The following is a 55158-nucleotide window of genomic DNA, read 5'->3' on the forward strand; positions in this document are numbered from 1 at the left end:
CGGCCTGGTCCGCGCCCTCGGCCGGGCGCGCGTCTGAGCTCCCCGTAGGCCCCCGTACGCTGTCGGCGGAGTTCGATCGAAGGAGTACGCGTGCTTGTCCTGCTGCCGCCGTCCGAAGGCAAGGCCTCCTCCGGCCGCGGTGCCCCGCTGAAGCCGGAGTCGCTGTCGCTGCCGGGGCTGACCGCCGCCCGGGAGGCCGTTCTCACCGAGTTGGTCGAGCTGTGCGCCGGCGACGAGGACAAGGCGCGTGAGGTGCTGGGGCTGAGCGAGGGGCTGCGGGGCGAGGTCGCGAAGAACGCGGAGCTGCGGACGGCGGGGGCGCGGCCGGCCGGGGAGATCTACACCGGCGTGCTCTACGACGCCCTCGGCCTGGCCTCCCTCGACACGGCCGCCAAGCGGCGTGCGGCGCGGTCGCTGCTCGTGTTCTCCGGGTTGTGGGGTGCGGTGCGGGTGACGGACCGGATTCCGTCCTACCGGTGCTCGATGGGCGTGAAGCTGCCGGGGCTCGGGGCGCTGGGCGCGCACTGGCGGACGCCGATGGCGTCGGTGCTGCCCGAGGTGGCCGGGAGCGGGCTGGTGCTGGATCTGCGGTCCGCCGCGTACGCCGCCGCCTGGAAGCCGAAGGGCGAGGTCGCCGGGCGCACGGCGTCGGTGCGGGTGCTGCACGCGCCCACGCGGAAGGTGGTCAGCCATTTCAACAAGGCGACGAAGGGGCGGATCGTGCGCGGCCTGCTGACCTCCGGGGCCGACCCGAAGGGACCGGCCGAGCTGGTGGAGGCGCTCCGGGATCTCGGGTACGTCGTGGAGGCGCAGGCTCCGGCGAAGTCGGGGCAGGCGTGGTCGCTGGATGTGCTGGTGGACGAGGTCCACTAGCAAGCATTGCAGTGTGCGCAACGACCTTTGCGCACTGTGCTCGGGCGACGGCAGGATGACGCCATGGCCTCCTCTCCCCTGCCCGCCTCCGTGCTGGACCTCGCGCCCGTCGTCCCTGTCGTCGTCATCGAGGATGCCGGCGACGCCGTACCGCTGGCGCGGGCGCTGGTCGCGGGCGGGCTGCCCGCGATCGAGGTGACGTTGCGGACGCCCGTGGCCCTGGCGGCGATCCGGGAGATCGCCCGGGAGGTGCCCGGGGCGGTCGTCGGGGCCGGGACGGTGATCAGCCCCGAGCAGGTCACGGAGGCGGTGGCCGCGGGCTCCCGCTTCCTGGTCAGTCCCGGCTGGACGGATGTGCTGCTGGAGGCGATGCGGGCGTCCGGGGTGCCGTTCCTGCCGGGGGTGTCGACGGCGTCCGAGGTCGTGGCGCTGCTGGAGCGCGGGGTGCGGGAGATGAAGTTCTTCCCGGCGCAGGCCGCGGGCGGTACGGCGTATCTGAAGTCGCTGTCGGGGCCGCTCCCCCAGGCCCGTTTCTGCCCCACGGGCGGGATCGGCCCGGCCACCGCCGCGGACTACCTGGCCCTGCCCAACGTCGGCTGTGTGGGCGGGAGCTGGATGCTGCCGCAGGACGCCGTCGCCGCTCGCGACTGGGGCCGTGTCGAGGAGCTGGCCCGGTCGGCGGCGGGGCTCAGCGCAGGTAGGACGTGTCGTTGAGGAGGCGGACGCTGGCGTTGCCGTCCGCGTAGTACGCGACGACCGACAGGGACGCGGCCGACAGTTCCATGCGGAACAGGGACTCCGGCGGGGCGCCCAGGGCGAGCCGGACGAGCGTCTTGATCGGCGTCACGTGCGTGACGAGCAGGACCGTCCGGCCCGCGTGGGCGGCGACCAGCTTGTCGCGGGTGGCGGCGAGCCGGGTGGCCGTCGCCGCGAAGCTCTCGCCGCCGCCGGTGGGTTCGGCGTCCGGTGAGGCCAGCCAGGCGTTCAGGTCGTCGGGGTGGCGCTCACGCACCTCGGCGAAGGTGAGTCCCTCCCAGGCGCCGAAGTCCGTCTCGCGCAGGCCGTCGTCGATGCCGACGTCGAGCCCGAGCCGGGCGGCGACGATCCCGGCGGTCTCCCGCGTACGGGCGAGCGGCGACGACACGACGGCCTGGATGGTGCCCCGCCGGGCCAGCATCGCGGCGGCCCGTTCGGCCTGTTCCCGGCCGGTGTCGGAGAGGGAGGGGTCGGTTCCGCCACTCCCGGAGAACCGCTTCTGGGGCGTCAGCGGGGTCTCGCCGTGCCGCAGCAGGACGAAGGTGGCGGGGGCTCCCATGTCGGCGGGGGCCCAGCCGGGGGTGGCTACGGCTTGGGCGGCGCGGGTGTCGGCGTCGGCCTTGGCCGTGCGGGCGTCGGCCTTGGAGGCACGGGCGCCAGCAGCACCCCCCGCCTCGCCGGCCTGCGCGTCGGACTCCTCCGTCGCGGCTTCGCCCTCCGGCGGGCTCGTCGCGCCGCCGCCGGAGGCAGACGCCGCACCCGGGACGGCCCGGGAGGGTTCCGCCGAGGCCCGCGCGGCATCCGGGCCCGATCCGGCAGACGCGGCCGAGACGGCCGACGCAGCCGACGCGCGTCCCTCCGCCAGAGCTCCCCGCACCCGCGCCGCACCCGCCGCCGCGTCACCGGGCGGGCCGGAGGGCGCAACGGCCTCAGCGCGTCCAGCGCCCCCCGCTGCCGTCTCCAGCTCGGCCGTCGAAGCCGACTCCGACCACCGCTCCCCCCTGGCCCCCGCGTCCATCGCCTCGTTGGCCAGCCGGTCCGCGTGCTTGTTCCGCTCCCTCGGCATCCACTCGTACGTGACCCGCCCGGGTGGGAAGACCCGGGCCGCCTGCGCGGCCAGGGGCTTCATGTCGGGGTGCTTGATCTTCCAGCGGCCCGACATCTGCTCGATGACGAGCTTGGAGTCCATCCGGACGTGGACCGTCGCCGCCGGGTCCAGCTCGCGGGCGGCGTGCAGGCCGGCGAGGAGGCCGCGGTACTCGGCGACGTTGTTCGTGGCGACGCCGATGTACTCGGCGGTCTCCCGCAGGGTCTCCCCCGTCGCCGCGTCGCTGACCACGGCCCCGTAACCGGCGGGCCCCGGGTTGCCCCGCGACCCTCCGTCGGCCTCGACGATGAACTCCCGCACCGGAAGGGCTCCCTGAAGGCCTAGATACCGGACTCGGACGTGCGCACCAGGATGCGGCGGCAGTTCTCGCACCGGATCACCGTGTCGGGCGCCGCCTTGCGGATCTCGGCCAGCTCGGTGATGGCGAGCTCCTGCCGGCAGCCCTGGCAGCTGCGCGCGTACAGCTTCGCCGCGCCGACGCCGCCCTGCTGCCCGCGCAGCTTGTCGTAGAGCTTGAGCAGATCGGCCGGAATCGAGCCGGCGATGACCTCGCGCTCCTTGGTGACGGTCGCGACCTCGCCGTCGATCTGCTCGAAGGACGCGTCGCGGCGCGCGGTCGCGTCGTCGATCTTCGACTGGACGGAGGTGACGCGCTCGGTCAGCTCGGCGACCCGCTCCTGCGCGGACTCCCGGCGCTCCATGACCTCCAGCACCACGTCCTCCAGATCGCCCTGCCGCTTGGCGAGGGAGGCGATCTCGCGCTGGAGGTTCTCCAGGTCCTTGGGGGAGGTGACGGCGCCCGAGTCGAGGCGCTGCTGGTCGCGGGTGGCGCGCTGGCGCACCTGGTCCACGTCCTGCTCGGCCTTGGTCTGCTCGCGGGCGGTGTCGCTCTCCTCGGTCTGCGCGGCGACGAGCAGGTCGCGCAGCTGGGTGTGGTCCTTGGTCAGCGACTCGATCTCGGCGTGCTCGGGCAGCGACCTGCGCTTGTGCGCGAGCTGCTGGAGGCGGACGTCGAGGTCCTGGAGGTCGAGGAGTCGGATCTGGTCGGCGGGCGCGGCGTTCAGTTCGGGGCTCCAAGGGGGTCAGAAGTGGTTGAGGCCGCGTGCGCGGTCCAGGGGTCGGTGACCGTCTTCGAGACGTGGACGCGCAGGTCCCATCCGTGCCGGTCGGAGATCTCGTCGAGCTGGCTCGCGGCCAGCTCGCACCAGGGCCACTCGGTGGCCCAGTGCGCCGCGTCGAGCAGCGCGAGGGGGCTGTGGGCGCGATCCGCCAGGAACTCGGCCGCCGGGTGGTGGCGCAGGTCCGCGGTCAGGAAGGCATCGACGCCGGCCGCGCGGACGTGGTCGAAGAGGCTGTCGCCGGAGCCGCCGCTGACGGCGACCGTGCGCACGAGCGCCTCGGGGTCGCCGGCGACGCGGATGCCCTGCGCCGTGGCGGGCAGCCGCTCGGCGGCGCGGGCGGCGAACTCGCGGAGGGTCACCGGGTGGTCCAGCGCGCAGAGGCGGCCGAGGCCCCGGCGGCCCTCGGGGTCGGTGGGGTCGGGCACGAGCGGCCCGGTGACCCGCAGGTCCAGCGCGCCGGCGAGGGCGTCGGAGACACCCGGGTCGGCGGCGTCGGCGTTGGTGTGGGCGACGTGCAGCGCGATGTCGTTCTTGATGAGGGTGTGCACGACGCGGCCCTTGAAGTGGGTCGCCGCGACCGTCGTCGTGCCGCGCAGATAGAGCGGGTGGTGGGTGACGAGCAGGTCGGCGCCCAGTTTCACCGCCTCGTCGACGATCTCCTGGACCGGGTCGACGGCGAACAGGACCCGCGTGACCTCCTGGTCCGGGTCGCCCGCGACGGTGCCGACCGCGTCCCAGGACTCGGCCCGCTCGGCGGGCCACAGGGTCTCCAGCGCGGCGATGACTTCAGACAGACGGGGCACGGAAGCAAGGCTACCCGCCTGATCTGTGGCGTTGCACCGCCACCGCCCACTCCTGGCACCCATGACCCCGCTCAGCACAATCGCCCCCTTTTCCTCAGGCGAATCGTTCCTGGAACACCCTTATGTGTGAAGTCTGCGCCCGAGGAATTCCCCGCCCGCGCGTGCGAAATCTACGTTCGTCACTGGAGGTGACCGAACGATGACGGCCTGTGCGATCGAACCTTCGGCGGGACACGAGGACGAGGACCGGACCGCGCCGGCGGACTGCACGCTCACCGCGGACGGTGCCTACGGCGCGCGCCTGGCGTCGGCCGGCGACTCCTGGTTCCCGGAGCGCTGGACCCTGGACGGCCCCGAGCCGTACGCGGTGCCGCTGCCCCGCAACCAGCCGGAGGAGCCCGGCACCGAGGTGCAGCCGATGGGCGACGGGCGGGTCCTCATCCACCGCGTGGTGGCCGGGCGGCACGCCTTCTCGCTGCTGTACCCGACCGGGCCGGGCACCGGCGAGCTGCCCTTGGGTGCGGTCGAGTGCCCGGACGAGACCGCCCGGCTGCGGCTGCTGCCGCCCGCCCCGGGCGGCGAACGGGCCTACGCGCTCGCGGTGGGGCCGCGTACGACGTCGGTGTGGCTGGTGGCGGGCGGCGCCTTCGGGCCCGAGCGGCTGGCCGAGCTGCCCGGCCGCTGCTCGGGCGGCGTCTGGCTGGACCGTACGGGACGCCTGCTGGCGCTGGACCGGGAGTCCGGCGGTCGCGTCAAGGCCGTCGTGGTGGACCTGGAGTGCGGGGGCGAGGTGTCGCCGCTGCTGCAGATCGCGGCCGAGAGCGACGACCGGCTGCTGCTCGCCGACCACGACAGCGGGCTGCTGATCGTCCGCTCGGACGCGCCCTCGCCCGGGCAGGGCATGCTGGGCTGGGGTGTCCTGGGCAGCACGCTGCCGGTGCGCTTCCCGGAGTGCCTGCGGGTGCGGGACTGCTCCGTCACGCCGTTCGCGATCCAGCCGGGGCAGATGCTGACGCCGGAGAGCTGTGCGGTGGCGCTGCGGGTGGACGGGCCGGCGGGCAGCTGGGTCGGTGTCTGGCGGCCCGCCGAGCGGCGGGTGCATCATCTCCGGGCTCCTGAGGGGTGGTTGGCGGGCACGGGCCTGTGGACGCCGGAGGGGGTGCTGCGGCTGCCGTACGCGACGGAGGCCGTGCCGTGCGGTGTGGCGCAGGTGAACCCGCCCGGGGCCGTGCCCGCCCCGCCGGAGCCGGACCCGGCACCCCCGGTTCCGGAAGCCCCCGGGCACCCCGGACGCCCCGAGGAGCCCGAATCACCCGCCTCACCAGCGCAGTCCACCTCGCCTGCGACCCCTTCGGCGCCACGACCTGTGCCCCTTCAGGAGGCGCCGTTGGGACGCCTTGTAACGAACTAGTGCCGGTTGGCGTGGCCGCCTGGATCCGAGGTCAGGGGTGCTGGTTAAACTCACCCGGCTGTAAAAGAGATCATGTTGACGGGGTGAATTCCATCCGATGAGCGACGCCAGCACGAACCAGCCGCGTACTGCCGACGTCCAGCAGACCTCCTCCTCCGGCCACGGCCGGCACCGTGGTGAGGTCTCCACGCAGGACGGCGAGACGGCTCCGCGCGGACGCCACCGCAAGCCGGTGGCGGAGACCGAGCAAGCCGTGACTGCGGCCTGACGGCACGTCAGTCACCAGACAGCGAACGGCCCTTCCCGCCCGGCGGGGCGGGCCGTTCCGTGTCTCTCACCCGCGTCTCAGCCCCAGCACCTCTGCCGCCGCGAACGTCTCCCCCGCCGGCCGGTCCGCGTAGTACGGCCCGAGGGCGGCCTCCAGCTCGTCGTAGGTGAAGGTGTCCTGCTTGCTGTCGAACCTGGCGGCGACCCGGGGCCGTTCGACGACGGCGACCATCCCGCCGTGCACCACGAGGAGCTGCCCGTTGACATGGGCGGCGGCCGGTGAGGCCAGGTAGCCGACGAGCGGGGCGACGTGCTCGGGGGCGAGCGGGTCGAGGCCGGTGCCGGAGGGCTGCTCGATGCCCGCGAAGACGTCCTCGGTCATCCGGGTGCGGGCGCGCGGGCAGATGGCGTTGGCCGTGACGCCGTACTTGCCGAGGGCGAGGGCGGTGGAGGTGGTGAGGCCGACGATTCCGCCCTTGGCCGCCGCGTAGTTGGGCTGCCCGGCGGAACCGGCGAGGAACGCCTCCGAGGAGGTGTTCACGATCCGTCCGAACACCGGCTCCCCGGCTCGCTTGGACCGCTCCCGCCAGTGCGCGGCGGCGAACCGGGTGGTGTTGAAGTGGCCCTTGAGGTGCACGCGGAGGACGGCGTCCCACTCCTCCTCGGCCATCGAGAACACCATGCGGTCGCGCAGGATGCCCGCGTTGTTGACGAGGATGTCGAGCCTGCCGAACGCGGCGACGGCCGCCTCGACGAGCGTGCGCGCCTGCTCGAAGTCGGAGACGTCGCCGGTGTGCGCGAGCGCGGTCCCGCCCGCCGCCCGGATCTCGGCGGCGACCTCCTCGGCGGGGCCCGCGGACGCCTCGCCCGTGCCGTCGCGGCCGGACTGCCCGTAGTCGTTGACGACGACGGCGGCACCCAGCCGGGCGAGTTCCAGCGCCTCGGCCCGGCCGAGCCCGCGGCCCGCGCCGGTGACGATCGCGGACAGTCCCTGGAGCGGCAGCGGCATGGCGTGGGTCCTCACATCTCGATGCACGTACGCAGGGCGGTCCCGGTCCGCATCTGGTCCAGGGCCTCGTTGATGTCGGCGAACGGGACCCGGTGGGTGATCAGGCCCGCCAGATCGACCCGGCCCGCGCGCCACAGGGCGATGGTGCGTTCGTAGGAGCGCAGGACGTCTCCGCCGCCGTACATGGACGGCAGGATCCGCTTCTCGTCGAAGAACAGCTCGAACATGTTGAGCTGGAGGAAGTCGTCCATGGCGCCGGCGCCGACCACGACGAGGGTCCCGCCGCGCCGGGTGTTCTCGTACGCGGTGCGTGCCGTGGCCGACTTGCCGACGACCTCGAAGACGTAGTCGAAGCCCTCACCGGCGGTGATGTGCTGTTTGGCGTCGGGCAGTTCCTCGGGCGAGACGGCCCGGGTGGCCCCGAACTTCAGTGCGGACTCGCGACGCGCGGCGATCGGGTCGACGGCGACGATCTCGGCGGCGCCCTTGAGCCGGGCGCCCTGGATCACGGAGATGCCGACGCCGCCGCAGCCGATGACCGCCACCGACGAACCGGCCTCCAGGTCGGCCGTGTTGAGCGCGGCGCCGAGGCCGGTGGTCACTCCGCAGCCGATGAGGGCGGCGATGTCGAAGGGCACGTCGTCGGGTATCGGCACCGCGCAGCCGGCGTCGACGACGACCTCCTCGGTGAAGGTGCCGGTGCCGGCGAAGCCGAAGAGGTCCCCGCCGGGCCGCTTGAAGTTGGGGGTGCCCGCGTTCATGAACCCGGCCAGGCACAGCTCGGTCTGGCCGCGCTTGCAGGCGGGGCAGGCGCCGCAGGCGGGCAGCCAGCACACCACGACCCGGTCGCCGGCCTTCAAGTGACCGACGCCCTCGCCGACTTCGAGGATCTCCCCCGCGCCCTCGTGGCCGGGCACGAACGGCGCGGGCTGCGGCAGCACCCCGCTCATCGCGGACAGGTCCGAGTGGCACAGCCCCGTGGCGCGCACCCGGATCCGCACCTTTCCGGGTCCGAACCCCACCGCCTCGACGTCGTCGAGGACCTCCAGCTTGTCCTGGCCGATCTCGTGCAGTACGGCTGCGCGCATGGTGCGGCTCCCCTCGTACGGCGGTGTGGACTCAGGTGTGTTCGACGATGGTGTCGGCGAGGACGGGCGCGTCGTCCCTCTCGACCGCGCTGACGGCGACCCGGATGGACTCCGGCGTGTGCCACATGCGGATCCGCAGGGTCTCCCCCGGGTACACGACGCCGGCGAAACGGGTGGTGTAGGAACGCACCCGGGTCACGTCCCCGCCGAGCAGCGTGTCGACGACCGCCTTGAGCGTGATGCCGTAGGTGCACAGGCCGTGCAGGATGGGCCGCTCGAATCCGGCGACCTTGGCGAACTCCGGGTCGACGTGCAGCGGGTTCCAGTCGCCGGAGAGGCGGTAGAGGAGGGCCTGGTCGTCGCGGATCGGCCGTTCGACGGTCCGGTCGGGTTCGCCCGCGGGGGGTTCGAGTCGGGCCGAGGGGCCGCGGTCGCCGCCCCAGCCGCCCTCGCCGCGGATGAAGATCTGGGCGTCGTTTGTCCACAACGGGCCGTCGGTGTCGGCGACTTCGGTGCGCAGGACGAGGACGGCAGCCGTGCCCTTGTCGTACACGGCGGCGATCCGGTTGGTCGCGGTGGCGGTGCCCGTCGCCGGGAGGGGCCGGTGGATGACGAGGCTCTGGCCGCCGTGCAGGACGCGGGCCAGGTCGACCTCGATGCCGGGCATGGACAGTCCGCTGGTCACGCCGGGTTTTCCGCCGCCCGCGACGGTGGCGAAGCTCGGCAGGACGTGCAGCCGGGACTCCAGGGTGTAGCGCAGTTCGTCGGGGTCGTTGGCGGGGCTGCCCGCGCCGATGCCGAGGTGGTAGAGCTGCACGTCCTTGTGGTCCCAGGAGAGCTCGCCGGTCCGGGGGGCGGCGGCGAGCGCCTTGGCTGCGTCGATGGGCATGGGGCTCCTGATCGCCGGAGGAAGGACCTCGGTACGGCCGTCCGCACCGTCGGCCGCACCGAGGCCGTCTGGGACCGGGCCGGGACGCGAACTGAAACGCGTTCCAGTCCCGCGCCCTCTGTATAGCCGAGGCCCGGGCACTTGTGAAGACTACTGACGCCGCGTCAGATCGGCGTGGCGATGACATTTGTCCTGCCGGAGGCCGTACAAGCGCATCTGCCGCGGACCCCGGCCGGTCCGTAACGTCACTGCCATGACCACGCAGACCCCACGGGCCGTCCCCCCGACCGGCACAGCCGGGACGGAGGACCAGGACATGTCCTGGAGAGACAGGGTCAGGTGCCGGTTCGGGGCCATCCGCTCCGATGTCCGCGAGGCCCGCGAGCACCGGCGCCGCTGCAAGGCGGACAAGGGCCGGCTCAAGACCGAGTGGCGAGCGGCCCGGAAGGCGGGCGGGGCCGTCGACGGCGACACGGCGGGCTCCCACGGCACGGGTCCGGCCCGCTCCGACGGCACGGGTCTGACCGGGCTGACGGAACGTCTCGCGGCGGCGGGCGGTTCGCTGACGGCGCCGTCGCGGGCCGGGGGCGGGTTCGCGGTGACGGCGGAACTTCCGCCGGACGCGGCGGAGGAACGGCCGGCGGGGGCGGGACGTTTTCGCAGCGAAGCGGACGTGTACGTTGGCCGGTGGTCCGCGCCACCACACGTCGAGGGCGCCGGTAACTGCTAGGGGAACTGGAGCACATGGGACGCGTCGCCGTCATCACCGCGCCGAACATCGGGTACCGCAACACGGGCATGCTGACCGTGGACTTGGCGTTCGAGTCCCTCCGGCGGCGGATGGACACCGACGTCGACGCCACCTGGTACACGCTGCACACGCCGGAGACCGTGCCGCTGCGCGACTGTGCGCGCGGTACTGAACTCCCGTTCCGCTTCCTTCCGCTGGCCGAGCACCTCGACACGCTGCGCGACCATGACGCGGTCGTGTTCTGGGGCGACTTCCTGCACACCCGGCACTACCTGGCGCAGGACGCGACGAACCGCCTGCTCGACTTCGGCTTCGCCGCGGACCGGGACGACGCCCGGGCGCAGCTGAACCGCGCCCTGCTGTTCGCGGACCAGCCGGACGAGCTGCTCGCGCGGACCCTCAGCTACGGCGGGACGATCCTGCACAACACGCAGTCCGACTACGAGGACAAGGAGTACGGCCCGCTGTTCTCCCGCCTCGTCACGCGCAGCCACCGCATGTGGGTGCGGGATCCGCTCTCGGCGGCGAAGATCGCGCATCTGCGGGGGGACCGTACGACCGACCACTTCGGTGCGGACGCGGCGTTGCTGTCCCGCCCCGGCGACCTGGACCACCTCCCGACCACGCAGTGGTCCCGGTCGGTGCCCGACGGCGGTGCGATCGGCGTCTTCCTCGGCGCCCGTACGCCGATCCCCGACTGGCTGCCGGCCTTCTGCCAGGGCCTGTCCGACCGCCTGGGCGCCCCGCTGGAGTGGCTGCCCTGGTTCGACCGCGACGTGCCCGGTCCGGTGAGCCACATCGCGGCCCGCCCCGGGGATCACACCGTCGGCGACCTGGTCGGGGTGCTGCCCCGCTACCGGTTGGTCATCACGGACACGTACCACCTGGCCGTCAATTCGTGGGGCGCCGGTACCCCGGCGGTGTGTGTCGGCGCGCCCGAGCCGACCCCCAAGACGCACGACGACTACCTGACGCTGAGCGACGTGAAGAAGCACGTCTTCCACATGGCGTACGACGCGACGGACTTCTACCTGACCACCCAGGAGGGGCACGGGCAGGACCTCGACCGGCTCGTCCGGCTCCTGGAGGGCGGCGGCGCCGATACGGTCGCGGCGCGCATCCGTGACCACGCGGACCATTCGGCGACGGCGTTCACGCGGACGCTGACCTCGCTGCTGGACACCGGCCGCCCTGCCCTGAGCCCGTGACCGGCCGGCCCATCCGCGTACTGCTCGCCGAGGACCAGGGCATGATGCGCGGTGCGCTCGCGCTGCTGCTGGGGATGGAGGACCGCATGGAGGCCCTGCGCGAGGCCCGCCGCCAGGGCTGGCTCTGACGCCCTGTGTCCGCCTCTGTCCTGTGCCCTATGCCCGCCTGAAGAACGCGGTCCACAGGAAGGACTCGCCGAAGCACTCCGACTCCTCCGGCTCGTCCCGCATCCGCCGCAGTTCGAGCTCGGTCAGGCCGGAGAAGATCCCGCGCAACGCCTCGGGGGTGTAAGCCAGTCCGCCCCTCAGCCCCGCCCCCTCGCGGTAGAAGTCGCCGTCGGGCAGCTCCGACCCCATCCCTCCGGCCCCGGCGGCGAAACACGTGAGGCCGAACAGGCCACCGGGTGCCAGGAGTTGCTCCAGCAGGGCCAGGTAGCTGACCCGGCGGTGCGGAGGGAGATGATGGAAGCAGCCGGAGTCGTAGACGAGGTCGTACGGTCCGGTGAGTTCCGTGGCGGCGAGCGCGAAGGCGTCCCCGCGGTGGAACCGTACGCCCTCGGCCCCCGCCTCGCGGGCGCGCTCCCGGGCCCAGTCGACGGCGGCCGAGGACAGGTCGACCGCGTCGACCTCGAACCCCCGCGCGGCAAGATACAGCGCGTTGCGCCCCGGCCCGCATCCGAGGTCGAGCGCCCGTCCCCCGCCGACCTGCCCCCGCTCCACGGCGGCCACCAGGCTCTCGTCCGGCTTCGCCACGAAGAACGGCACCGTCCGCGACCGGTCGGCGTAGAAGCGGTCCCACCAGTCGGCACCGCGCCCCGTCCATCGGTCGGCCTCGGGTGCGAACAGCCCGTCAAGCAGGGCGAGTACGTCGTCGACAGTGCGCATGTTCCGGTCCATCCGGCCCCCTTCCGCGTCCGCCCACGGTAGGTCCGGACAGCACGAAAGGCCAGGTCAGGGCAGTCTTCTGGCGTAACTGGGAGGCCCTGCAACGCCCTTGGGGAGACGCGGAGGCACCCCGCGGACGGACCACTGCGGCCCCGCACCGAAACAGCGCCGACGCGCCCGGGAAGGGCCTTCACACCCCCGTTCAGGGCCACGCCACCCGTGGATTTTCAGGCCGCCTGCCGCTCCTTTGCCCGCCGCGGCAGCCACACCCACATCAGGACGACCCCGGCCGCCAGCACCACGGTCCCCACGCGGAACGCTAGTGCGTAGCCCTCGGTCAGGGCCTGTGGGGTCGTGCCGCCCGCCGACTCGGACGCGGCCAGGGTGGACAGGACCGCCAGGCCCAGGGAACCGCCCATCGTGCGGGACGTGTTGACCAGGCCGGAGACCAGGCCCGCCTCTTCGGGGGCCGCGCCGGAGGTGGCCAGGGAGGCGAGGGGGGTCGCTGCCAGGCCCGCGCCGAGCATCATGAGGATGCCGGGGACGAGGATCGCCGTGGCGTAGGAGCCGTCAGGGGTCATCGTGGACTGCCAGGCGAAGCCGGCCACGGCGACCAGGGTGCCCAGCGCGGCGACGTTGCGCGGGCCGATCGGCCGCATCAGGCGGGGTGCGAGCTTGGAGCCGAGGATGACGGCGAGGGAGCTCGGGACCAGGGCGAGGCCGGCTTCGAGCGGGGTGTAGCCGAGGACGTTCTGCGCGTAGAGGGTCATGAAGAACCACATGCAGAACATCGCGGAGCCGCACAGGAACATCGAGACGTTCGCCGAGGAGACCGAGCGGATGCGCAGGAGGCCGAGCGGCATCAGCGGGCTCGCGGTGCGGGCCTCGACCGCGAGGAAAGCCCCGAGCAGGACCAGTCCGGCGAGCAGCGGCAGCAGGGTGGCCGGTGCCGTCCAGCCCTCCGCCTCCGTCTGGGAGATGCCGTAGGCGAGTGTGCCCAGGCCGGCCGTGACGAGCAGCGCGCCCGGCAGGTCGAGGCGGCGGCCGTCCCCGGCCCGGCTCTCGGTGAGGAACCAGGCGGCGGCGCACAGCACCACGGCCCCGACGGGCACGTTGATCAGCAGCACCCAGCGCCAGGAGAGCGTCTCCACCAGCAGCCCGCCGACCAGACCGCCCGCCGCGCCGCCGCCGGCCCCGACCGCCGTCCACGTCCCGATGGCCCGGGCGCGCGCGGCGCCCTCCGGCACCGACGCCGTGAGGATCGTCAGCGTCGAGGGCGCCAGCACCGCCGCACCCAGCCCCTGCACGGCCCGCGCCACCAGCAGTTGCCAGTCGTCCTGCGCCAGCCCGCCGGCCGCCGAGGCCAGGGTGAACAGGCCGAGCCCCACGAGGAACATCCGCTTGCGGCCGTAGAGGTCCCCGGCGCGCCCGCCGAGCAGCATGAACCCGGCGAAGGCGATGGCGTAGGCGTTGACGACCCACTGCAGGCCCTGCTCGCTGAGCCCCAGCCCGGTCCGCATCGAAGGCAGCGCCACGTTGACGACGGACACGTCCAGCACGACGAGGAACTGCCCGGCGCAGGTGAGCGCCACCACGAGCCACATCGGCGGCGCCCCGCGCGGACGCAGCCGGGACAGTCGGGATATGCGGGCGGTGGCGGCATCGGCGGATTCGAGCATGGGTGTCATGCTCTCAACCGCCTTGCACCCCTTGCATCGGGATTTCGCCGGGTGGGGCCCTCGGTCCCGGGACCTAGGCCCCCGGCAAGACCAAGAGAAGGTCAAGTTTTCGTTAGGGTGCCAAAGCAACGGAATAGTTGCCTGGACATACAAGGTTCAGAGTCCACGTAACCCGACGCTCCCCGGCCTGGAGGCCCCTCTCAATGACGCAGACGACGACAGACCGTCCCGCCGGCAGAGCGAGCGGGGCCGTGGTCCCGGTGCTCGCCTTCGCGGGCATCGTTGTCGCGGTGATGCAGACCCTGCTCGTTCCGGTGATCAAGGACCTGCCGCAGCTGCTGGACACCACCCCCAGCAACGCCACCTGGGTCCTCACCTCGACCCTTCTCTCGGGCGCGGTCGCCACCCCGATCATGGGCCGCCTCGGCGACCTCTACGGCAAGCGCCGCATGCTGATCCTGAGCCTGGCCGTGATGGTCGCCGGCGCCCTGGTCAGCGCGCTCACCAGCGATCTGCTGCTCATGATCACCGGTCGTACGCTCCAGGGCTTCGCGATGGGCGCGATCCCGCTCGGCATCGGCCTGATGCGCGACATGCTGCCCCGCGAGAAGCTCGGCTCGGCGATGGCCCTGATGAGCTCCTCCATAGGCGTCGGCGGCGGCCTCGCCCTGCCCGCCGCCGCCCTGGTCGCCCAGCACAGCGACTGGCACGCCCTCTACTACGGCGCCGCCGGCCTCGGCGTGCTCGCCATCGCCCTCACCCTGCTCGTCGTGCCCGAGTCGCCGATGCGCGCCGAGGGCTCCTTCGACCTGCCGGGCGCGCTCGGCCTCTCCGCCGGGCTCGTCCTGTTCCTGCTGCCGATCACCAAGGGCAGCGACTGGGGCTGGACCTCCGGCACCACCCTCGGCCTGTTCGCCGCCTCGGCGGTCGTGCTCGTGCTGTGGGGCGTGATGGAGCTGCGCCTGAAGGCCCCGCTGGTCGACCTGCGCACCACGGCCCGCCCGGCCGTCCTCTTCACCAACCTCGCCTCGATCATGGTCGGCGTCTCCTTCTACGTCGTCTCCCTGGTCCTGCCCCAGCTGCTCCAGCTGCCGGAGTCCACCGGCTACGGCCTCGGCCAGTCGATGGTCGTCGCGGGTCTGCTCGTCGCGCCGCTCGGCCTGACGATGATGTTCACCGCGCCCGTCTACGCCCGGCTGTCCGCGAAGTACGGCCCCAAGTTCACCCTGATCCTCGGCCTGCTGATCATCGCGATCGGCTACGGCGCCGGTCTCGGCCTGATGAGCGCCGCCTGGCAGAGCCTGGTCATCTCGGTCCTCCTGGGCGCGGGCATCGGCCTCGCCTACTCCTCGCTGCCCGCGCTGATCGTGGGCGCGGTCCCGGCGTCGGAGACGGGCGCGGCGAACGGCCTCAACACCCTGATGCGTTCCATCGGCACCTCGGTGTCGAGCGCCGTGATCGGCATGGTGCTGGCGAACACCGCGAACAACGTCGGCGGCGTCGAGATCCCGACCATGCACGGCTTCCGGCTCTCCTTCCTGATCGCGACGGGCGCGGTGGCCGTGGGCCTGCTCCTGGCGCTGTTCCTGCCGGGCCGACGGCCTTCGGACAAGCCGCAGTTGCGCGCCAGCAGCGAGGAGGACGCGGCGCTGGAGCGCGCCGAGCAGGTCCTGCGCGGCTTCCGCGGCCGGGTGCTGGGCGCCGACGGCTCCCCGGTCGCCCGCGCCAAGGTCACCCTGATCGACCGCCGCGGCCGCCAGGCCGGCGCGACGCTCTCCGCCGAGGACGGCAGCTACGCGCTCACCGTCCCGGCCCAGGGCTCCTACGTCGTGGCCGCCCGGGCCACGGGTCACGGCCCGCTCGCCTCGTCCGCGACCCACGCGGGCGACGAGCGCCCGGTCGACCTGGACCTGCCGCTGCCGGGCGAGACGGTCTCCGCCTGACCCTGCCTGCTACTCACCGGTACCCCCTGTCGTCCTCGCGGCAGGGGGTGCGGCACGATGGGCGCCCGGACCGTCGAACGACCGAGAGGAACCCCATGCCCGCGGCCCCGAAGCCCGAGATCCTGGCCGCGTTCGAGGCGGCGAAGGGGTTCATGCCCGCCGGTGAGGGCCTGGCGCTGTACGCGGCTGCCGTGGAGGCCGGGCGGCTCGGGCTGCCGCTGCTGGAGGTCGGCACCTACTGCGGCCGGTCCACGATCCTGCTCGCCGACGCGGCCCGCGAGGCCGGGGTCAGCGCGCTCACCGTCGACCACCACCGCGGCAGCGAGGAGCAGCAGCCGGGCTGGGAGTACCACGACCCGGAGACGGTCGACCCCGAGATCGGCCTGATGGACACGCTGCCCACGTTCCGCCGCACGCTCCACCGGGCGGGCCTGGAGGAGCACGTGGTGGCGCTGGTCGGGCGTTCCCCGCGGATCGCCGCGCTCTGGCGGACGCCGCTGGGGTTCGTCTTCATCGACGGCGGCCACACCGACGAGCACGCCACCGCCGACTACGAGGGCTGGGCCCCGCACGTCGCCGAGGGCGGCCTGCTGCTCATCCACGACGTCTTCCCCGACCCGCAGGACGAGTTCACCGGCCAGGCCCCCTACCGCGTCTACCTCCGGGCCCTCGCCTCCGGCGCGTTCACCGAGGTCTCGGCGACGGACTCGCTGCGGGTCCTGCGGCGCACGGGGCCGGGCATCTGACGCACTGCCACGCCCTCCGGCGGCTGGGCGGGTGAACTGCACCCCCCGCACCCCCTCACGGTCGGCCCACGGGCGGCGTGGCGAGTCGGCGGGCGACCGGCGCTGCCCAAGGATCCGGGCGCGTGGCAGACACCTTCGAAGAGCTCGTGGAGAAGCAGCGCGCGGCGGACGAGGCGTACGCCCGCGTGCGTCACCTCCAGGACGCGTACGGGCCGCCCACCCAGACCAAGTGGAGCGACCAGCAGACCACCACGTGGGAGACGGCCTGGCGCGCCTGGCGCGATCTCGCCCGGGACGTCCAGGCGGCGGTGACCGGGTACGCGAAGCAGGAGGGCACCCCGCGCCAGGAGATCGAGGCGCGGGTGAAGGAGGCGGTACGGCACGGGGGCGGCGGGAACGAGGCGTAGCCCCCACCTGTCGGGCCGTCCTGGGCCCGCCGCCCCCGCGGACGGCCGTTAGGGTGGCAGACGTGTCGTACGTAGGCCCGGACTTCGAACCTCCCCAGCCCCGCCGCCCCCGCCGCGGCCCCCTGACCGTCGCGCTCGCCGCGCTGGTGCCGGGGGCGCTGCTCGGCTGGCTGGTGTACGAGACGGTCGGCGGCTCGGGGGACGACGGGGGTTCGGGGCGGGCGGCCGTACGGTCCTCCCCGCCCGCCGCGTCGAGCGCGCCGTCCGACGACGCCAAGCAGCCGAGCGCCTCCCCGAAGCCCTCGGACACCTCCTCGGCCTCCGCGCCCGCCGCCTCCGGCCCGCTCAAGGGCAAGGTCGTCGTCATCGACCCGGGGCACAACCCGAGCAACTTCCAGCACGCGTCCGAGATCAACCGCAGCGTGAACATCGGGACGAACCGGAAGGAGTGCGACACCACGGGCACATCCACCAACGACGGTTACACCGAGGCCAAGTTCACGCTGGACGTGGCGCACCGGATGCGCACGCTCCTTCAGGAGCAGGGCGCCACGGTGAAGCTGACGCAGGACGGCGACCGGCCGTACGGGCCGTGCGTGGACGAGCGGGCCCGGATCGGCAACGAGGCGAAGGCCGACGCCGTGGTCTCGATCCACGCGGACGGCTCGGGCGCCGGCAACCGCGGCTTCCACGTGATCCTGCCCGGCGCGGTCCACGCGGGCGCCGCGGACACCCGGGCGATCGTCGGCCCCTCCCGCGATCTCGGCGAGCGCGTCGCGGGCCGCTTCGTGGCGGTCACCGGCAGCGCGCCCTCCAACTACGTCGGCGACGGCGGCGGTCTCGTCACGCGTAAGGACCTGGGCGGTCTCAATCTGTCAACGGTTCCCAAGGTGTTCATCGAGTGCGGGAACATGCGCGATAGCAAGGACGCGGCGTTGCTCACCAGCGGCGCGTGGCGACAGAAGGCGGCGCGAGGGATCTCTGAGGGAATCGTGAGTTTCCTGCGCGGGTAGTCCTGGACCGGCAGATCCCGGCGGACACCCTGATCGGGCGGACGATAGGGTCCTCCTTACGATGAGGGGCCACCCCCGCGCTTCACACCGAGTCCGGACGGCGGCATGGTGACAGCGACGCCTCTACCGACGATGAGACGACCTACGAAGGACCTGAAGTGAATATCCGCTCCCTCACTCGGGGCGACGGCGTGGTGATCGGAGCAGCGGTATTGCTGTTGATCGCGTCGTTCCTCGACCTCTACTCGTTCGACAATGTCCCCGACAGCGTCGACCTCCCCATGCTGTGGGGCAGCGGCCCGGTCGTGTTCAGCGTCGTGCTGGCCGGGATCATCGGCGCCGCGCTCGTCGTCGTCTCCCGGGGCCTGCCGCAGGCCCCGAAGGTCGCGGGGATCGAGCTCGGCCAGTTCGGCGCCGCCTTCACGGTGTTCGCCGCGTGGAGCGCGCTCGGCAACATCTTCGACGCGCCCGCCGGCTTCGACAACATCGGCGAGAACGCGAGCGAAGGCGCCCCGAGCCCCGGCATCGGCATGATCCTCGCCCTCGTCGCCACGCTGCTGATGGCCGCCGCCGCCCTCGCCACCCCCCTCGTCCCGGCCCTCAAGGGCGCCCTCCTCCCGGCCCCTCGCCCGGCCGCCCCGCAGCCCTACGGCGCCCAGCCCCCCGGTGGTTACGGCTACCCGGGCGCGCAGCAGCCCGGTGGCTACGGCCAGCCGCAGCCGGGGCAGCCGTACGGCGGTCAGCCGCAGCCCCAGCAGGCGCAGGCGCAGGCTCCGCAGCCGCCGGCCGGGGACTTCTCGCCGTTCTGGTTCGCGGTGCCGGTGCCGCGGCCGCTGTTCGCGGAGGACGGCTCGCCCACGCCGATCGCCGAACTCGCCCCGGGTACCTGGTACCTGGCCGTCGAGCAGCGCGGAGCGGCCCTGGTCGCCCAGACGCAGGACGGCCGCCGCGGTGTCCTGCAGGACACATCGGGCATCCAGCGCGGCTGAGCCCCGCGGCAACGCACGGCCCCTCGCCCTTCCGGGCGGGGGGCCGTTGTCGTACAGTCGGCGTCCCGCTCCGAACTGACGGACCGTCAAGGAGTAGAGATGCGCCTCGGTCTCGCGCTCGGCTACTGGGGCCGCGGCCCCTCCCCCGGCCATGTGCCCCTCGCGCAGGAGGCCGAGCGGCTCGGCTACGACTCCGTCTGGACGGCGGAGTCCTGGGGCTCGGACGCGTTCACCCCGCTCACCTGGATCGCGGCCCACACCTCCCGCATCCGTCTGGGCACCGCGGTCGCACAGATGGCGGCCCGGTCACCGACCACCACCGCGATGCACGCCCTCACCCTGGACCACCTCTCCGGCGGCCGCATGATGCTGGGCCTCGGACTCTCCGGCCCGCAGGTCGTCGAGGGCTGGTACGGCCGCCCGTTCCCCGCCTCGCCGCTCACCGCCACCCGCGAGTACGTCGACGTCCTGCGGCAGGTGCTGCGCCGCGAGGCACCCGTCGAGTTGGCGGGCCGCTTCCACTCCCACCCCTACCGGGGCCCGGGCGCCACGGGCCTCGGCAAACCCCTCAAGCCGATCACGCACCCGCTCCGCCCGGACCTACCGATCCTGCTCGGCGCGGAGGGCCCGAAGAACGTCGCCCAGACGGCCCGGATCGCCGACGGCTGGCTGCCGCTGTACTGGTCGCCGACCCGGCCGGAGGTCTACGGCCCGGCCGTGGCCGAGCTGCCCGAAGGGTTCCTGGTCGCGCCGATGGCCCAGGCCCGGGTCTGCGACGACGTCGCCGAAGGCCTGCTGCCCGTCAAGGCGATGCTGGGCTTCTACATCGGCGGGATGGGGCACGCGGCCCGCAACTTCCACGCCGACCTGATGGCCCGCATGGGCTTCGGGGCCGAGGCCCGCCGCATCCAGGAGCTGTTCCTCTCCGGCCGCCGGGAGGAGGCCGTCCTGGCGGTCCCCGACGCTTTCGCCGACGAGATCTCCCTGGTCGGCCCGCGCGAACGGATCGCACAGCGACTGGAGTCGTGGCGCAAGGGCCCGGTGACGGACCTCCTCGTCCTCAGCCCCGACCCCCATACGCTGCGCGTACTCGCGGAGTTGAACTCCTGAGCGAATCCCCGGGTTTCATCCAGGGTTCAAGGGCAATCCGGAAAGCATGTCCCCTCGATATCGCAACGGTGCGAATCAAGCCGGCACGATCGTGGCGGTCGTGGCCGACATCATGGCCCTCATCCTGGGTCTCTGGATCCTGATGTACCTGCTGGACGCCAACCCAGGAAACTCGTTCGTCCAGTTCATCCACGACGCGGCCCGCTGGCTCGCAGGCTGGTCGCACGACCTGTTCACGTTCGACGAGGCGTGGGCCCGAGTGGTCTGCGGCTACGGCCTGGCGGCTGTGGTGTACCTGTTCGTCGGGCACGCGATAGCCAATCGCGCACACCGGCACTGATGCCATAGGGGCGCGGGGGTGTTCGACATGCGGCTCCGCCGCGTAGGCGCGATCAACCACACACAACCCGCGCCCCGCCATCCGGCAGCGACTCCCGAGCTCCTAGGCGCAGCAGTCCGACTCTAGCCCCACAGGCAAGTCCCCACCGAACACCTGGCACGTGGCCTCGTGGCCCCCGAGCGCGGCCACGGCCAGCAACAACGACCCCGCGGTCCACGTGGTCAACTCCCGCGGCCAGATCGCGTCGTCGTCGAACACGTACCCCGTCCAGTACAGCCCGCTCTCCGGATCGCGCAGGTGCTGGATCGACTGCAGGATCTCCAGGGCGCGGTCCGATTCACCCATCGCCCACAGCGCGAGCGCGAGTTCGGCCGACTCACCTCCCGTGACCCACGGGTTGGGAACCACGCACCGCACGCCCAGCCCGGGGACGACGAACCGGTCCCAGTCCTCCTCGATACGGGCCTTGGCCTCCGCACCGGTCAGCGCTCCGCCGAGGACGGGGTAGTACCAGTCCATCGAGTACCGGTTCTTGTCGAGGAACCGCTCGGGGTGGTGGCGTATGGCGTGCCGCAGCGCACCCGCCGCCAACTCCCAGTCCGGTTGTGCCTCTTCCCGCTGGTCGGCGATCGCCAGTGCGCAGCGCAGCGCGTGGTGGATGGAGGAGCTGCCCGTCAGCAGGGCGTCCGCCGTCTCCGTGCCGTCGTCGTCGCGCCGCCAGCCGATCTGCCCGCCGGGCTGCTGGAGGCGGAGGACGAACTCCACCGCCGCGTACACCGTCGGCCACATCCGGTCCAGGAACGCGTCGTCGCCGGTGGAGAGGTGATGGTGCCAGACGCCCACGGCTATGTAGGCGACGAAGTTGGTCTCCCGGCCCCGGTCGGTGACCGCGTCGGCCTCGCCGTCGGTGTAGGCCGCGTACCAGGAGCCGTCCTCGTTCTGGTGCCGGGCCAGCCACAGGTAGGCCCGCTCGGCGGCCTCGTGCTCGCCGGCCGTGTCGAGGGCCATGGCCGCCTCGACGTGGTCCCACGGGTCGAGGTGGTGCCCCCGGAACCACGGGATCGCACCGTCCTCGCGCTGCACGGCGAGGATGCCGGCGACGGTCTCGGCGGCCTCCCCCGCGGTGAGGACCCCGGGCAGGACCAAATGTTCCGTCCGGGGAGTGGTCACTTGGCGTCCGCCCCGTTGTCGGCCAGACGCGGCAGGTGCGGCTTGGTCGCGTACGCCACGAAGCTCTTGCCGATCAGCGGGTTCAGCGCCTGCTCGGCGACCCGGGTGGCCAGCGGCTTCTTCATGATGTCCCAGACGAGCAGCTTGTGGTACGCGCGCACCGGCAGCGCCTTGTCGTTGTCGACGCCGAACGCGCACTTGAGCCACCAGTAGGGCGAGTGCAGGGCGTGGGCGTGGTGCGTGCCGTACGGCTTCAGGCCGGCCTCGCGGATCTTCGCCAGCAGTTCGTCCGCCTTGTAGATGCGGATGTGGCCGCCCTCGACCTCGTGGTAGGCGTCGGAGAGGCTCCAGCAGACCTTCTCGGGGCCGTAGCGCGGGACGGTGACGGCGATGCGCCCGCCGGGCTTCAGCACCCGCACCATCTCCGCGAGGACGCCCTTGTCGTCCGGGATGTGCTCCATCACCTCGGAGATGATCACGACGTCGAAGGACTCGTCGGGGAAGGGCAGCGCGAGGGCGTCGCCCTCCATGGCCGTGGCGGTGGCGCCCTCGGGGGCCTCGCCGGCCTCCTTCATCGCCGCGAACCACTTCGCGACCTCGCGGATCTCCTCCGCGTTCTGGTCCAGCGCCACGACCTGCGCGCCACGCCGGTAGCACTCGAACGCGTGCCGCCCGGCCCCACAGCCGAGATCCAGGACACGGTCGCCCGGGGCAAGCGGGAACCGGGAGAAGTCGACGGTCAGCACGTGGCCCTGCTTTCGGAGTTGACGCCTTCTACATCTGTGGGAGCCGCGGACACGGCCCCCGCCGGAGTCACGCCCCCGGCACCCGCCGGAGCTACGCCCCCGGCCCCTGCGGCAGCCGCGGCACCGGCACCCGCCGGAGCCACCGAGCCGGAACCCGCCCCAGCGGCGGAGCCGGCCTCCGTCGAGGCCGCGGAGCGGCTCGGAGACCGGGGCGCGGAGCGGTCGAGGACACCCGTCGCGGAACGGCCGGAAACCCCCGGCGCGGAGCGGTCGGTGGCGGCACCGGACCGGGCGATCTCCTCGCGGTAGCGAGCCACGGTGCCCTCCGCCGCCCTGGCCCAGGTGAAGTGCCGCAGGACCCGTTCGCGTCCGGCCGCGCCGAGGCGGGCGCGCAGGTCCGCGTCGCCCAGCAGCCGGCCCAGGCCGGCGGCCAGCGCACCCGCGTCGCCGGGCGGTACCGCCAGGCACGTCTCCCCGTCGCGGCCGGCGACCTCGGGGATGGCGCCGCCGGTCGTGGCGAGTAGGGGCGTGCCCGTCGCCATGGCCTCGGCTGCCGGGAGCGAGAAACCCTCGTAGAGCGACGGCACGCACGCGACCTGCGCCGAGCGCACGAGGTCGACGAGTTCCGCGTCGGAGATGCCCTTGACGAACTCGACGGCCCCGGCGAGGCCGTACCGCTCCATCGCCTGGGCGACCGGGCCCTCGGTGGGCCGCTTGCCGACGACGACGAGATGGGCGCCGGGGTGCTCGGTCCGCACCTTGGCCAGCGCCTCGACGAGATGCACCAGGCCCTTCAGCGGCACGTCCGCGCTGGACGTCGTCACGATCCGGCCCGGCACGACCGGCACCGACGGATCCGGCGAGAACAGGTCGGTGTCGGCGCCGATGTGGACCACGTGGATGCGGTCGCGCCGGACACCGAGGTGGTCGATGATCTCCTGCTGCGACGTGCCGGACACGGTGAGCACGGACGGCAGCCGGCGCGCGACGCGCTTCTGCATGCGCGTGAAGGCGTACCAGCGCCGCACCGACAGGCGCCGCTGCCGGCCTTCCGCCGCGTCCAGCTCCAACTGCCGGTCGACGGTGATGGGGTGGTGGATGGTCGTCACCAGGGGTGCGCCGACATCACCCAGCAGGCCGTAGCCGAGGGTCTGGTTGTCGTGCACGACGTCGAACTCGCCGCGGCGGGCGCGCAGATGGCGGCGGGCGCGCAGCGAGAACGTCAGCGGTTCCGGGAAGCCGCCCGTCCACATCGTCGCGACTTCCAGCGCGTCGATCCAGTCGCGGTACTCGCCGCGCCCCGGCGTGCGGAAGGGATCCGGCTGGCGGTACAGGTCGAGGCTGGGCAGCTCGGTGAGGCTCAGCCCGTCGTAGCCCTCGTCGAGGACGGGGTACGGCTGGGCGCCGATGACCTCGACCCGGTGGCCGAGGCGGGCCAGTTCGCGCGAGAGATGCCGGACATAGACGCCCTGCCCGCCGCAGAACGGGTTCCCTTTATAGGTGAGGAGCGCGATATTGAGCGGTCGCAAGCCGTCGGCAGCGGGGTCCTCCGGAGCCCCGGCCTCCCTGGCCTCAGCGGTCACTCTGGGCCCCCTTCTCCCTGCACTGTCCCGCGAGATTACGCCGGGACGCTAATCTAGAACAAGTTTCAGACTTGATCGTTCGGAGGCTCTGAATCTACCGGCAGGTAAGGGCACTGTGAGCGGTGGATCAGGTGATTCACGCCACGACCGGCGCCGTGCCATGCTGTGTGATCACTCGTCCTCACGGACGGTCACGGAACGGGACCGACCCATGCCCGCAGAAGCCAAGGTGAGCGCCAAGGTGAACAAGCCGGCCAAGGTGGAAGCCAGAGCGGCAGCCCCCGCCTCCCCGCCCCTCACGGAGCGGCAGGAGGCCCGCCGCCGCCGCATCCTGCACGCGAGTGCGCAGCTGGCCAGCCGGGGCGGCTTCGACGCCGTGCAGATGCGCGAGGTCGCGGAGTCCTCCCAGGTGGCGCTCGGCACGCTGTACCGCTACTTCCCTTCCAAGATCCACCTGCTGGTCGCCACGATGCAGGACCAGTTGGAGCACATGCACGGCACGCTGCGGAAGAAGCCCCCGCAGGGCGAGACGGCGGCCGAGCGGGTCGCGGAGACGCTGATGCGGGCCTTCCGGGCGCTGCAGCGCGAGCCGCACCTGGCCGATGCGATGGTCCGCGCGCTGACGTTCGCCGATCGCAGTGTGAGCCCGGAGGTGGACCAGGTCTCCCGTCAGACGACGGCGATCATCCTGGACGCGATGGGCCAGGAGAACCCCACCCCGGAGCAGCTCTCGGCGGTCCGGGTCATCGAGCACACCTGGCACTCGGCGCTGATCACCTGGCTGTCGGGCCGTGCCTCCATCGCCCAGGTGAAGATCGACATCGAGACGGTGTGCCGCCTGATCGACCTGACCGCGCCGTCCGGCCCGTAGCTCCCCGGACACGGCGAGGACCTACGAGACGGGTTCCCTTCGCCGGTATGGTCCGGATCAGGTCGTGGGGGTCGCCTCCGAGCGCCGGTTTTCGGCCCGGCACCCCTCCGGCCTCTCAGCCCTACCGTCGCAGTCGGCACCGGCGGAGACCGTCGTCTCCTGCCGAAGTCGGCTACTCCGGTCGGACTCCCTCACTCGCCTCGTAGGCCTGCTTCCAGGATAGAACTCTCCGACAGGAATGAAACCCCTCAAGGGGAACTTTTCGGGCGCTACTCCTCCGGCGGGAACACCGCCTCCCCGCTGCCCCCCAGGGTGATCGTGATCGCCTCCGTCGGACAGCTCTCCGCCGCCTCCAGCACCCGCTCGTTCGCGTCCATGTCGGGGGCGGCCGGACGGGACTGGCGGGCGGTGTCCAGGCGGAAGCCGTCCGGCGCGTGGTGAAGGCACTGCGCGGAGCCGATGCACAGGGAGCGGTCGACCTCGACGCGCCAGCGGTCACCCATCGCTACGCCTGCGCCGGGAGGTGGATCATCTTGTGCTCCAGGTACTCGCCGTACCCCTCGGGCCCGAACTCCCGCCCCAGGCCCGAGTTCTTGTAGCCGCCGAAGGGGCCCAGCATGTCCAGGCTGAAGGTATTGACGGAGTACGTGCCCGTACGGACCTGGCGGGCGATGTCGATGCCGTGTTCGACGTCCGCGGTCCAGACGCTGCCGCTCAGCCCGTAGTCGGAGTCGTTGGCGATCTTCACGGCGTCGGACTCGTCGTCGTAGGGCAGCAGGCAGATCACCGGGCCGAAGATCTCCTCGCGGGCGATGCGCATGGAGTTGTCGACGTCGCCGAAGAGGGTCGGCTCGACGTACCAGCCGCGGTCGAGGCCGGCCGGGCGTCCGCCGCCGGTGAGGATCTTGGCGCCCTCCTCCTGCCCGATGCGGATGTAGTCGAGGTTGCGCTGCTGCTGCCGCCGGGCCACCAGCGGGCCCACCTGGGTGGCGGGGTCCAGCGGGTCGCCGACCGTCAGGGCTCCCGCCGCGGCGGCGAGGGCGTCGGCGAACTCGTCGTAGCGGGAGCGCGGCAGGAGGATGCGGGTCTGGGCGACGCAGGCCTGGCCGTTGTTCATCCAGGCCGCGGGGGCGATGCCCGCCACGGCCGTCTCCACGTCCGCGTCCGGCAGGACGACGGCCGCGGACTTGCCGCCGAGTTCGAGCGTCACACGGGTGAGGTTGCGGGCGGCCACCTCCATCACGCGCTTGCCGGCCGCGACCGACCCGGTGAAGGAGACCTTGTCGATGCCGGGGTGCCCGACCAGGTACTCGCTGACGTCCCGGTCGGCGGGCAGGATCGACAGCACACCCTCCGGCAGCCCGGCCTCGCGGGCGATCTCGCCGAGCAGATAGGCGTCGAGCGGCGACTCGGGCGAGGGCTTGAGCACGACCGTGCAGCCGGTGAGCAGCGCGGGGGCGAGCTTGGCGGCGGCGACGAACTGCGGGACGTTCCAGGGGACCACGGCGGCCACGACCCCGACGGGCTCGCGCCGTACGAGGATCCTGCCCAGTACGCCGTCGCGCCGCTCCTCGTGGGTGAAGTTCCGGGCGACGGTGATCGCCGAGTCCCAGACCATCACCGCGCCGAGCGCCTGGGCGAGGATGCTCCAGGAGTACGGCGAGCCGTTCTGGGCGGAGATCAGGCGGGCGATCTCGTCGTGCCGGACGGTGATGGCGTCCTTGATCCGGCCCACCACCTCGATCCGCTCGTCGAGGCTCATGCGCGGCCAGGGCCCCTCGTCGAACGCCCGCCGCGCCGCCGCCACGGCCCGGTCCACATCCGCCGTCGAGGCGTGCGGGACGCGTCCGATGACCTCCTCGGTGTGCGGCGAGATCACCTCGATGACGTCCTGGCCCAGGGGGTCGGTCAACTCCCCGCCGATGAACAGCTGTCCGTGTTCCACGAGCTCGGTCATGGCCGACTGCCTCCCCGGGAGCATGCTCTGACGGTCCATCAGATATGCCCACTGATACCAGCCCCGCCCGAAGGAGTCCACGGACCGCACAGCACGGGGAGCTTCCCATGGGAACCCGTTCTAGTTAAACCAAGCCTGGGCCTGGGCCAAAGCGGCACCCACCAGCGGTTATCCCGCCGGTGGGTGTGCGGTCATACCGCCTGGGCTGTCTGGGGCCGTAGTTGCCCCGCGTCCAGGAGCTCGGAGGCGTGAAGGGCCCGAGCTCGCGCATGCCGTCCTCCCTGGACTCGGCGGCCCGTTGGACTCAGGGAGGACGTCGGCCGCCACGAGGGCGGGCTTCCACTCCCGCACGTTGAGGTTGCTCCGCTCGAGGCGTCCGTCGGCGGAGCCCCGGCGGTCATCGAACTCGTTGTGCGCCGGTTCAAGTGCCTCAACCTGCACTGTCCGGCGGTGACGCTCACCGAACGGGTCGGCGGCTGACCAGCCGGCAAGCCCGGTACCCGCCGCTGCTGAGCACGCTGCTCACGCCTTGCGCAGAGTCGCGGCCGTGCTTACGCCGGGGCCTGGTGCCGACCGGCCCCGGCTCGTCCACATATCACCAGGGGGCCGGGGCTTTACTCCACCTCCGACAGCACGCCGTCCGGGTCCATGACCCAGCTTCCGCTCTCGACGCCGTACACCTTCTTGCCTTGGAGCCACTTCAAGGACATGTGCTGCAGGGTCTGGTTGGGCTTACGTTCCCAGACCGGGTTGTGGTCCCAGCCCTCGACACGGATCATCAGCTTGCCTGTGCCGGGGATCGCCTTGTAGAGCTTCGGAACGGAGAAGTGCAGCACCGGGCCCATCTCCTCCGGGGTGTTGGCCGTTCTGTCCTGGTCTCCGTAGACGATGCACACCGGCACTGCTTTGCCGAGCGTGGAGCCGTGCGGCACGGTCCTCGTGTTCCAGCCCCACCAGTAGGAGTTGCGCCACCGCATGATGCCCTCGGGTGCCCCAGGGGTGGAGCCGCCCCACTTCTGGCCGATGCTGTCGCAGTCCATGACGGCCTGCCACACGTGCTCGGCCAGTTCCTTGTCACTGATGCCGGCTTGGAACCCCGCCTTGCTGGTCAGGTTCATCGGGAAGCCGAAGACCGCGGCCGGCTGGGACTCGGGCTGCGTGGGCAGGGGCGTTCCGGGCGGCGGAGCGAAGGGGTCGGAGGTGTTCGTCGACCATCGGCCGTTCGGGGGGAACATGGGCGCGAGAAGGAACATGCTCGCCACGTCCCCGGGATTCTGCAGCGCGTACGGGCCCATGACGAACGCGGCCGCGGACCAGCCGACGAAGGCGACCTTCTCGTTGGCGCACCGCTGCCTGATGAACTTGACGACGGTGCCCAGCTCGCCCCATTCGCTCATGGAGTTCCCCAACTGGTACGCGTAGTTCGCTACCGAGTCGCATTCCCCCGTACCGGGATTGGTCTTCAGGAGGCCCCGCTGGGCCGGGTTGGCGTTGCACGGGTCGTGCATTTCCGGGCGGGGGGAGAGCCCGGATCCCTGGAGGTCCATGATGTAGACGTTGTAGCCCCTGTCGGCCAAGGCCTGCGCCCAGCTGAAGCTGGTGTCCGGGTGCGGGGAGCTGCCGTGCGGGGGGAGCACGAGGTCGAAGCCGGGGAGGGCCGGAACGCTCCTGCCGTGGAGCATGAGGACCGGCTTGGGGGTGCCGTCGGATTCGGCGGCCTTGTATTCCCGCACGAAGAGCTCGATCTCAATACCGGCGTTCGCCGGAATGGTCGATCTGTGCTTGACCTTGTGGTTGACGGGGGTCATCTGCTGCATGGTCGCCTCCGATGGCTGTTCGCCCTGCTTGTTCCTCGGGCGGTCAGCATCTCCGCCGCCCTCGGGTGGTACGGGGAGCCCGGGCGGCGGGTCGCACGGACGTGGATCGATCGGGTGGGTGCCGCTCCTCCGATCGGCGGGGCCCGCCCTGGGCAACGCGCCAGCGACTCTGGCCGAGACATCACGACGGCCCAGGGCCGGGCCGTCTCCGGACATCCAAGGGGGACCGACGACACCGCTCCACGGCTGGCAGGACGATCCTCACAGAGCCTCCCCCTGGCCAATCTGACGTTTCATCAGTTCTAGTTATAGTGACGGGAAGCCGGCGACAGGGGAGCCCATGACACAGGTGACCGACCACGGCGGAGGCGTCCGGTCCCTCCGGGTCCCCATCCCGGACAACCCGCTCGGCCACACGCTGGTGTACGTCGTCGACACCGACCGCGGCCCGGTGCTGATCGACACCGGCTGGGACGACCCGGAATCCTGGGACACCCTCACGCAGGGCCTCACGGCATGCGGCACCTCGGTCGCCGACCTCCACGGGGTGGTCATCACCCACCACCACCCGGACCACCACGGCCTGTCGGGCCGGGTCCGGGAGGCGTCGGGCGCGTGGATCGCGATGCACGCGGCCGACACCGCCGTCGTACGGCGGACCCGGGAGGCCCGTCCCGGGCGCTGGTTCTCGTACATGGCGGCCAAGCTCGCCTCGGCCGGTGCGCCCGAGGAGCACATCGCGCCCCTGCGCCGGGCGCGGACCCGCACCCTGCCCGGTCTCTCCCCCGCCCTGCCCGACCGCGACATCGTCCCCGGCGAGCTCCTGGCACTGCCCGGCCGCCGGCTGCGCGCGATCTGGACCCCGGGGCACACCCCGGGCCACGTCTGCCTCCACCTGGAGGAGACCCACCCGGCGCGGCTCCCGGGCCGGGGACGCCTGTTCTCCGGTGACCACCTGCTGCCCGAGATCACCCCGCACATCGGCCTCTACGAGGATCCCGAGGACACCACCGTCACCGACCCCCTGGGCGACTACCTCGACTCCCTGGAACGCGTCGGCCGGCTGGCCCCCGCCGAGGTCCTCCCGGCCCACCAGCACCCGTTCTCCGACGCCGCCGCCCGCGTCGGCGAGTTGCTCACCCACCACGAGTCCCGCCTGACCGCCCTGCTGGCCCTGCTCGCCGAGCCCCTCACCCCCTGGCAGCTCGCCGAGCGCATGGAGTGGAACCGCCCCTGGGAGCAGATCCCGTACGGCTCCCGCACCATCGCCGTCTCGGAGGCCGAGGCGCATCTGCGGCGGCTGGTGAAGCTGGGGCGGGCGGAGGCGGTGCCGGGAAGCGACCCGGTGACGTACGCGGCGGTGTGAGGGCGGCGCGGGCACGGTGCGACGTGAGGTGAAAACGCGTCGCCGGGCGGCCCGCCGGGCTGCTACGAAACTCCCATGGACCCCATGGAACGCCTCCTCGCCGAACGCGCCTGCGAGCGCCTGATCCTCGACTTCGTCCACCGGCTCGACCTCGGCGAACCCTCGTCCGTCGCCGGGCTGTTCACCGAGGACGGCGTCTGGCAGTGGCCGCAGGACGGGCGGCTGGTCAGGGGCCGGGACGCCCTGCGCACGTACTTCGGCTCCCGCCCGGCCGACCGGCTCTCCCGCCGCATGATGTCCAACGTGCTGGTCACCGTGACCTCGCCGGACACGGCCGGGGCGATCTCCTACTTCACGACGTACCGCGTCGACGGCTACGAGGGCGGTGTCGTCCCGGCCGGGCCGCCGGTCCAGATCGGGCACTACGAGGACACGTTCCGCCGGGCCGACGGGACCTGGCTGCTCGCCGAACGGACCCTCCACCTTCCCTTCGGCGGACCCACCCCGCGCCCGAACGTGCCTGCGTCATAAGGCTCTTGACGTTGCGCAGCGCCCCCTAGGATGGTCGGACGCAACGCTCGCACCGGGAGAGATGCCCATGGGCACCGAAGAGGCCGCACGCACGACGACCGGCAGCGGGGCCCTGGACGGCGGGTGTGCCGGGCCCATGGTGCCGCGTCTGGCCCTCGGCGCCCGGCTGCGCGGGCTGCGGGAGGAGCGGGGCATCGGCCGGGCGGACGCGGGGCACGTCATCCGCGCCTCCTCCTCCAAGATCAGCCGGATGGAGGCCGGCCGCCACGGCTTCAAACTGCGTGACGTCGCCGATCTGCTGACCCTCTACGGCGTCACGGACAAGGCCGAGCGCGCCACCCTGCTGGCGCTGGCCGAGCAGGCCAACACCCCTGCCTGGTGGCGGTACTACAGCGATGTGGTGCCTGCCTGGATGCAGACCTACCTCGGGGCCGAGCAGGCGGCGAGCCTCATCCGCTGCTTCCAGGTTCAGCGCGTCCCCGACCTGCTGCAGACCGCCGACTACGCCCGGGCCGCCGTCCAGCTCACGCACCCGGACGCCGGTGCGGCGGAGATCGACCGCCGGGTCGCGTTGCGGATGGCCCGCCAGCGGATCCTGCACCGGCAGCCGGCGACCCAGCTGTGGGCCGTGATCGACGAGGCGGCGCTGCGCCGGCCGGTGGGCGGTATCCGCGTGATGCGGGACCAGCTCAGGCATCTCATCGAGATCTGCCGGCTCCCGCACGTCACGGTGCAGATCCTGCCGTTCCTCGCCGGAGCTCACGCCGCGGAGGGCGGTCCGGTCACCATTCTGCGGCTGCCCGGCGGGCAGTTGCCCGACGTGGTCTACCTGGAGCAGCTCACCACCGCCCTCTACCCCGACCGGCCGGCCGACATCGAGTGCTACTGGGACGCCATGAACCGGCTGGTGGTCGAAGCCGAGTCGCCGGACGAGACTCCGACCATCCTGCACCGCATCCTTCAGGAGACCTGACGACTCAGCGCTTGAGGGCGACGCCGCCGTACTGGTGCACCTCCGCCGGCAGGCCCAGGGCCGCCGCGTCGGGCCGCCAGCGCGAGCAGGACGCCACGCCCGGTTCGAGCAGCTCCAGACCGTCGAAGTAGCGCGCGATCTGCTCGGGGCTGCGCAGGATGTACGGGATCGAACCGCCGTCGTTGTACTGCTGGATGGCGCGGACGTAGTCCTCGCTGGTGTCGGTGGAGTCGTACTGCACCAGGAAGCTGCCGGGGGGCAGGGCGTCCACCAGCTGTCGCACGATCGAGCGGGCCTCGTCGTGGTCCTCGACGTGGCCCAGGATGCCCATCAGCATGAGGGCGACGGGCCGGTCGAAGTCGAGCGTCTTCCCGGCCTCGCGGACGATCGTCTCCGGCTCGCGCAGGTCGGCGTCCACGTAGTTGGTGACGCCTTCCGGGGTGCTGGTGAGCAGCGCGCGGGCGTGGGCCAGGACCAGGGGGTCGTTGTCGACGTAGACGATCCGGCTCTCCGGGGCCACCCGCTGGGCGATCTGGTGGGTGTTGTCCACGTTGGGCAGGCCGGTGCCGATGTCCAGGAACTGGCGGATGCCCTCTTCGGCGGCCAGGTGGCGCACGGCGCGGGCGAGGAAGTAGCGGGCGGCGCGGGCGCCGGTCTCGATCCCGGGGAAGATCTCGCGGAACGCGTCACCGGCCACCCGGTCGACTTCGTAGTTGTCCTTCCCGCCCAGCCAGTAGTTCCAGATCCGGGCCGAGTGCGGCACCGAGGTGTCGATCTTGGGGAACGGCTCCTGCTCGGAGTTCTCCACCTGGTCGGTCATGGACGCTCCTGCGTGTGGGGTCGGGGAGCCCCACGTTAGCCGTTCCACGCCCTGGAGAGGATCAACTCCTCGGCAGCACGCAGGAGTTCGACTTCGGCCCGACTCATCGTCGGATTGGCGCCCCGGCGGCGCAGGGCCTCGGTCAGGGCGGTGCGGGTGAGCGGGGACGGGCCGCCGAGGAGGGCGGTGAGCATGGTGTCGGCGAGTGCGGAGAGGGAGTCACCGGCGACGGCGGCCTGGGCGAGGATGACCGCGGTCACCGCCCAGTCCAGCCCCGGGGCGCCCTCCGATGCGTCGGACCAGTCGATGACGCGGGGGCCGCCGGGGGTGAGGATCACGTTCTCGGGGTGCAGGTCGAGGTGGAGAACGCGGGCGGCAGGGTCGGTGGGGGGAAATTACCCCGCCACCCCGGCCCCCTCGGCCCGATTCCTACGGGCGGGTACAGTGAGCGGGTCGTCATCACACCGTACGGGGGGAAGCCGGTGCAATTCCGGCGCTGACCCGCAACCGTGAACCGTCGCCCGCGGCGGTGAGCCGGATCGCTTCGTACGGTTCGTGACCGGCTCACGTGCCCGGCAGCCCGCCGGTGCACGGCACCGTCGAGGTATACGGAGCCGAGCCGCCCGGGGGTGCCCCGTGCTGTCCGGCTCCCCCACAGGGAGAGGCACCCGCCGATCATGAACGTCCGCCGCAGCGCCGCGGTCCTGGCCGCCGTCGCCGTGATCGGCGCCGCCACCCCGGCCGCCGCCGCCCCGTCCCCCTCGCCGTCCCAGGCGTTCCCCTCCGCCCTGTACGGCGATACGGACCCGAAGTTCGACGGTGTCTGGCGGCAGTCGCTCGCGCTGCTCGCGCAGGACACGGTGGGGGTGAAGCCGGCGGCGAAGTCCGTGCAGTGGCTGGTGCGCCAGCAGTGCGCGGACGGCTCCTTCGCCTCGTACCGCCCCGACCCCGCCGCCAAGTGCGACGCCAAGACGATGCTGGACACCAACGCCACGTCCGCCGCCGTGCAGGCCCTCACCGCGCTCGGCGGGCACGACGACGTCACCGGCAAGGCCGTCGACTGGCTGAAGTCCGTCCAGAACGAGGACGGCGGCTGGGGCTACTCGCCGGGCGGTGCCAGCGACACCAACTCGACGTCGATCGTCATCGGCGCGCTCGCCGCCGCGGGCGAGAAGCCGGACCGGGTCGAGAAGGACGGCAAGTCGCCCTACGACGCCCTGCTGAAGCTCGCCCTGCCCTGCGGCGGGGACGGCGACGGCGCCTTCGCGTTCCAGCCCGACAAGAAGGGCGAGCTCGCCGCCAACGCCGACGCCACGGCGGCCGGTGTGCTCGGCGCACTGGGCCAGGGCATGGTCGTCAAGCCCGGCAAGAAGTCCGACGCGGCCTGCGAGAAGGCCGAAACGCCCGAGCAGGCGGCGGCGAACGGCGCGAGCTACCTCACTGCCGCCCTGGCCAAGGACGACAACCACCTGATGTCCGCCCTGGCCGGTGCCGAGCCCCAGCCCGACTACGGCAACACCGCCGACGCGGTCGTCGCGCTCGCCGCGCGGGGCGACACCGCGCAGGCGGAGAAGTCCGTGCGGTGGCTGCAGAAGAATTCCGCTTCCTGGGCCGCGCAGAGCGGTCCGGCCGCCTACGCCCAGCTGATCTTCGCCGCCCGCGCGACGGGCACGAACCCGCGCGACTTCGGCGGCGCGGACCTCGTCAAGCAGCTCAACGCGACCGGCCCGGCCCCGCAGACCGCCGGGAAGACCGGGACCAAGGCCTCGGACGAGAAGGAGGACTCCGGCTCGGACTTCTTCGGAGTCTGGTGGTACGTCGGCGTCTGCCTGGTCGCCGGCGTCGGCATCGGGTTCCTGTTCACCGGCCGCAAGAAGCAGCAGCAGCCGTGATCCGCCGGGCCGTTCTCCTCCTCCTGGCCTCGCTCCTGCTGTGCGCGGGGGCGGGCCAGGCCCAGGCCGCCGGTTACCGGTACTGGTCGTTCTGGGAGCGCGACGCCGGCCACTGGGTCTACGCCACCCAGGGCCCGTCCCTGGCCCGCCCCTCGGACGGCGACGTCCAGGGCTTCCGCTTCGCGGTGAGCGAGGACTCCGCGAACGCGGCCCGGCCGCGCGGCAAGGCCGACTTCGCGACGATCTGCGCGAAGACGCCCGCGCAGGACGGCAGGAAGCGGGTGGCCCTGGTCATCGACTCCGGCACACCGTCGGACGCCCCCGACGGCGAAACCCCGCCCGCCGCCCGCACGGCCTGCGCCCGGGTCTCCCCCGACGCGACCACGGCCGAGGCCCTGGCGGCGGTGGCCAAGCCGCTGCGCTACGACACCAACGCCCTGCTGTGCGCGATCTCGGGCTATCCGGAGAAGGGCTGCGGCGAACAGGTTTCCCAGAAGCGGCAGAAGCAGAAGCCGGCAGCGGAGCAGAGCTCCCCGTCGGACGAAGGGCCGTCCCTGGGCCTGATCGGCGGTATCGCCGTTGTGGTGGTCCTGGGCGGCGCGGCGATCTGGCAGGTACGGCGGCGTGGATAGCAGTTCTCGGCATCGAGGCCGGGCTCTGTTGCACCCCGGCGCCTGGTGGCTCTGGGCGCTGGCGCTCGGCACCGCCGCCACCCGCACCACCAACCCCCTGCTCCTCGCGCTCCTCATCTCCGTCTCCGCCTACGTCGTGGCGACCCGCCGCCCCGACACGCCTTGGTCCCGCTCCTACGGCGCCTTCGTCAAGCTCGCCCTCGCGGTGATCCTCATCCGCCTCGTCTTCGCGACGGTCCTCGGTTCCCCCATCCCGGGCACCCACACCCTCCTCACCCTCCCCGAACTCCCCCTCCCCGCCTGGGCCCAGGGCATCCGCCTCGGCGGCGAGGTGACCGCGGAAGCCCTCACCTTCGCGCTGTACGACGGCCTGAGGCTGGCCACCCTCCTCATCTGCGTCGGCGCCGCGAACGCCCTCGCCAGTCCCTCCCGCCTGCTCAAGTCCCTGCCGGGCGCCCTGTACGAGATGGGCGTCGCGGTCGTCGTGGCCCTCACCTTCGCCCCGAACCTCATCGCCGACGTCCAGCGCCTGCGCGCCGCCCGCCGCCTGCGCGGGCGCCCGGACAAGGGCCTCAGGGGCCTGCTGCAGGTGGGCCTCCCGGTCCTGGAGGGCGCGCTGGAGCGCTCGGTCTCCCTCGCCGCCGCGATGGACGCCCGCGGCTACGGCCGTACCGCCCAGGTCCCGCCCGCCGTACGCCGTACCACCGCCGCCCTCACCCTCGGCGGTCTGCTCGGCGTCTGCGCGGGGACGTACGGCCTCCTCACGGCCGAAGGCGCCGGCTACGGCTTCCCCCTGCTCCTCGCGGGTCTGACCGCCGCCCTCGCGGGTCTCAGACTGGGCGGACGCCGCTCGGTCCGCACCCGCTACCGCCCGGACCGCTGGGACGTGCGCGCCTGGCTGGTCACGGCCTCCGGCGTCGCGGTGGCGGCCCTGCTCGCCCTCGCCGCGGCCCGCGACCCCGCGGCCCTGCACCCGGGCGTGGTCCCCCTGGTCGCGCCCACCCTCCCCCTCTGGCCGGCCGCGGCCGTACTCCTCGGTCTGCTGCCCGCGTTCGTCGCCCCCGATCCCAAGGAGCCGTCGTGATCCGCTTCGAGGACGTCTCCGTGATCTACGACGGGGCCGCCGAACCCACCGTGCAGGGCGTCGACTTCGAGGTCCCGGAAGGCGAACTCGTCCTGCTGGCCGGTCCGTCCGGTGTCGGCAAGTCCACCGTTCTGGGCGCGGTCAGCGGACTCGTCCCGCACTTCACCGGCGGCACCCTGCGGGGCAGGGTCACGGTCGCCGGCCGCGACACCCGCACCCACAAGCCGCGCGAACTGGCCGACGTCGTGGGCACGGTCGGCCAGGACCCGCTCTCCCATTTCGTCACCGACACCGTCGAGGACGAACTGGCCTACGGCATGGAGTCGCTGGGCCTCGCCCCGGACGTGATGCGCCGCCGCGTCGAGGAGACGCTCGACCTGCTCGGCCTCGCCGACCTGCGCGACCGGCCGATCGCCACGCTCTCCGGCGGCCAGCAGCAGCGCGTCGCGATCGGCTCGGTCCTCACCCCGCACCCGAGCGTCCTCGTCCTGGACGAGCCGACCTCCGCGCTCGACCCGGCAGCCGCCGAGGAGGTACTGGCCGTCCTCCAGCGGCTCGTCCACGACCTCGGCACGACGGTCCTCATGGCCGAACACCGCCTGGAACGCGTCATCCAGTACGCCGACCAGGTCGTCCTCCTGCCCGCCCCGGGCGCACCTCCGGTCCTGGGCGACCCGGCCGAGGTGATGGCCGTGTCCCCGGTCTACCCACCGGTGGTGGCCCTGGGCCGCCTGGCGGGCTGGACCCCGCTGCCCCTGACAGTCCGCGACGCCCGCCGCAGGGCGGCGGATCTGCGCGCACGACTTGATGTGCGCGAGGGCATCGAACCTCAGGGGCGCGGGGAACTGCGCGACAAGCCACAGACAACCCGCACCCGCAAGCGGTCCGCACAACCCACCCCTATGGGCGAAGTACGAGCCCTCTCCGTACTCCGAGGCCGCATCCAAGCCTTGAGTCACATCGACCTCACCATCACCCCCGGCGAGACCATCGCCCTCATGGGCCGCAACGGCGCCGGAAAATCCACCCTGCTCAACTCACTCGTAGGCCTCGTCAAGCCCAGCTCCGGAACCGTCCGCGTCGGCGAAGCCACACCCCACCGCACCGCCCCGAAGGACCTCGTCCGCAAGGTCGGCCTCGTCCCCCAGGAACCTCGCGACCTGCTCTGCGCCGACACCGTCGCCGCCGAGTGCACGGCGGCCGACCGGGACGCGGGCGCGGAACCCGGCACCTGCCGGGCCCTGGTCTCCGAGCTGCTGCCCGGCGTCACCGACGACGCCCACCCCCGGGACCTCTCGGAGGGGCAGCGGCTCGCGCTCGCCCTGGCCGTCGTGCTGACCGCCCGGCCCCCGCTGCTCCTGCTGGACGAGCCGACGCGGGGCCTGGACTACGCGGCGAAGGCCCGGCTGGTCACCGTGCTGCGCGCGCTGGCTGCTGAGGGGCACGCCATCGTCCTGGCCACGCACGACGTGGAACTCGCGGCCGAGATCGCCCACCGGGTGGTGCTGCTGGCCGAGGGCGAGGTGATCGCGGACGGCCCGACGGCGGACGTCGTGGTCTCCTCGCCGTCCTTCGCGCCGCAGGTCACCAAGATCCTGGCGCCCCAGCACTGGCTCACGGTGGCCCAGGTCCGCGCGGCCCTGGAGGAGACCGGCCGATGAGTCTGCGGGAGACCACGCGCACGCACCCCCAGCGGCAGGCCCGGGCCGTCCGTCTCGGCCCCCGCTCCCTGACCGCCCTGGCCCTGGTCAGCGCGGTGGGCGTCGCCGGCTTCACCTGGCCCTTCCTCGCCCCGCCCACCTCGCAGCTCAGCGCGCACGCACAGGACGCCCCCTGGCTCTTCGCGGGCCTGCTGGTGCTGCTGGTGGCGGTCGTGGCCGCGGCGATCTCGGAGTCCGGGCTCGGCCCGAAGGCGGTCGCGATGCTCGGCGTGCTGGCCGCCACGGGAGCGGCTCTGCGGCCGATCGGCGCCGGTACCGCGGGCATCGAGCCGATGTTCTTCCTGATGGTGCTGAGCGGCCGGGTGCTCGGCCCGGGCTTCGGGTTCACCCTCGGCTCGGTGACCATGTTCGCGTCCGCGCTGCTCACGGGCGGGGTCGGCCCGTGGCTGCCGTTCCAGATGCTGGCGATGGGCTGGTTCGCGATGGGCGCGGGCCTGCTGCCCGGCCCGGATCGGCTGCGCGGCCGGGCCGAACTCGCGATGCTCGCCGGCTACGGCTTCCTCGCCGCGTTCGCCTACGGCACGGTGATGAACATGGCGGGCTGGCCCTTCATGAGCGCCCTCGCCTCGAACGTGGCCTTCGACCCGCACGCGCCGGTCGCCGCGAACCTGGCCCGTTTCGTCGCGTACTGCGTCGCCACGTCGCTCGGCTGGGACCTGGGCCGGGCGGTCGTCACGGTCGTCCTGACGCTCACCCTCGGCCCGGCGGTCCTCAGGGCGCTGCGCCGGGCCACGCGCCGGGCGGCCTTCGAGACGCCCGTCACGTTCGAGGCGTCCCGGCAGTGAGGCCCCCCACATGACCCGCGTCACGTACGAAGCAGGGTCGTAGGAACAAGTCCACGGTCAGAGGAGCAGAGCAGCGCTGACCTGCGGCCCGGCCTAGTAAGACAGGGCTTTGCCGGCACGGGCGGGCCCTGTTTCCCTGGACGACCAGGCGACGGCCCCCTGATCCCCGGGGCCGTCGCCTGTGCCATGTCCGGACCGGCACTTCAGGCCGTGCTCACCGGAAGCTCCTTCACCCCGTTGATCCACGCCGACCGCAGCCGGCGCGGATCCCCGACCAGCTTCAGTCCGGGCATGGCGTCGGCGATCGCGTTGAAGATGAGGTTGATCTCCAGCACGGCGAGGGACTTGCCCAGGCAGTAGTGCGGACCGCCGCCGCCGAAACCGAGGTGCGGGTTGGGGTCGCGGGTGACGTCGAAGGTGTCCGGGTCGTCGAAGACCTCGGGGTCGTGGTTGGCGGAGGCGTAGAACAACCCCAGCCGGTCGCCCTCGCGGATGCGCTTGCCGCCGAGTTCGGTGTCCTGGGTGGCCGTGCGCTGGAAGGCGGCGACGGGCGTCGCCCAGCGCACGATCTCCTCCGCCGCCGTCACCGGGCGGTCGCTCTTGTACAGCTCCCACTGCTCGGGGTGGGTGAGGAAGGCGTGCATGCCGTGGGTGATGGCGTTGCGGGTGGTCTCGTTGCCCGCGACGGCCAGCATCAGCACGAAGAAGCCGAACTCGTCGGAGCTGAGGTTGCCCTCGTCCTCCGCCGCGACCAGCTGCGTGACGATGTCGTGGGCCGGGCACTGCTTGCGGTCGGCGGCCATGTTCATCGCGTAGGCGATGATCTCCGTGGCCGACTCGGCGCCGACCTCCTCGGTGATGGCGTACTCGGGATCGTCGTACGCGATCATCTTGTTGGACCAGTCGAAGATCTTGTCCCGGTCCTCCTGCGGCACGCCCATCAGCTCGGCGATGGCCTGGAGGGGCAGTTCACAGGCGACCTGGGTGACGAAGTCGAACGGCCCGGTGTGCGCGCGGGCGGAGTCGACGATGGAGTGGGCCCGCGCCCGCAGCCGGTCCTCCAGCGCCCGGATCGACCGGGGCGTGAACCCGCGCTGCACGATCTGCCGGACCCGGGTGTGCTCCGGCGGGTCCATGTTCAGCAGGATCAGCCGCTGTGCGTCGATGGCATCGCGCTCGATGTGCTCGTTGAAGCGGATGATCGCCGTGTTGAGGGACGACGAGAACAACTCCGGGTGCGTGGAGACGTACTTGAGGTCGGCGTGCCGGGTGATCGCCCAGTAGCCCTCGTCCTGGAAGCCGGCGAGACCGGCCGGCTGCGCCACCCAGCAGACCGGTTCGGCCCGGCGCAGCTCGGCGAACTCCGGCAGGGGCACGCGATGATGCAGCAGGTCGGGGTCGGTGAAGTCGAACCCGTCGGGCAGCGCGGGACAGGGCATGGGCGGCTCCCACCACTCGTACCGACTCTGAGGTCTGACGGCCCATCAGTTGTGCGGAGTTGCGGTGACGGTAGTAACGGGTTCTACAAGTAGCAAGAGGCACGGGCCCGCCAATTGCCCGCACGACCCTTGCGGCCACCGAGCGGCCCTCAGCACACTGGCGACAGAACTAGAACGCGTACTAGTTCCGCTGAGCCTCCCGGAGAGGACCCGCACCCATGGCTGCCGAACCCGTGATCGTCGAAGCCGTACGCACCCCCATCGGCAAGCGCGGCGGCGCGCTCGCCAATCTGCACCCCGCCTACCTCCTGGGCGAGACCTACCGCGAACTCCTCGGCCGCACCGGCATCCCCGCAGACTGCGTCGAGCAGATCGTCGGCGGTACGGTCACCCACGCCGGCGAGCAGTCCATGAACCCCGCGCGCACGGCCTGGCTGACGATGGGGCTCCCCTACGAGACGGCCGCGACGACCGTCGACGCGCAGTGCGGGTCCTCCCAGCAGGCCTCGCACATGGTGGCCAACATGGTCGCTGCGGGCGTGATCGACGTCGGCATCTCCTGCGGCGTCGAGTCGATGTCACGGGTGCCGCTGGGGTCGGGCTCGAAGCACGGGCCCGGCAAGCCGTTCCCCGACGAGTGGAACGTGGACCTGCCCAACCAGTTCGAGGCGGCCGAGCGGATCGCCCGGCACCGGGGCCTGACCCGCGAGGACGTCGACGCGCTCGGTCTCGCCTCACAGGAACGGGCCGCCCACGCCTGGGCGGAGGAGCGTTTCAAACGAGAGACGTTCGCGGTCCAGGTCCCCACGACCGAGGAGGAGCAGCATGCCGGCCAGGGCATGTGGCGCCTGGTCGACAAGGACGAGGGTCTGCGCGACACGACAGCGGAAGCGCTGGCCGCGCTGAAGCCGATCATGCCCACGGCGGTGCACACGGCGGGCAACTCGTCGCAGATCTCCGACGGGGCGGCAGCCGTCATGTGGGCGTCGAAGCGGATGACCCGGGCACTGAAGCTGAGGCCCCGGGCCCGGATCGTGGCCCAGGCGCTGGTGGGGTCCGACCCTCACTTCCACCTCGACGGCCCGATCGACGCGACCAAGGCGGTGCTGGGCAAGGCCGGTATGTCCCTCAAGGACATCGACCTGGTGGAGATCAACGAGGCGTTCGCGTCCGTGGTGCTGAGCTGGGCGCGGGTCTTCGACCAGGATCTGTCGAAGGTGAACGTCAACGGCGGCGCGATCGCGCTCGGGCACCCGGTGGGAGCGACCGGGGCCCGGCTCATCACGACGGCACTTCATGAACTGGAGCGCGCGGACAAGGAGTTCGCGCTGATCACGATGTGTGCGGGGGGCGGTTTGGCCACCGGCACGATCATTCAGCGGTTGTAGACGCCCAGTTGACGAAGGTGGTGAACGTGGCGGGATCGAGGGTGAGCATCGGTCCCGCCGGGTTCTTGCTGTCGCGTATTGCGACGGTGGTGTGCGGGGTTTCGGCGACTTCGAGGCACTGGCCGCCCTGGTCGCCGCTGTACGTCGACTTACGCCACTGCATCTCCATAGCGATCCTCCATTACGCGCCGGATGAGCTCCGCCGAGTCGGTGAGGGAAAGCGCGGCGGCCCGGAGGTGATCGTAACGGAGCGAACACTCCCTGACCGTGTCCGGGTTCGCGGTCGGATGCCCGCTGCCATACCCCTCCGTGTAGACGATGGTGGGGTCGGTCGAAAAGCGGTAGACGTCGAACGAGCCTTGCAGCCCCGGGTGCGCACCCGTTGAGAACGGCAGCACCTGGATGTTGATCCGAGGGTTGCTCTCGAAGGACAACAAGTGGGCGAGTTGCCCCCGCATGACCTCCGGGCCGCCGATCTCCAGGCCCAGCGCGGCCTCACTGAGGACCGCCCAGAAGACCGGCGGCTCCCCCTTCTCGAACACGCGCTGCCGAGCCAGGCTCACTGCCGTGCGGTCTTCGAGGTCCGTCCGGTCCAACGCGCCGAGCACCGCCTGGGCGTACCCCTGGGTCTGGAGGAGGCCGAGAACCATGTGCGTCTGGAAAGAGCAGATCTCCGTTGCCCGCGTCTCCAGCTCCGCCACCTGCTGGAACCAGGCCGGAAGCCGACTCCGCAGCACCAGTTCGACGAGCCGGGAGAACATTCCGTCCGTGCCCAGGGCCGCATCCGCCCGTTCACTGAACTCCGGCGTCGGAACCTTGCGGGCTGTCTCGATCTGCCCCACCAGCGAGCCGGTGTAGTTGAGGATTCCCCCGAGTTGCTTCAACGTCAGCCCGGCCGCCTCCCTGTGCCTACGCAACTCGTAGCCGTAGTAGTCGAGCGGGGACGCACCCGGGTCAAGGGCGTTGATGTTGGTCACGCAGAGCCCCTCTCACGCAACCCCGTCCACCACGGGACGGGTTGTATCCGTTCCGTAGCCGAGGGTAGTCACCGCACGTCAGCCTCGTCCCGTGAACGAATACATTCCCGCCCAGTACGCGATGCGCCTCACCGTCGGTGAACACGCCCCCCGGCACATCCGCCGTATCGTCCGCTCGTTCCTCGGCGAGTGGGGGGTGCCCGAACTGTCGGACGCCGTGGAGCTGGGCGTGACGGAGCTGCTCGCCAACGTCGTACGGCACGTCCCGGACCGCCGCTGCGCCCTGCTGTTGCTGCGGCAGCGCACGGGCGTACGGGTGGAGGTCACGGACGGCAGCGACGAACTGCCCTGCACACCGGCCGCCTTGGACACGGAGTCCGAGGGCGGCCGGGGGCTGCTCCTGCTCGACGCGATGGCCGACAAGTGGGGCGTGTCGCTGTGGTCCGGGGGCGGGAAGACCGTGTGGTTCGAGTGCGGGGCCCGCTAACAGAAGGGAGTGCCCGGCGCGTTGGCCCAGAAGGAGAGGAACGACCAGGTCTGCGCCCCGATGCGACCGTCCACGACGATGCCGGCACACTGCTGGAAGGTCCTGGTCGCGGCTTGGGTGAGTCGGCCGAAGTCTCCGTCCTCGTCAAGGCCCGCGCCGATCGCCTGGTTCAGGTAGCACTGGGCTTGCCGGACCGCCGCCCCGGACGATCCCCGACTGAGTGACGGCCGGCTGTCGGTGAAGTTGCAGATGTCATCCGGCCCCTGGGCCACGAGGGCTGTTGGACGATTCAACTTCTCTACGACCCGGGCTGGTTTGACCACGTCGGTCGCCGAAGCCACAGCCGGTGCTCCCGCGAGGGAGAGGGGGAGAGCCAGCGCCGCTACGGCGATGAGCACACGTCGCATGCCGTTCACCTCCAGAGAGGGTGCCCTTCCTCTCATCGTGCGCGGCCCTCACCGAGGTTGCATCTCGGGCGTCAACTCGTTACCCACGTACGGTCTTTCGGGTCGGGGCGCGTTCCCGCTCGGCCGCCGCGGCGGTGGCGGCCCGGGGGCCGGACAGCAGGTACGTGAGCCCGAACCCCGCCGCCACCACCACCGCTCCCCCGGCCGCGTCCAGCACCCAGTGGTTCGCCGTCGCGACGATCGAGAGGGCGGTGAGCAGCGGATGCAGCAGGCCCAGGGCCTTCGTCCACCACCGTGATGCCAGGACGGCGATCACGACACCGCACCAGAGCGACCAGCCGAAGTGCAGGGACGGCATGGCCGCGTACTGGTTGGTGAGCGCGGTGAGCGTGCCGTAGTCGGGCTGGGAGAAGTCCTGTGTGCCGTGCACGGTGTCGATGAAGCCGAGCGCCGGCATCAGCCGGGGTGGGGCCAGGGGGTAGAGCCAGAAGCCCACCAGGGCGAGCAGGGTGGCGAAGCCGAGGGCGGAGCGGGCCCAGCGGTAGTCGCCCGGGCGGCGCCAGTAGAGGACCGCGAGGACGGTCAGCGGGACGAGGAAGTGGAACGACGTGTAGTAGTGATCCAGGACGTCCCGCAGCCAGCCGATCCCGACGACGGTGTGGTTGACCCAGCGCTCGATGTCGAGCCGCAGGGTGCGCTCAAGGTCGTAGATCTGCATGCCGTGCTCCTCGGCCTCGGCGCGCCCGGCCGAGTTGCTGCCGCCGGTGGCCGCGAGCCGGACCTGGGAGTAGGCGGCGTAGGTGATCCGTAGGAGGAGCAGCTCCAGGAGGAGGTGGGGACGGGTGAGGACCCGGCGCAGGGCCGGCCACGGCGGCACGTGCCGGAAGCGTGCCGGGGCGGCGGGCGCGTAGGCGATCGGCAGCGGTGCCCGGTAGTACGGCGAGGTGCGGGAAAGGAACGGCACGGCGGTGGCGGCGGCGAGCGCGGCCAGCAGGACGACGTTGTCCCGCACGGGGTTCAGGGACGCCATGTTCGGCAGGATCATCTTGGCCGGCAAGGTCATGACCACGACGACGGCGACCGGCCACACGTACCGGTCCGAGGCCCGTCTGCCGACCCGGCCGACGACCGTGAGCAGCACCCACAGCAACTGGTGCTGCCAGGCCGTGGGCGAGACGACGATCGCGGCGCAGCCGGTGATCGCGACGGCGAGCAGCAGTTGGCCGTCCCGGAAGCAGCGCACGGCCCGGCGCAGCGCCAGGACCGCGACGGCCGCGCCGAGCGACAGGAGGAGCGCGACCTCCAGGGGGCCGTTCAGGCCGAGCCGGAGCAGGGCGCCGTGCAGGGACTGGTTGGCGAGGCCGTCGGCCGGGCCGCCGAGGCCGACGCCGGCCATGTGGTGCACCCAGTAGCGGTGGGAGTCGTGCGGCATCGCCGCCCAGGCGAGGCCGGTGCAGGCGGCGAAGGTGACGCCGGTGGCGAGTGCGGCGCGTCTGCGGCCGGTGCACCACAGCAAGGGCGTGAACAGCAGCAGGGTGGGCTGGAGCGCCGCCGCGACGCCGATGAGCAGGCCGCTGGTGCGCTGGCCGCGGGCGGCGAAGCAGCCGAGCAGGACGAGCAGGACCGGGATGATGCTGGTCTGGCCGAGCCACAGGGTGTTGCGGACGGGCAGGGACAGCATCAGCAGGCTGACGGCGACCGGCGCCGCCAGCAGTGCCGTGCGGCGGCTGACCGGCGGAGGCAGGGCGCGGGCGGCGATCAGGCCGAGCGCGACGACGAGCAGCAGCGTGCCGAAGGTCCAGCCCCAGCCGAGGGCCTGTTCGGCCGAACGGGTGAGGGGCTTGAGGGCGAGCCCGCCGAAGGGCGTGCCCGTGAAGCGGGTCGAGTCGTACAGCGAGCCGTTCACATGCAGGACGCCGTTCGGCCCGACCCAGGTCTCCAGGTCCGTCAGCCGCTCGCCCCTCGGCGTGCCGAGGACGACGGTCACCTGTCGTGCGGCGAGGGCGGCGACGATCAGCCACAGCGCGAGACAGGCCATGCGCAGGGGCGTGGGGGAGGGTGTGCGGGTCCTGCCACCGGCTGTCGCTCCGAAGGCTTCCGCCGGCCGTCCGCTGCGCTCCGCATTCGCCACGCGTCGTCGACCTTCTACCCGTTATGCCCCCTTCGTCCGGTTGACGATAGTGCGCGAGGCGCGTGGTTGCCTCTCGTGACGCGAGAAGGATCACATGAAGATCGCGTGGGAACCGCCGCGGCCTGGGCAGAAGCGCCTGCACAGCAACGATTTACGTGCAGTGTGCAGCGAATTGCGTACCGCCCGTGAGCGGGGCAAATCCGCCTATCGTCGCCTTTCGGCCCGTACGACAGCGCCGCCGCGCGGGACCGCGTCCCTGTCCCCGTCGAAAGGTAGGCGAGCGAGTCTTGTCGACTGCCTCAGTCGTCGCCCCCGCGTCCCTCGCGAAGAACCGCACGGCGAAGACCCCCGACCCCACCGTCACCGACCCCGCGCTCGTCAGGCGCGCCGTGAAGGCGGCCGCGCTGGGCAACGCGATGGAATGGTTCGACTTCGGCGTCTACAGCTACATCGCGGTCACGCTGGGCAAGGTCTTCTTCCCCTCGGGCAACCCCACCGCCCAGCTGCTGTCCACGTTCGGCGCCTTCGCCGCGGCCTTCCTGGTCCGCCCCCTCGGCGGCATGGTCTTCGGCCCGCTCGGCGACCGCGTCGGCCGCCAGAAGGTCCTCGCCCTCACCATGATCATGATGGCGGCGGGCACCTTCGCGATCGGTCTGATCCCGTCGTACGCGACGATCGGTGTCGGCGCGCCGATCCTGCTCCTGGTGGCCCGTCTGGTGCAGGGCTTCTCCACCGGCGGTGAGTACGCGGGCGCCTCCACGTTCATCGCCGAGTACGCCCCCGACAAGCGGCGTGGCTTCCTCGGCAGCTGGCTGGAGTTCGGCACGCTCGCCGGCTACATCGCCGGCGCGGGCCTGGTCACGATCATGACCGCCCTGCTCTCCGCCGACGACCTGACCTCCTGGGGCTGGCGCATCCCGTTCCTGATCGCGGGCCCGATGGGCATCATCGGCCTCTACCTGCGGCTGCGCCTGGAGGAGACCCCGGCGTTCGCGGCCGAGGCGGAGAAGGCCGAGAACAACCGCCCGAAGACGCCGCTGCGCGAGATGGTCACCGGCCAGTGGCGCGCGCTGCTGCTCTGCGTCGGCCTGGTGCTGGTCTTCAACGTCACCGACTACATGCTGCTGTCGTACATGCCGAGCTACCTGACCGGTCAGCTCCACTACGACGAGACGCACGGCCTGCTGGTCGTCCTCGGCGTGATGGCCGTGATGATGATCGCCCAGCCGTTCGTCGGCGCGCTGACCGACCGTGTCGGCCGCCGCCCGGTGATCGCCACCGGCTGCGCGGGCTTCCTGCTGCTGTCCGTCCCGGCCCTGCTGCTGATCCGCGAGGGCAGCCTGCTCGCGGTCGCGCTCGGCATGGGCGCCCTCGGGCTGCTGCTGGTCTGCTTCACGGCGGCGATGCCCTCGGCGCTGCCGGCGCTGTTCCCGACGAAGGTCCGCTACGGCTCGCTGTCGATCGGCTTCAACGTCTCGGTGTCCCTGTTCGGCGGCACGACCCCGCTGGTGGTCACGGCCCTGATCGGCGCGACCGGGGACATGATGATGCCCGCGTACTACATGATGGCCGCGGCCGTGATCGGCGGTTTCGCGGTGTGGCGCATGACGGAGTCGGCGGGGCGCCCGCTGCCCGGCTCGGCGCCCTCGGTGGCGGGCCGACACGCCGGGTGAAATCCCGCTGACAGCGACCCGCGCACCAACTATCTTCGTCAGCGCCAGTAGTTAGGGATGCTAACTATGCTGACGAAAGGTAGAGGTGCATGAGCGAGTCGCACGTCTGGGACGAGGTCGACACCTACTTCACCGCCCACCTCGCCCCGGACGACGAAGCCCTGGCGGCCGCCCTGCGCGACAGCGACGCCGCCGGGCTTCCGCACATCAACGTCGCCGGAAACCAGGGCAAGCTCCTCCAGCTCCTCGCCCAGATCCAGGGCGCCCGCCACATCCTGGAGATCGGCACGCTCGGCGGCTACAGCACCATCTGGCTGGGCCGCGCCCTGCCCGCCGACGGGCACCTGGTCTCCCTGGAGTACGACCCCCGGCACGCCGAGGTCGCCGTCCGCAACATCGCCCGCGCCGGCCTGGACAAGCTGGTCGAGGTGCGGGTGGGCCCGGCCCTGGAGTCGCTGCCCAAGCTGGCCGACGAGAACCCGCCCCCGTTCGACCTGGTCTTCATCGACGCCGACAAGGCCAACAACCCGCACTACGTGGAGTGGGCGATCAAGCTCACCAGCACGGGCAGCCTGATCGTCCTCGACAACGTCGTCCGGGGCGGCCGGGTCGTCGACGCGGACAGCACCGCCCCGGACGTGACGGGCACCCGCACCGCGATCGAGCTGATCGCCGGCCATCCGAGGCTGAGCGGCACGGCGATCCAGACGGTGGGCATGAAGGGCTACGACGGGTTCGCGCTGGCGCGCGTGCTGGCGTGAGGCCTCGCTGTCACACCTCGTGGTAGAAGCCCACGTTGACGCTGCGCGGGGCGGTGCGGTCCTGGATGATGATCTCGCCGCTGCCGCCCCTGGGCAGCGGGACGGTGCCGCCGTAGGCGAGCGGCTGGGCGTACTCCCCCATCGTCAGCCTCACTTCGGAGGACGGGTCGGGCTGGGAACCGCGCAGCCAGGTGACCTGCCAGGTCCCCTCCGGACCGCACAGGAACTCCAGGTGGACCCGGGAGACGAACAGCCAGTCGTCCGGCGTGCTCAGCCGGCACACGGACTTGTCGCGGCCCACCCGCAGCACCGCGCCCGGCTCGCTGGGCGCTTCGGCCATGAGCATGCCGGCCGTGGCGCCCGCCTCCGCCTCCGCGACGGTGGCCATGGTGAGTTCGAGCACGTGCGCTCCTTCTGAGACGTCCTGGTAGACCGCCGCATGATAGAACGCCAGGCTGCGCGGTGTCCGGCACAATGGCCTCATGACCGAGCGGAAGCCACCAGGCGTCGACTTCGAGTCCTGGGTCGACAGGCAGATCCGTGACGCGGAGGCGCGCGGGGAGTTCGATCGGCTGCCGGGTGCGGGCGAACCGCTCCCCCACGACGTCGAGAGCACCTACGACGAACTGTGGTGGGTCAAGCGGAAGATGGCCCGGGAGGGCTTCTCCGTCCTCCCGCCGGCGCTGGCCCTGCGCAAGGAGGCGGAGGACGCGCTGGAGGCCGCGCTCGCGGCCCCCTCGGAGCGGATCGTCCGGAAGATCATCGGCGAGATCAACGACAAGATCCGCGACATGATGTTCAAGCCGCCGCCCGGCCCCCCGCTGGGAAAGAAGCCGTACGACGTCGAGGACGTCGTACGGCAGTGGCGGGAGCGCCGGGCGGATCGGTGACCGGGGGATTCCTCCCGGGTCAGACGTGCAACAGCCGTTCGGCCAGCTCGCGGTAGTCCTTCAGGGCCAGCCGGAGCTGCTCGGTGTCGGCCGACGAGACGGACCTGCTCTCGCCGCCCTCGACGGACTGCCAGGAGTGCCGCAGGGTGCGACGGCGCTGTGTCACGGCCTCGGTGAAGCGGGCCGCGATCTCCTCCAGCACGTGGTCGGCCTCCTCGACGGCGGCCCGGGGCCCGTCGACGAACCCGGCGACGGCGTGCTGCAACTGCGAGCCGAGCTTGTCGGAGTCGTCGTGGGCGAGGAGGTGGGACCGGTGCTTCACGGAGCCGGCCTTGTCCGGGCCGGAGCCGTGGTCGCCGCGGGGTGCGTCGGTGCCGAGCCGGTCGGTGCCGGGCACATCGGTCCCGTGCGCCGCGGCGCGGTCCGCGTCGGTGCCGTGCCGGGCGCCGAGGTCGGCGTCCGCGCCGCGGGTGGTGCCGCGGTCCGCGTCCGCGCCGTGCGGGGTGCCGCGGTCCGTTTCCAGGCCTCGGGCCGTGTCGTGGTCCGTGCCCGGTGCGGTCGGGCGGTGGCCGGTGCCCAGGGCGCTCTCACCGCGGGCGTCCGGGGCGGCCGGCGTGTGGTCGCCGGGCGGTCGGGTCATGTCGGTCATTGCCTCAACTCTCCTTCGCCTGACGTCGGTTGATCGCCCACGGCATGTGCCCGCCGCGGGCCGCGGCCTTGCGGCCGCCGTTCAGTCCGGCACGGTCGCGTCCGTCGTGCCGTCCCTCCTCGTGCCGTCCGCGGGTGTGGCCGCCGCCGTCGTGGCGGGCCGGCTTCACCAGCTCCTCGAACAGGGCGCGGGCCGCCACCATGGCCTCACGCATGTCTTCCGTACCCTGGCCGCCGTCGCGGGCGTCCTCCGCGCGCAGATGCGCCGCGCGGTGCACGCGCCGGTAGCCGTCCACGTGGTGGGCGTGGTGCACGGACAGCGCGGCCAGCTGTTCCTCGTACTGCCCGCCGTCCGGGAAGCCCCGGACCCCGGCGAGCTCGGCGAGCAGCCGGTCCGCCTCGGCGACAGCCTCGCGCGGCGAGTCGACGAACCGCTCCTGTGCGGCCGTCCAGCGCGCCTCGTACTGCTCGCGCTGTGCCGGCTCCAGCGACCGCTCGCGCAGGTCGCCGTGGCGCTGCACGCGCTCGGTCAGTTCGCGCTCGGCCGCTTTGGCGTCACCGTCGTGGCGGGCGACGGCCCGGTCGTACTCGGGTCCGAAGCGCCGCTTCAGGCTCGGGCCCCGCCGAGGCCCGCGGGCGCGCAGGGTCATGACGGCCGCGATGATGACGACCGCCGCGATCACGATCAGGGCAATGATCAGGCCAGTGGACATGAATGCCTTCCGGGTTCTCGGCCCAACCGGCTCTCCTCGCGAGCCGGTTCGCCCGTCGGGTAGCCCCGAAGCCCGTTCCCAAACGGCTTCCGGGCGCACCGGGGCGCGAACACCCGGCCGGAACTATTCGCTTGCGTGACCGATGGGGCGCCTGCGAAGAATGCGGTTCATGACCTGGACCGTGGCCCCGGAGCCGTACGACTCGCCCGTCGCCGCCGCTCTGTGGCGGGCGTACTACACCGAGGTCAGCGACCGCTGGTACCTGCTGCACGAGGGGCGCCGGACCGACCCGGCCGAGCTGGAGCGGGAGATCGCCGCGCAGCCGGGCACCGACCTCGCGCCCCCGCGTGGCCGGCTGCTGGTCGCCCGGTACGGCGGTGAGCCGGCCGGCACCGCGGGCGTACGGCTGCTGGACGGCACCACCGCCGAGCTCAAGCGGGTGTTCCTGCACGAGCCGATGCGCGGCCGGGGCGGCGCCCCGCTGCTGGTCCGGGCCGCCGAGGACACCGCACGCGCGCTCGGCGCCACCCGGATGATCCTTGACACCCGCGGCGACCTCGTCGAGGCCCGCGGCCTCTACGCCCGCCTCGGCTACACGGAGACCAGGCCGCACAACGACGAGCAGTACGCGGAACACTGGTTCAGCAAGGAGCTGGCCTGAACTCAGGCCCTCTCCGTGGAGCGCACGCTGTACGGCCGCTCGCGCCGCGATCCGCACATTTCGCCGCTCAGCTCCCGCACGAGCCGCACCAGGTCGGTCGGCCGGTCCGGCCCCCACCAGTCGCCGAGCAGCTCGGCGAGGGACTCCTCGCGTGCCTCGGCCAGCCGGTCGGCGACCTCGCGTCCCTCGTCGGTCAGGACCATGTCGACGCCCCGGCGCACGGCGAGACGGCGCTCCTCGGCCTGCCGGGCGGCCTCCATGACCACGGTCAGGGGCACGGGCATGACGTCGGCGAGCACGCCCGGCTCCACGGAGCCGTAGCGCCGCATCCGCAGCAGCAGCCAGCTCGTCGCGGGCAGCAGGTCGTAGCCCGCCCGGGCGGTGATCCGGCGGTAGATCTCGCGCCGCCCCGCCCGGGTGCCGAGCACCGACAGCGCCCGGCACACCTCGTCGTACGAGGACCGCTCGACGGGGTTGCTGGCGAGGGTCTCGGTGACGTCGGGCGCGGTGACCGAGCCGCGCAGCCGGTCCTCCTTCAGGAACCAGGCCACCACGAAGCCGAGCAGCGCGACGGGGGCGGCGTACAGGAAGACGTCCGTGATGGAGACGGCGTAGGCGTGCAGGGCGGGCGGGCGCAGGCCGGGCGGCAGGGCGGCGATGCCGCGCGGGTCGGCCTCCAGCGAGTCCACGGAGACGCCGGGCGGGAGCCGGGAGCCCCGGAAGGCGTCCGTGAGCTGCTCGCCGAGCCGGCCCGCGAAGATCGTGCCGAAGACGGCCACGCCGAACGAGGCGCCGATGGAGCGGAAGAAGGTGGCGCCGGAGGTGGCGACGCCCAGGTCCTCGTAGGGGACGGCGTTCTGCACGATGAGCACCAGGACCTGCATCACCAGGCCGAGACCGAGCCCGAAGACGAAGAAGAAGCCGCTCAGCTCGGCGGTGGAGCTGCGCTCGTCGAGCTGGTGGAGCAGGAGCAGCCCGAGCGTGGTGATGCCGGTGCCGGCGATGGGGAACACCTTCCAGCGGCCGGTCCGGCTGACGATCTGCCCGGAGGCCGTCGAGGCCAGCAGCAGGCCCAGCACCATCGGCAGCATGTGCACACCGGACATGGTCGGGCTGATGCCCTGCACGACCTGGAGGAAGGTCGGCAGATACGTCATGGCGCCGAACATGGCGAACCCGACGACGAAACTGATCACGGCGGCGAGCGTGAAGGTGCGCACGCGGAACAGCTTGAGCGGCAGGACGGGCTCGGCGGCCCGGCGTTCGACGGCCACGAAGGCGACGGCGAGGACGACGCCCAGGACCGCGAGGCCGACGATCTGCCAGGACCCCCATGACCAGGTCGTCCCGCCGAGCGAGGCGACCAGCACCAGGCAGGTGGCGACGGCGGCGATGAGGAAGGTGCCGAGGTAGTCGATGACGTGCCGTTGCGCCTTGCGCGGGATGTGCAGGACGGTCGCGATCACGGCGAGCGCGACGACGCCGACGGGCAGGTTGACGTAGAACACCCAGCGCCAGCTCAGATGCTGGGTGAACACCCCGCCGAGCAGCGGTCCGAGCACGCTGGTGGCGCCGAACACGGCCCCGAACAGCCCCTGGTAGCGGCCGCGTTCGCGAGGGGGCACCAGATCGCCGACGATCGCCATCGACAGCACGATCAGCCCGCCGCCGCCGAGGCCCTGCAGGGCCCGGAAGGCGATCAGCTGAGCCATGTCCTGCGCGGCGCCGCACAGCGCGGACCCGATCAGGAAGATCACGATGGCTGTCTGGAACAGCCGTTTGCGTCCGTACTGGTCGCCGAGCTTGCCCCACAGGGGGGTGGCGGCGGTCGCGGCCAGCAGATACGCGGTGACCACCCAGGACAGGTGATCCAGACCGCCGAGATCGCTGACGATCGTGGGCAGCGCGGTCGACACGATGGTCTGGTCGAGGGCGGCGAGCAGCATGCCGAGGAGCAGGGCGCCGATGGAGACCAGGACGTTCCCGCGCACCTGCTCATGGGGGTCCGTGCCCTGAGGCGTCAGTGTGATGGCGTTCCCGTCCCCGGCCATGAGACCTCCCGTGTCTCCTGTGACATTTTCCATCGTGACCGCTGTGGCCTGTTATGGCCCGCTGGGCCCTTTTGGAAGCTGTGGTTCCGGGGGCTCCTCGACCACACTGTGGAGAAGATCTGGATAATCTCTGGAGTTCGCGAGGGGAGGGAGGAACGCGTGGAACCGCCTAACGGCCACCCGTGCCCGGAGTGCGGCGCACCCAGACAGCGGGACAACACCCCCGCCTGCGCCTGCACCCACCGCGCCTCCGAGGCCCTCCGCGACGCCCGCACGGCCCAGGCGGCGGCAGCGGAGGACTTCGACCCGCTGCGGATCCGCCCGTACGTGGAGATCGACGCCCGGGCCTCCGGCGGTCCGGGCGGGGGTACGGCCCCCTCGGCCGACGCGGTCGAGCCCACCCCGCATGCCCTGGACGACGCCGCCCTACGACCCGGTAGCGGCCCGGCGGAAGCATCACCCGGACAGGACCCCGGTGCGAGGTCCGAGGGCGCACGAGGCCGAGCCGCAGCGGACAACACCGCCGCCCTTCCGTACGGAGACGCCCCCCGGCCGCCGGGAAACGGTTCTGCAGAGGCAACGCGAGCCCAGGGCCCCGGGCAGACGGCCGACGGCACGCAGGGTCCAGCCGCAACGGGCCATGGCGCCACACCCGCGTACGGGGCCGGACCCCGGCTGCCGGGAAACGGTTCCGCAGACGCACCCCGGCCCCAGGGCCCCGGGTCCGCAGCCGAAGGCACACCGGGTCGGGCCGCGACGGACAGCAGCGGAACGCCGTCTCAGTCTCCGGCCGAAGCCACACCGGGCCCGGCCGCCGCCGCGGACCGTGTCGGCAGTCTCCCGCACGCCGAAGCCCCCCGTGCCGCCCGGCCGCCCTCCCCTGCCGACGCCACGATGCCCCTGCGCCCCGTGGACCCGGACGCGACCGCCGTCCTGCCGGCCGCCGCCCCCGTCACCGCGGCGCTTCCGGCGCCCCTGGCTCCCGCCGCGACCGAGCCGAGCGTCACCGATCTGCGCATGTTCGACGGCACGGCGGGGGCGGACCGGGGCGCGCCGGCAGCGGGCGGGTCCGGCGCGCGGAGGTCCGGGCGACGGCGCCGGACCCTCCTGGTCGCCGCCGCCGGAGCCTGTGTCGCCGTCGTCGCGGCGGCGGGGTACGCGAGCGGGCTGTTCTCCTACGAGAGTCCGTCCCGGGACACCGCCCTGCCGGACGACATCCGCGCGAGCGTGCCGGACGCCCCGTCGAGCAGCCCGGCGTCCACACCCCCGGAGGGCCGCGCCTCGGCGGCTCCCCCGGCCCCGGCCGCACCGAGGCCGTCGCCGTCCCGCAGCGGGAGCCCGTCCGCTTCGCCGTCGCCGTCCGCACCGAGCGCCTCGGCGAGCCCGTCGCAGTCGCCCTCCCCGTCGGCACCGAAGACGTCCGCCACGGCGACCGGCCCCGGCCAGGCACCCCCGGACAACTCCCGCCAGAACGGCGGCCCCTCCGTCCTGCGCCTCGGCGACCGCGGCCCGGAGGTCACCGAACTCCAGCTCCGCCTGCGCCAGTTGTACCTGTACGACGACGACACCGACGGCACCTTCGACGACCGGGTCGAAGAAGCGGTCCGCACCTACCAGTGGTCACGCGGCATCCAGGTCGACGACCTCGGCGTCTACGACCCGGAGACGCGGGCGAAGCTGGAGTCGGAAACCCGGGAGCCGTGACAGGCCCGGCCGCCCTACTGTGACGCCGTGACCACTCAAGTGATCGTTCTCAACGGCGGTTCGAGCTCGGGGAAGTCCGGGATCGTCCGGTGCCTGCAGCAGGTCCTTCCCGATCCGTGGCTGGCCTACGGCGTCGACTCGTTCGTCGAGGCGCTGCCCGCGAGGCTGCGGGACTCGGACGGCGGGATCACGTTCACGGGGGACGGCGGCGTCAGCGTGGGCGCGGAGTTCCGGGCCCTGGACGCGGCCTGGACCGAGGGCATCGCCGCCATGGCGCGCGCCGGCGCCGGGGTCATCGTCGACGACGTCTTCCTCGGCGGCCCGGCGTCCCGGCAGCGATGGGAGAAGGCCCTGTCCGGCCTCAGCGTGCTGTGGGTCGGCGTCCGGTGTGACAGCACGGTCGCCGCGGGCCGCGAGATCGCCCGGGGAGACCGGGTGCGCGGCATGGCCGTGTCACAGGCCGAGGTCGTGCACGAGGGCGTGAGTTACGACGTGGAGGTGGACACGACGCACACCGAGTCCCTGGAGTGCGCGCGCATCATCGCCGCCCATGTGACGCGCGCGTCGTCGACGTCCACGTGACGCACGCGTCGTCGACGCCCACGTGACGCACGCGTCGTCGACGCCCGCATGACGCGCGCACCCTCGCCGCCCCGGTGACCCAGGCGGCCGGGGGTCAGCCGATGTGCAGGCGGATCGTCCCGTCGCCCACGGCCTCCACGCGCACCTTCGTGAGGTCCTCCACCACCACGTCCGGCTCGTGGGCCGCGGCCCGGGGCCCGATCCCGACGACCGTCATCCCGGCGGCGCGCCCGGCCGCTATCCCGGCTCCGGAGTCCTCGAACACCACACAGTCCGCGGGGGCGATCCCCAACTCGGCGGCG

55 protein-coding genes, 3 pseudogenes and 1 riboswitch (2 of these 59 only partly in view) are annotated in these 55158 nt (G+C 72.3%); of the genes and pseudogenes, 32 read left to right on the forward strand and 26 right to left on the reverse strand.

Features of this window, described 5'->3' with window-relative positions; translation table 11 throughout:
- The 3 genes from AB0G20_RS00785 to AB0G20_RS00795 all read left to right on the forward strand — a co-directional run.
- Positions 1–37 carry the end of a hypothetical protein gene (locus tag AB0G20_RS00785; protein ID WP_361293713.1) on the forward strand. It extends 542 nt beyond the left edge of the window, so 37 of the gene's 579 nt are visible here — the last part of the coding sequence; the start codon falls outside the window, past its left edge; its stop codon occupies positions 35–37.
- Between the two features lie 53 nt (positions 38–90).
- Positions 91–873, forward strand: a complete 783-nt coding sequence (gene yaaA / locus AB0G20_RS00790; protein WP_361293716.1) for a peroxide stress protein YaaA — start codon at positions 91–93, stop codon at positions 871–873.
- A 63-nt stretch (positions 874–936) separates the two neighbouring features.
- Positions 937–1587, forward strand: a complete 651-nt coding sequence (locus tag AB0G20_RS00795) for a bifunctional 4-hydroxy-2-oxoglutarate aldolase/2-dehydro-3-deoxy-phosphogluconate aldolase (protein ID WP_361293719.1) — start codon at positions 937–939, stop codon at positions 1585–1587.
- Here the strand turns inward: AB0G20_RS00795 and AB0G20_RS00800 are convergent.
- Genes AB0G20_RS00800 through AB0G20_RS00810 form a run of 3 tightly spaced genes read right to left on the reverse strand, consistent with a single transcriptional unit; the run spans position 1562 to position 4661 of the window.
- Positions 1562–3037: a bifunctional RNase H/acid phosphatase gene (locus AB0G20_RS00800; protein ID WP_361293722.1), complete on the reverse strand. Its 1476-nt coding sequence runs from the start codon at positions 3035–3037 to the stop codon at positions 1562–1564. The two genes, AB0G20_RS00795 and AB0G20_RS00800, sit on opposite strands and share 26 nt — an antisense overlap.
- 20 nt (positions 3038–3057) lie before the next feature.
- Positions 3058–3801, reverse strand: coding sequence for a C4-type zinc ribbon domain-containing protein (locus AB0G20_RS00805; RefSeq protein ID WP_361295743.1), 744 nt, complete (start codon positions 3799–3801; stop codon positions 3058–3060).
- Positions 3798–4661: a Nif3-like dinuclear metal center hexameric protein gene (locus AB0G20_RS00810; protein ID WP_361293725.1), complete on the reverse strand. Its 864-nt coding sequence runs from the start codon at positions 4659–4661 to the stop codon at positions 3798–3800. Before AB0G20_RS00810 ends, AB0G20_RS00805 begins: the two co-directional genes overlap by 4 nt.
- 199 nt (positions 4662–4860) lie before the next feature.
- Between AB0G20_RS00810 and AB0G20_RS00815 the strand changes: the two genes are divergently transcribed.
- Positions 4861–6072 (forward strand): hypothetical protein, encoded by a 1212-nt coding sequence (locus tag AB0G20_RS00815; RefSeq protein ID WP_361293728.1) that lies wholly within the window; start codon positions 4861–4863, stop codon positions 6070–6072.
- 97 nt (positions 6073–6169) lie between these two features.
- Positions 6170–6340: a hypothetical protein gene (locus AB0G20_RS00820; RefSeq protein WP_361293731.1), complete on the forward strand. Its 171-nt coding sequence runs from the start codon at positions 6170–6172 to the stop codon at positions 6338–6340.
- A gap of 66 nt (positions 6341–6406) precedes the next feature.
- On the opposite strand, the gene AB0G20_RS00825 is transcribed toward AB0G20_RS00820, so the two are convergent.
- From AB0G20_RS00825 to AB0G20_RS00835, 3 genes are read right to left on the reverse strand one after another with little or no spacing between them, the layout of a single operon-like run.
- Positions 6407–7348 carry a 3-oxoacyl-ACP reductase gene (locus tag AB0G20_RS00825; RefSeq protein WP_361293733.1) on the reverse strand — a complete coding sequence of 314 codons (942 nt, stop codon included), beginning with the start codon at positions 7346–7348 and terminating at the stop codon, positions 6407–6409.
- 11 nt (positions 7349–7359) lie between these two features.
- On the reverse strand, positions 7360–8436 hold the full coding sequence (locus AB0G20_RS00830) for a Zn-dependent alcohol dehydrogenase (RefSeq protein WP_361293736.1): 1077 nt from the start codon (positions 8434–8436) through the stop codon (positions 7360–7362).
- A 31-nt stretch (positions 8437–8467) separates the two neighbouring features.
- A complete protein-coding gene (locus tag AB0G20_RS00835; protein ID WP_361293739.1) occupies positions 8468–9325 on the reverse strand; it encodes a MaoC/PaaZ C-terminal domain-containing protein in 858 nt (285 codons plus the stop codon).
- A 511-nt stretch (positions 9326–9836) separates the two neighbouring features.
- Between AB0G20_RS00835 and AB0G20_RS00840 the strand changes: the two are divergent.
- The 3 genes and pseudogenes from AB0G20_RS00840 to AB0G20_RS00850 all read left to right on the forward strand — a co-directional run.
- Positions 9837–10055, forward strand: a pseudogene (locus AB0G20_RS00840) (hypothetical protein); the annotation flags it as partial.
- 14 nt (positions 10056–10069) lie between these two features.
- Positions 10070–11284 carry a polysaccharide pyruvyl transferase family protein gene (locus tag AB0G20_RS00845; RefSeq protein ID WP_361293742.1) on the forward strand — a complete coding sequence of 405 codons (1215 nt, stop codon included), beginning with the start codon at positions 10070–10072 and terminating at the stop codon, positions 11282–11284.
- A pseudogene (locus AB0G20_RS00850) lies at positions 11281–11382 on the forward strand (DNA-binding response regulator); the annotation flags it as partial. The gene AB0G20_RS00845 and the pseudogene AB0G20_RS00850, both read left to right, overlap by 4 nt.
- A 58-nt stretch (positions 11383–11440) precedes the next feature.
- On the opposite strand, the gene AB0G20_RS00855 reads toward AB0G20_RS00850, so the two are convergent.
- On the reverse strand, positions 11441–12181 hold the full coding sequence (locus tag AB0G20_RS00855; protein WP_361293744.1) for a class I SAM-dependent methyltransferase: 741 nt from the start codon (positions 12179–12181) through the stop codon (positions 11441–11443).
- Positions 12182–12396: 215 nt separating this feature from the next.
- Entirely contained in the window at positions 12397–13857 is a 1461-nt protein-coding gene (locus AB0G20_RS00860) for an MFS transporter (protein ID WP_361293747.1), read from the reverse strand.
- A gap of 194 nt (positions 13858–14051) precedes the next feature.
- On the opposite strand from AB0G20_RS00860, the gene AB0G20_RS00865 reads away from it, so the two are divergent.
- The 7 genes from AB0G20_RS00865 to AB0G20_RS00895 all read left to right on the forward strand — a co-directional run bounded on the left by AB0G20_RS00865 (position 14052) and on the right by AB0G20_RS00895 (position 20396).
- A complete protein-coding gene (locus AB0G20_RS00865; protein WP_361293750.1) occupies positions 14052–15791 on the forward strand; it encodes an MFS transporter in 1740 nt (579 codons plus the stop codon).
- Positions 15792–15886: 95 nt separating this feature from the next.
- Positions 15887–16537, forward strand: coding sequence for a class I SAM-dependent methyltransferase (locus AB0G20_RS00870; protein WP_361293753.1), 651 nt, complete (start codon positions 15887–15889; stop codon positions 16535–16537).
- Between the two features lie 122 nt (positions 16538–16659).
- Positions 16660–16944: a hypothetical protein gene (locus AB0G20_RS00875; protein ID WP_361293756.1), complete on the forward strand. Its 285-nt coding sequence runs from the start codon at positions 16660–16662 to the stop codon at positions 16942–16944.
- A gap of 62 nt (positions 16945–17006) precedes the next feature.
- Entirely contained in the window at positions 17007–17957 is a 951-nt protein-coding gene (locus AB0G20_RS00880) for an N-acetylmuramoyl-L-alanine amidase (protein WP_361293759.1), read from the forward strand.
- 158 nt (positions 17958–18115) lie between these two features.
- Positions 18116–18946, forward strand: coding sequence for a hypothetical protein (locus tag AB0G20_RS00885; RefSeq protein ID WP_361293762.1), 831 nt, complete (start codon positions 18116–18118; stop codon positions 18944–18946).
- Positions 18947–19045: 99 nt separating this feature from the next.
- Positions 19046–20056, forward strand: a complete 1011-nt coding sequence (locus AB0G20_RS00890; protein ID WP_361293765.1) for an LLM class F420-dependent oxidoreductase — start codon at positions 19046–19048, stop codon at positions 20054–20056.
- A 46-nt stretch (positions 20057–20102) separates the two neighbouring features.
- A complete protein-coding gene (locus AB0G20_RS00895) occupies positions 20103–20396 on the forward strand; it encodes a hypothetical protein (RefSeq protein WP_175432264.1) in 294 nt (97 codons plus the stop codon).
- A 102-nt stretch (positions 20397–20498) separates the two neighbouring features.
- On the opposite strand, the gene AB0G20_RS00900 is transcribed toward AB0G20_RS00895, so the two are convergent.
- From AB0G20_RS00900 to AB0G20_RS00910, 3 genes are read right to left on the reverse strand one after another with little or no spacing between them, the layout of a single operon-like run.
- A complete protein-coding gene (locus AB0G20_RS00900) occupies positions 20499–21566 on the reverse strand; it encodes a prenyltransferase (protein ID WP_361293768.1) in 1068 nt (355 codons plus the stop codon).
- Positions 21563–22312, reverse strand: a complete 750-nt coding sequence (locus AB0G20_RS00905) for a class I SAM-dependent methyltransferase (protein WP_361293771.1) — start codon at positions 22310–22312, stop codon at positions 21563–21565. The genes AB0G20_RS00900 and AB0G20_RS00905 overlap by 4 nt, the downstream gene beginning before the upstream one ends.
- Complete coding sequence (locus tag AB0G20_RS00910; RefSeq protein ID WP_361293774.1) at positions 22306–23895, reverse strand: glycosyltransferase family 4 protein; 1590 nt, start codon at positions 23893–23895, stop codon at positions 22306–22308. Before AB0G20_RS00910 ends, AB0G20_RS00905 begins: the two co-directional genes overlap by 7 nt.
- Before the next feature lie 211 nt (positions 23896–24106).
- Between AB0G20_RS00910 and AB0G20_RS00915 the strand changes: the two genes are divergently transcribed.
- Positions 24107–24766: a TetR family transcriptional regulator gene (locus tag AB0G20_RS00915; RefSeq protein ID WP_361293777.1), complete on the forward strand. Its 660-nt coding sequence runs from the start codon at positions 24107–24109 to the stop codon at positions 24764–24766.
- 269 nt (positions 24767–25035) lie between these two features.
- Here the strand turns inward: AB0G20_RS00915 and AB0G20_RS00920 are convergent, their stop codons facing one another.
- The 3 genes from AB0G20_RS00920 to AB0G20_RS00930 form a co-directional block, all read right to left on the reverse strand.
- The gene (locus AB0G20_RS00920; RefSeq protein WP_361293780.1) at positions 25036–25269 is read right to left on the reverse strand and encodes a ferredoxin; all 234 of its coding nucleotides are present in this window, start codon (positions 25267–25269) and stop codon (positions 25036–25038) included.
- 2 nt (positions 25270–25271) lie between these two features.
- Positions 25272–26723, reverse strand: coding sequence for an aldehyde dehydrogenase (locus tag AB0G20_RS00925; protein WP_361293783.1), 1452 nt, complete (start codon positions 26721–26723; stop codon positions 25272–25274).
- Positions 26724–27337: 614 nt separating this feature from the next.
- Entirely contained in the window at positions 27338–28540 is a 1203-nt protein-coding gene (locus tag AB0G20_RS00930) for an alpha/beta fold hydrolase (RefSeq protein ID WP_361293786.1), read from the reverse strand.
- Between the two features lie 340 nt (positions 28541–28880).
- Here AB0G20_RS00930 and AB0G20_RS00935 point away from each other — a divergent pair, with 340 nt between their 5' ends.
- The 3 genes from AB0G20_RS00935 (at position 28881) to AB0G20_RS00945 (ending at position 31410) form a co-directional block, all read left to right on the forward strand.
- The gene (locus tag AB0G20_RS00935) at positions 28881–29906 is read left to right on the forward strand and encodes an MBL fold metallo-hydrolase (protein WP_361293789.1); all 1026 of its coding nucleotides are present in this window, start codon (positions 28881–28883) and stop codon (positions 29904–29906) included.
- 75 nt (positions 29907–29981) lie between these two features.
- A complete protein-coding gene (locus AB0G20_RS00940; RefSeq protein ID WP_361293792.1) occupies positions 29982–30437 on the forward strand; it encodes a nuclear transport factor 2 family protein in 456 nt (151 codons plus the stop codon).
- Between the two features lie 67 nt (positions 30438–30504).
- Positions 30505–31410: a helix-turn-helix transcriptional regulator gene (locus AB0G20_RS00945; protein WP_361293795.1), complete on the forward strand. Its 906-nt coding sequence runs from the start codon at positions 30505–30507 to the stop codon at positions 31408–31410.
- Positions 31411–31414: 4 nt separating this feature from the next.
- On the opposite strand, the gene AB0G20_RS00950 is transcribed toward AB0G20_RS00945, so the two are convergent.
- Complete coding sequence (locus tag AB0G20_RS00950; protein ID WP_361293798.1) at positions 31415–32230, reverse strand: SAM-dependent methyltransferase; 816 nt, start codon at positions 32228–32230, stop codon at positions 31415–31417.
- A gap of 35 nt (positions 32231–32265) precedes the next feature.
- A pseudogene (locus tag AB0G20_RS00955) lies at positions 32266–32613 on the reverse strand (phosphotransferase); the annotation flags it as partial.
- Between the two features lie 90 nt (positions 32614–32703).
- Positions 32704–32771, forward strand: a riboswitch (cobalamin riboswitch).
- Between the two features lie 136 nt (positions 32772–32907).
- Between AB0G20_RS00955 and AB0G20_RS00960 the strand changes: the two are divergent.
- Genes AB0G20_RS00960 through AB0G20_RS00980 form a run of 5 tightly spaced genes read left to right on the forward strand, consistent with a single transcriptional unit; the run spans position 32908 to position 38344 of the window.
- Positions 32908–34122 (forward strand): prenyltransferase/squalene oxidase repeat-containing protein, encoded by a 1215-nt coding sequence (locus AB0G20_RS00960; protein ID WP_361293801.1) that lies wholly within the window; start codon positions 32908–32910, stop codon positions 34120–34122.
- Positions 34119–34754: an SCO2322 family protein gene (locus AB0G20_RS00965; RefSeq protein WP_361293804.1), complete on the forward strand. Its 636-nt coding sequence runs from the start codon at positions 34119–34121 to the stop codon at positions 34752–34754. Before AB0G20_RS00960 ends, AB0G20_RS00965 begins: the two co-directional genes overlap by 4 nt.
- Positions 34747–35838 (forward strand): energy-coupling factor transporter transmembrane component T, encoded by a 1092-nt coding sequence (locus AB0G20_RS00970; RefSeq protein WP_361293807.1) that lies wholly within the window; start codon positions 34747–34749, stop codon positions 35836–35838. Before AB0G20_RS00965 ends, AB0G20_RS00970 begins: the two co-directional genes overlap by 8 nt.
- Positions 35835–37499: an ATP-binding cassette domain-containing protein gene (locus AB0G20_RS00975; RefSeq protein ID WP_361293810.1), complete on the forward strand. Its 1665-nt coding sequence runs from the start codon at positions 35835–35837 to the stop codon at positions 37497–37499. The genes AB0G20_RS00970 and AB0G20_RS00975 overlap by 4 nt, the downstream gene beginning before the upstream one ends.
- The gene (locus AB0G20_RS00980; protein ID WP_361293813.1) at positions 37496–38344 is read left to right on the forward strand and encodes an ECF transporter S component; all 849 of its coding nucleotides are present in this window, start codon (positions 37496–37498) and stop codon (positions 38342–38344) included. Before AB0G20_RS00975 ends, AB0G20_RS00980 begins: the two co-directional genes overlap by 4 nt.
- Before the next feature lie 203 nt (positions 38345–38547).
- Here AB0G20_RS00980 and AB0G20_RS00985 read toward each other — a convergent pair whose 3' ends face one another.
- A complete protein-coding gene (locus AB0G20_RS00985) occupies positions 38548–39783 on the reverse strand; it encodes a cytochrome P450 (RefSeq protein WP_361293816.1) in 1236 nt (411 codons plus the stop codon).
- 218 nt (positions 39784–40001) lie between these two features.
- Here AB0G20_RS00985 and AB0G20_RS00990 point away from each other — a divergent pair, with 218 nt between their 5' ends.
- Entirely contained in the window at positions 40002–41171 is a 1170-nt protein-coding gene (locus AB0G20_RS00990; protein WP_361293819.1) for a steroid 3-ketoacyl-CoA thiolase, read from the forward strand.
- Here the strand turns inward: AB0G20_RS00990 and AB0G20_RS00995 are convergent.
- Both AB0G20_RS00995 and AB0G20_RS01000 read right to left on the reverse strand, forming a co-directional pair.
- Entirely contained in the window at positions 41155–41340 is a 186-nt protein-coding gene (locus AB0G20_RS00995) for a DUF397 domain-containing protein (protein ID WP_361293822.1), read from the reverse strand. The genes AB0G20_RS00990 and AB0G20_RS00995 overlap by 17 nt on opposite strands.
- The gene (locus AB0G20_RS01000) at positions 41321–42148 is read right to left on the reverse strand and encodes a helix-turn-helix transcriptional regulator (RefSeq protein WP_361293825.1); all 828 of its coding nucleotides are present in this window, start codon (positions 42146–42148) and stop codon (positions 41321–41323) included. Before AB0G20_RS01000 ends, AB0G20_RS00995 begins: the two co-directional genes overlap by 20 nt.
- A gap of 91 nt (positions 42149–42239) precedes the next feature.
- Between AB0G20_RS01000 and AB0G20_RS01005 the strand changes: the two genes are divergently transcribed.
- Positions 42240–42635 carry an ATP-binding protein gene (locus AB0G20_RS01005; RefSeq protein WP_361293828.1) on the forward strand — a complete coding sequence of 132 codons (396 nt, stop codon included), beginning with the start codon at positions 42240–42242 and terminating at the stop codon, positions 42633–42635.
- Here AB0G20_RS01005 and AB0G20_RS01010 read toward each other — a convergent pair.
- Both AB0G20_RS01010 and AB0G20_RS01015 read right to left on the reverse strand, forming a co-directional pair.
- Positions 42632–43042, reverse strand: a complete 411-nt coding sequence (locus tag AB0G20_RS01010) for a peptidoglycan-binding domain-containing protein (protein WP_361293831.1) — start codon at positions 43040–43042, stop codon at positions 42632–42634. The genes AB0G20_RS01005 and AB0G20_RS01010 overlap by 4 nt on opposite strands.
- 79 nt (positions 43043–43121) lie before the next feature.
- Positions 43122–45173 (reverse strand): phosphatase PAP2 family protein, encoded by a 2052-nt coding sequence (locus AB0G20_RS01015; RefSeq protein WP_361293834.1) that lies wholly within the window; start codon positions 45171–45173, stop codon positions 43122–43124.
- Positions 45174–45460: 287 nt separating this feature from the next.
- Between AB0G20_RS01015 and proP the strand changes: the two genes are divergently transcribed.
- Together proP and AB0G20_RS01025 are read left to right on the forward strand one after the other, a co-directional pair.
- Positions 45461–46846, forward strand: a complete 1386-nt coding sequence (gene proP, locus AB0G20_RS01020) for a glycine betaine/L-proline transporter ProP (protein ID WP_361293836.1) — start codon at positions 45461–45463, stop codon at positions 46844–46846.
- An 89-nt stretch (positions 46847–46935) separates the two neighbouring features.
- A complete protein-coding gene (locus AB0G20_RS01025; protein ID WP_361293839.1) occupies positions 46936–47607 on the forward strand; it encodes an O-methyltransferase in 672 nt (223 codons plus the stop codon).
- 10 nt (positions 47608–47617) lie between these two features.
- On the opposite strand, the gene AB0G20_RS01030 is transcribed toward AB0G20_RS01025, so the two are convergent.
- Positions 47618–48010 (reverse strand): hypothetical protein, encoded by a 393-nt coding sequence (locus AB0G20_RS01030; protein WP_361293842.1) that lies wholly within the window; start codon positions 48008–48010, stop codon positions 47618–47620.
- 79 nt (positions 48011–48089) lie between these two features.
- Between AB0G20_RS01030 and AB0G20_RS01035 the strand changes: the two genes are divergently transcribed.
- Positions 48090–48497, forward strand: coding sequence for a DUF1992 domain-containing protein (locus AB0G20_RS01035; protein WP_361293845.1), 408 nt, complete (start codon positions 48090–48092; stop codon positions 48495–48497).
- Positions 48498–48516: 19 nt separating this feature from the next.
- Here AB0G20_RS01035 and AB0G20_RS01040 read toward each other — a convergent pair whose 3' ends face one another.
- Positions 48517–49146, reverse strand: coding sequence for a hypothetical protein (locus tag AB0G20_RS01040; RefSeq protein ID WP_361293848.1), 630 nt, complete (start codon positions 49144–49146; stop codon positions 48517–48519).
- Between the two features lie 4 nt (positions 49147–49150).
- The gene (locus AB0G20_RS01045) at positions 49151–49858 is read right to left on the reverse strand and encodes a hypothetical protein (RefSeq protein WP_361293851.1); all 708 of its coding nucleotides are present in this window, start codon (positions 49856–49858) and stop codon (positions 49151–49153) included.
- A 169-nt stretch (positions 49859–50027) separates the two neighbouring features.
- Between AB0G20_RS01045 and AB0G20_RS01050 the strand changes: the two genes are divergently transcribed.
- On the forward strand, positions 50028–50519 hold the full coding sequence (locus AB0G20_RS01050) for a GNAT family N-acetyltransferase (RefSeq protein WP_361293854.1): 492 nt from the start codon (positions 50028–50030) through the stop codon (positions 50517–50519).
- Positions 50520–50521: 2 nt separating this feature from the next.
- Here AB0G20_RS01050 and AB0G20_RS01055 read toward each other — a convergent pair whose 3' ends face one another.
- A complete protein-coding gene (locus AB0G20_RS01055; RefSeq protein WP_361293857.1) occupies positions 50522–52570 on the reverse strand; it encodes an MDR family MFS transporter in 2049 nt (682 codons plus the stop codon).
- Between the two features lie 894 nt (positions 52571–53464).
- Between AB0G20_RS01055 and AB0G20_RS01060 the strand changes: the two genes are divergently transcribed.
- Together AB0G20_RS01060 and cpt are read left to right on the forward strand one after the other, a co-directional pair.
- Entirely contained in the window at positions 53465–54274 is an 810-nt protein-coding gene (locus AB0G20_RS01060; RefSeq protein WP_361293860.1) for a peptidoglycan-binding protein, read from the forward strand.
- A 27-nt stretch (positions 54275–54301) separates the two neighbouring features.
- Positions 54302–54856: a chloramphenicol phosphotransferase CPT gene (cpt, locus tag AB0G20_RS01065; RefSeq protein ID WP_361293863.1), complete on the forward strand. Its 555-nt coding sequence runs from the start codon at positions 54302–54304 to the stop codon at positions 54854–54856.
- 94 nt (positions 54857–54950) lie between these two features.
- Here cpt and AB0G20_RS01070 read toward each other — a convergent pair whose 3' ends face one another.
- A protein-coding gene (locus AB0G20_RS01070) for an HAD-IA family hydrolase (RefSeq protein WP_361293866.1) crosses the window boundary here: on the reverse strand, positions 54951–55158 show its end. The gene runs 452 nt beyond the window's last position; the window shows 208 of its 660 coding nt (coding positions 453–660); its start codon lies off the right edge, out of view; the stop codon is at positions 54951–54953.

It is taken from the genome of Streptomyces sp. NPDC024017 (assembly GCF_040638895.1).
Lineage (GTDB): Bacteria > Actinomycetota > Actinomycetes > Streptomycetales > Streptomycetaceae > Streptomyces.

Coding starts and splice junctions, on each gene's coding strand:
- AB0G20_RS00795 (WP_361293719.1), top strand. CDS start 937: ATGGCCTCCTCTCCCCTGCCCGCCTCCGTGCTGGACCTCGCGCCCGTC.
- AB0G20_RS00815 (WP_361293728.1), top strand. CDS start 4,861: ATGACGGCCTGTGCGATCGAACCTTCGGCGGGACACGAGGACGAGGAC.
- AB0G20_RS00820 (WP_361293731.1), top strand. CDS start 6,170: ATGAGCGACGCCAGCACGAACCAGCCGCGTACTGCCGACGTCCAGCAG.
- AB0G20_RS00825 (WP_361293733.1), bottom strand. CDS start 7,348: ATGCCGCTGCCGCTCCAGGGACTGTCCGCGATCGTCACCGGCGCGGGC.
- AB0G20_RS00830 (WP_361293736.1), bottom strand. CDS start 8,436: ATGCGCGCAGCCGTACTGCACGAGATCGGCCAGGACAAGCTGGAGGTC.
- AB0G20_RS00835 (WP_361293739.1), bottom strand. CDS start 9,325: ATGCCCATCGACGCAGCCAAGGCGCTCGCCGCCGCCCCCCGGACCGGC.
- AB0G20_RS00845 (WP_361293742.1), top strand. CDS start 10,070: ATGGGACGCGTCGCCGTCATCACCGCGCCGAACATCGGGTACCGCAAC.
- AB0G20_RS00855 (WP_361293744.1), bottom strand. CDS start 12,181: ATGGACCGGAACATGCGCACTGTCGACGACGTACTCGCCCTGCTTGAC.
- AB0G20_RS00860 (WP_361293747.1), bottom strand. CDS start 13,857: ATGACACCCATGCTCGAATCCGCCGATGCCGCCACCGCCCGCATATCC.
- AB0G20_RS00865 (WP_361293750.1), top strand. CDS start 14,052: ATGACGCAGACGACGACAGACCGTCCCGCCGGCAGAGCGAGCGGGGCC.
- AB0G20_RS00870 (WP_361293753.1), top strand. CDS start 15,887: ATGCCCGCGGCCCCGAAGCCCGAGATCCTGGCCGCGTTCGAGGCGGCG.
- AB0G20_RS00890 (WP_361293765.1), top strand. CDS start 19,046: ATGCGCCTCGGTCTCGCGCTCGGCTACTGGGGCCGCGGCCCCTCCCCC.
- AB0G20_RS00895 (WP_175432264.1), top strand. CDS start 20,103: ATGTCCCCTCGATATCGCAACGGTGCGAATCAAGCCGGCACGATCGTG.
- AB0G20_RS00915 (WP_361293777.1), top strand. CDS start 24,107: ATGCCCGCAGAAGCCAAGGTGAGCGCCAAGGTGAACAAGCCGGCCAAG.
- AB0G20_RS00920 (WP_361293780.1), bottom strand. CDS start 25,269: ATGGGTGACCGCTGGCGCGTCGAGGTCGACCGCTCCCTGTGCATCGGC.
- AB0G20_RS00925 (WP_361293783.1), bottom strand. CDS start 26,723: ATGACCGAGCTCGTGGAACACGGACAGCTGTTCATCGGCGGGGAGTTG.
- AB0G20_RS00930 (WP_361293786.1), bottom strand. CDS start 28,540: ATGCAGCAGATGACCCCCGTCAACCACAAGGTCAAGCACAGATCGACC.
- AB0G20_RS00935 (WP_361293789.1), top strand. CDS start 28,881: ATGACACAGGTGACCGACCACGGCGGAGGCGTCCGGTCCCTCCGGGTC.
- AB0G20_RS00940 (WP_361293792.1), top strand. CDS start 29,982: ATGGACCCCATGGAACGCCTCCTCGCCGAACGCGCCTGCGAGCGCCTG.
- AB0G20_RS00945 (WP_361293795.1), top strand. CDS start 30,505: ATGGGCACCGAAGAGGCCGCACGCACGACGACCGGCAGCGGGGCCCTG.
- AB0G20_RS00950 (WP_361293798.1), bottom strand. CDS start 32,230: ATGACCGACCAGGTGGAGAACTCCGAGCAGGAGCCGTTCCCCAAGATC.
- AB0G20_RS00960 (WP_361293801.1), top strand. CDS start 32,908: ATGAACGTCCGCCGCAGCGCCGCGGTCCTGGCCGCCGTCGCCGTGATC.
- AB0G20_RS00980 (WP_361293813.1), top strand. CDS start 37,496: ATGAGTCTGCGGGAGACCACGCGCACGCACCCCCAGCGGCAGGCCCGG.
- AB0G20_RS00985 (WP_361293816.1), bottom strand. CDS start 39,783: ATGCCCTGTCCCGCGCTGCCCGACGGGTTCGACTTCACCGACCCCGAC.
- AB0G20_RS00990 (WP_361293819.1), top strand. CDS start 40,002: ATGGCTGCCGAACCCGTGATCGTCGAAGCCGTACGCACCCCCATCGGC.
- AB0G20_RS00995 (WP_361293822.1), bottom strand. CDS start 41,340: ATGGAGATGCAGTGGCGTAAGTCGACGTACAGCGGCGACCAGGGCGGC.
- AB0G20_RS01010 (WP_361293831.1), bottom strand. CDS start 43,042: ATGCGACGTGTGCTCATCGCCGTAGCGGCGCTGGCTCTCCCCCTCTCC.
- AB0G20_RS01025 (WP_361293839.1), top strand. CDS start 46,936: ATGAGCGAGTCGCACGTCTGGGACGAGGTCGACACCTACTTCACCGCC.
- AB0G20_RS01035 (WP_361293845.1), top strand. CDS start 48,090: ATGACCGAGCGGAAGCCACCAGGCGTCGACTTCGAGTCCTGGGTCGAC.
- AB0G20_RS01040 (WP_361293848.1), bottom strand. CDS start 49,146: ATGACCGACATGACCCGACCGCCCGGCGACCACACGCCGGCCGCCCCG.
- AB0G20_RS01045 (WP_361293851.1), bottom strand. CDS start 49,858: ATGTCCACTGGCCTGATCATTGCCCTGATCGTGATCGCGGCGGTCGTC.
- AB0G20_RS01050 (WP_361293854.1), top strand. CDS start 50,028: ATGACCTGGACCGTGGCCCCGGAGCCGTACGACTCGCCCGTCGCCGCC.
- AB0G20_RS01055 (WP_361293857.1), bottom strand. CDS start 52,570: ATGGCCGGGGACGGGAACGCCATCACACTGACGCCTCAGGGCACGGAC.
- AB0G20_RS01060 (WP_361293860.1), top strand. CDS start 53,465: ATGCCCCTGCGCCCCGTGGACCCGGACGCGACCGCCGTCCTGCCGGCC.